The following is a 57,671-nucleotide window of genomic DNA, read 5'->3' as shown; positions in this document are numbered from 1 at the left end:
GATTGATGTTCTAGACCAACTTGAATAGCGATATGTAATATAGGTAATTCTGTATCTCTTAATAATTCTTTAGCTTTTTTCAATCGTACGTCTTGTATATATGCCGAAGGTGTTTTTCCAGTTTCTTTTAGAAACCATTCAGAATAATATGAACGGTTGTAATGTTCAAGAGAGGAAAGGTCATGCACAGAGATATTTTCATTATAATGTTCATGGATATATGTAATGGATTTTGCTTGTTGTTCTTGTATTAAACATCTAGAAATATAAGGATACAACTCTTTAACAGCAGATCCATTCCGTGAATGTTGTTCAAGTTCATTTAGTAAAAGATATCGAATCCCTTTCCATTGATTATTCAGCTCATAGGTTAATTCCCTATTTTGTAATTGCCTCTCATTAAGCATAAAAAGAGGGATATCTAATACTAAAAATTCATTACGTTCAACTGAATGAAATGTATGATGACATTTAGGAGGAAGAAAAAATATTGTTTCAGAATCCAGTAAAAGCTTTTTCGACTCTGTTTTTATAGAAAGTTTTCCTTGAAGAGGGAGGATTAACTGTGCATAACGATGAGAATGCTTTTCTTGAATTGAAGTATAAGTTCTTCGCTCTGCTACAATTTCTCTAATCAGATTCAATAGCAATTCCTCCAATTTACATTTTTTCAATTAAGAATATTCTTATAATATGATTAATACTCAAAATTAATATTATTTAAATTGAGATAACATTGAGAATTGTGCATAGTAAACAAAAAGACTATCAATTTATCATATGGTCATTTACCTATACATACTTATGTTCAATTTACTGATATAAATAGAAAAAAGCAAGCGACCGTTTCAATGCCATTTCTTTAATGGTCATTTTAAGATCACTTGCTTTTTTTGTATGTTATTAGAACGATTTATATATTGACTAGTCTTGAATAGCTGCTTCTAATGCAACAATCATCATGTCATTAAATGTTAATTGACGTTCTTCAGAAGTTGTTACTTCACCTGTAATGATATGGTCACTTACTGTTAGGATAGAAAGTGCTTGACGGCCATATTTAGCTGCTAAAGTGTAAAGCGCAGCAGATTCCATCTCAACTGCTAAAACACCGTAACGAGCTAACTTTTCATTTTGATTTTCTTCACTATAGAACATATCAGCAGTAAAGATGTTACCCACTTTTAAATTTAGGCCTGCTTCTTTCCCAGCATTATATGCTTTTAAAAGTAAATCAAAATCAGCTGTTGATGCAAAATCTAAACCATTGAAAATGATTTCATTCATTTTAGAATCAGTAGAAGCACTTTGAGCAATAATGACGTCACGAACTTTAACATCTTTTTGAATTGCTCCACAAGTACCTACACGGATTAACTTTTGAACACCGTATTCTTGCATTAATTCGTTTACATAAATAGAGATTGAAGGTACACCCATACCAGTACCTTGTACCGATACACGTTTACCTTTGTATGTACCTGTATATCCAAGCATATTACGTACTTCATTGTAGCATGTAACATCTTCTAAATAAGTTTCAGCAATGTACTTTGCACGAAGTGGATCGCCAGGAAGAAGTACGATGTCTGCGATATCGCCTTGTTTTGCATTAATATGAACACTCATTAGTATCACTCTTTTCAATAGTATTGTTATTCATCATATTTCTATAATTTGGCTATGATGCTACAAGTATTGTACCAAGAAAGTCTGACCTCTGACAAATATTATCTAACATATCCTTTGAAATAATTACATTTATCAATTTGTCCAACTTTTGTTTAATTATTCTTATTTTAGTTGTATTTTAACTCATATAAATACCAAAGTTCATCAAAAACGCGCGCACTCATTTCTTCATCTACTTTTTCTTCGATATATCTCGAAAGTATATGAAAATCTGTTGATTGTTTAGGAAAGCTATGATCGTGAAAAGCCGCATCTGCAAACATAGACTTCTCATCATGTTTTCCACCACCACGAAATGTTTGTACAAAACTATAGAACGATTGATTCATAAATATCTCCCTCCTAATAGTTACTTAGTAATGATTTATTTTTCAAAAAGTATAGAATATTCTCTCATAAAGAAGTAAAATGAACATTATTCAATAGAAATATGGAAAGTTGGTGACAAATTGGTTATAAAATCAAGAAAAAGTAGTGGAAATGTAAAGAGACGTGAAAATCAAAGCGCTATTAAGTCATCAGTTTCAATTGCTTCACTTTTTAAAATAAAAAAGAAGCAAAAAAACATTGAAGTTCATGAACCTATACAATCGAACTTTTTCCAAATGATTCGCGGCCGTATCATTATTAACTTCTTTATACTCATCATTATTCTATCAGCAATGCTTGTTGTTTCCTATTCAAATATGTCTAACCTCCAAAATGAATTAAAGGTGTTCACAGGGAAAAATCTAGTAGAACAGATGAAAGTAAATAGTTTAGCAGCGGATATTGCGAAACTATCAAACTCTGAACAAAGTTATATTATTACGGGAAAAGATAATTTCTTAAGACAATATAGTCAGGATAAAGATCGCATTGAAGCAAATTTATTAGATCTTCAAAAAATATTCTCTGATCGTAAAGAAGAGCTAGACCGAATTACTTCCATTGACCAATTTTATGACAATTATATTCAGTATTCGAAGCGACTGATTGATTCACGTCAAAATTCTGGCCTTGAAAATGCTCAAAAACTTGTTCTCGCTGGAAATGGCAAAACAGCTATGAGTTATATAGATGTGCATATTGAAATGATCAATGAAGTATTAACCAAGAAAAACAACGAGCAAATTAAATCACTTGAACAACAAACTGAACTTGCAATGATAATTTTCTTAATTTTAACAATATCATCTATTATTTTGACTATTGTAACGGGTACTATCTTGTTCCGTTCAATTAAACGTAATACATCAGCAATTAATACATCTATTTTAGATATCGCACAAGCTAATGGTGACTTGACAAAACGCGTAAAAGTAAAGACAAAAGATGAATTCGCAGAAATTGCCAATAGTACAAATGTGTTAATCACGTCTATCTCATCATTAGTAAAACGCGTGAGTACACTTGCCGAGAATGTTTCAGCTAGTGGACAACAATTAATGGCTTCAGCAGATGAAAATTCGAATATTATACAATCAATTGCTGATACAACAGGCGAAATCGCTGAAGGTAGCGAACAAACGATGCTTCGAATGAATAACGCAGTTCAAAAGATGAATTTATTAGAAGAAGCGGCTCGTTATTTAAGTACAGATGCGGAACATGTGAAAACAGCAACCGATCAGATGAAAGTCGCTGCTGAGCTTGGCGGAAAAACTGTCGAACAGTCATCAAATGTGATGATGTTAATAGAAGAAACTATGGCCAATACAACAGAAATCGTTGAAGCACTAGGTAAAAAATCATCCGAAATTACTTCCATTATTCGTACGATTACTGATATCTCGGAACAAACAAACTTACTTGCCCTTAATGCAGCCATTGAGGCGGCCAGAGCTGGTGAACATGGTAAAGGATTTGCTGTCGTTGCCAATGAGGTTCGAAAGCTTGCTGAGCAATCTCAAAAAGCAGCTCGGGAAGTTACGGGAATCGTTTCATCAATTCAATCCGAAGTTCAAGCTATTGTCACTCAAAACCATGATGGTGTACAAAACGTCATCCGTGGTGTTGAGGTGACAAATGAAACAAATGCTTCCTTAGATAAAATTATCAAACAGACAAACGAAACTGTAGCCATTATTAACAAAATGGTAGTTCAAATTGAGCAAACTTTAAGCTATAGCCAAGAAGTGGCTGTATCATTTATAGAAGTAAATCAAATTGCTGAAAATACAGCAATGAGTACCGAGCGTTCTGCAGCTTCCGCAGAAGAAGGCTCTGCTTCAATGCAAGAAATTACAGCGTCAGCGATAGAACTATCTCATCAGGCAGATGAGTTAAGAAAAGTAGTTGGAGAATTCAAAGTATAGTGTTCACATAAAATGACTTGCAAGCTCTAATGAGATTGCAAGTTTTTTTATTCCTACTATTGATTTCGCTTTATTAGAAATTACAAAGTCCATACCTTTCTTCCCGCTTCCCTACACCTTACCAAGACAACCTTTCATAGTATTTATCATGAAATCACTTCAGATATTGGCAGTATTTAAACAAATGGGCCGAGTGATATTCCATTATCTCTCAGCCCATTACATATTGACATATTCATCATAGGTTCTATTACCATGTACTTTGCATCCGTAAAGATAACATTGTGAAACATAATATGGCTCGAATAATATTCTAGGGCGGTAGCCCTTCAAAATTCGAGCAATTAGTGTATTATATTTTTCATTTGTATGTTGCAAGTCCATAATGGATCCTTTAATATTCTCCTCTATCCACTCTTCATTCATTGCCCTTGCTTTACTTTCTACCAATTCATCAGTCGTTTCTGTTTTCATCTGGTCTAAAATATCTGCGGCTTCTTCTACTCTACCTAATTGAATGAGTGCATAAACATAATGTTCTACCCAATCATAAGACCTAACAATTTCTCTCCATCCTATTTCAAATAGAGGAATCGCTTCATCAAAGTAGTTAATTTGTGCATAAATTTCAGCTACGTTTACTTCACCCATATAATTTTCATCATTTGCATTAACTTTTTTCAGGGCATTAAGTACCGAATCATAATCGTCTAACTGGAGGTATGAAACCATTTCCGCATATTTCAAAAAATCGCCATCAGTTGCTGACTTTTTATAATGTTCTGCTGCCTTTTCATAATTTTTTATATTATAAAATGCGGCAGCTAAGTTCGCATGGACTACTTCAGTATCTTTCATCTTTAAAGCATATTCTAAAATCCTGATGGCTGAAATGTATTTTTCCATTCTCAAATAAATTTCACCAAGTAAAGCAAAAGGAAAATAATGCTTCGGCTGTTTTTCGATTGCTTCAGCTAAAAGTGGTAAAGTTTTGTAATATTCTTCTGTATCTCTAATATAAAAACATGCTAAGTTATGGAGTGATTGTATGTCTCTGTTTTCCATTACTGCTTGCTCTAGCTTCATTTGAGCTTCGTCAAATTTAAATTCTAGCAATAGCTGATTGACAGCAATGTTATTTAAATTCATCTTGTCACCTTCCAATTCAACTATGCAATAATAGCATATTCATATAAAAACTGTACCACAAATAGAATTTTATAAACTTTTCAAATAATAATTGCTTCTAAATAAGGTTGATATTATCACCTTCACATGTTAAAATTTCATTATTATTAACTTTCAAACAATTGAATATACTTACTTATCAAGAGAGATGGAGGGACTTGGCCCGTCGATATCTCAGCAACCACCCTAAATGCGGCAAGGTGCTAATTCCAGTAGACGTAGTCTTGTAGATAAGGAAATTGACTTCATATTTTGAAGGCCCTCTTCCTTTGAGGGCCTTTTACTTTTTTATAAAGGATGATGACATGATGACAAACAAAAACATTGCTACACAATTAGTTCAGCTAGGAAATCATACCGATTCCAAAACAGGTGCTGTAAACACACCAATCTACCTGTCAACTGCCTATACTCATGATGGGCTTGGCCAAACAACTGGTTTTGACTATACACGTACAAAAAATCCGACACGTACCGTCCTAGAAGAAGGTTTTGCTAAATTAGAATCTGGTGATGCTGGCTTCGCCTGTAGTAGCGGGATGGCAGCTGTTCAGTTAGTTCTATCCCTTTTTAAATCGGGTGACGAAATTATTTTACCTGAGGATATCTACGGTGGCACATACCGTTTACTCGGCCAATACCAAGAACAATATTCAATCAAATCTCATTATGCAAAATTTTCTTCTGTATCAGAGGTTGAAGATTTAATTAATGAAAATACTCGAGCTATTTTCATTGAAACCCCAACCAATCCATTAATGCAGGAATTTGAAATTGAACTTTATGCTAAGCTTGTGAAAAAGCATAGTTTATTATTAATCGTTGATAATACTTTCTTAACACCTTACTATCAACGCCCAATCGAGCTAGGAGCTGATATAGTTCTACATAGTGCAACTAAATACATCGGTGGTCATAATGATGTTCTAGCTGGTCTTGTCGTAAGTAAAGGCAAAGAACTTAGCGAAAAACTATTCACAAACCATAATGCTGCTGGTGCAACACTGGCTCCAATCGACTCTTGGCTACTACTACGGGGATTGAAAACATTACATCTTCGCATGAAACAACATACCGAAAATGCTAAGCAAATTGCGGCTTATTTAGAACAAGAACCTTTAGTAAAAGACGTTCTGTTTGCTGGTAAAGGCGGCATGATATCCTTCCGTTTACAAAAAGGAGAATGGGTTGGTAAGTTTTTAGAAAGCTTGAAATTAATTGTCTTCGCCGAAAGTCTGGGTGGTGTTGAAAGCTTTATCACATATCCAACTACACAAACACATGCGGATATTCCTGAAGCGGAACGAATTGCACGCGGTGTTGATGACTCCTTACTTCGTTTCTCTGTCGGTATTGAGGAAGCAGAAGATTTAATCGCGGATTTACAACAAGTTTTTTCTACCTTAGAAAAAGAGGTGTCATCGTATGAGTTCAATTAATGAAAATATTGAAACAAGTTTAATCACCGCATCTACCCGCGGTGATTACGAGCAAAAAACAGGTGCAGTTAATGTACCAATCTATTTGTCATCTACATTCGATCAGGAGCATTTCGATTCCTTTGGTCCATATGATTATAGTCGTTCTGGTAATCCAACTCGTGATGCATTAGAGAAAACAATTGCTGAACTTGAAGGGGGTACACGCGGATTTGCATTCTCTTCAGGTATTGCAGCCATCGCTTCTGCCTTTATGATATTAGAAGCCGGCGACCATATTGTTGTGACATCTGAAGTGTATGGTGGAACATACCGTTTTGTAACACAAGTGTTAACAAAATTTGGCATTGACCACACATTTGCTGACTTCTCTGATTTAACATCAGTAGAAGCGGCTATACGTCCAAATACAAAGGTATTATATATAGAAACTCCAGCTAACCCCCTTCTAGGCATTACTGATATTGAAGGTGTTGTAGCTATTGCAAAGGCAAATGGAGCTCTAACATTTTTAGATAACACGTTTATGACGCCTTTATACCAACGTCCATTAGACCTTGGTGTAGATGTAGTGTTGCACAGTGCCACTAAGTTTTTAGGAGGACACAGTGATATTATTGCAGGGCTTGCGGTAACAAAAGACGTAGAGCTTGGTAACAGAATCTACTTCATGCAAAACTCATTCGGTGCCATTTTAGGTGCACAAGATTCCTTCTCATTAATTCAAGGGATTAAAACTTTAAATGCGCGTTTAACACAATCGACAGCATCAGCATCCAAACTTGCTCATTATTTAGATGCTCATGAGTTAGTAGAAGAAGTTCATTTCCCTGGCTTGAAATCCCATCCAGGCCATGACATCCATGCAAAACAGGCAAAAAGTACTGGAGCTGTATTGTCATTTAAATTACCTAACCGCGAAATCACTAAAGCATTTGTTGAACATGTTCAAATTCCAATTTTCGCAGTTAGTCTTGGCGGCGTAGAATCGATTCTTTCATATCCAGCCACAATGAGTCATGCAGCTATTCCCAAAGAAGAACGCGAAAAACGTGGTATTACAGATGGTCTTTTACGTTTCTCTGCTGGTCTTGAAAATATCGACGATTTAATAGCTGATTTTGAGCAAGCTTTTGCAAAAGCGAAAGCACTCTCTGTTGTAGGCAATAAATAGATGATTGTATGAGTCGCTCCACTGATTTGGTGGAGCGGTTTTTTTCTTTTTTAAATGCTGTTTCCTCTATGTTTGTTGCTTTAGAATAGTGGGTAAAAGTCTAATCTAGTTTTGGTTTTTGATACTTATATTGTCTGATGATAAAAAACAGAGATGCTTCTAAGAAATACGAACCGCAACTCAAGCTTCTTATGCTGCATTCGTGAAACATGATCCAAAATCGATAAGGAAATTTATAGGTTTTACTGCCATCATTCTCTCCTTTATATGTGGCGCTCTAATCGAGACCTTTTTAGTACTTATCTAGGAAAAACATCCATCTGGATAACAGCTGGGACTATACTGACCACCGTAATCTTATATCATAGAAGCAAAGATAATACAAAAGAACCTCTTGAGAAATAACGACACTCGAAAAAAACTTGATAAATATATCTCCCAATCTTCCAATGAGCATAACAACTCTAAACTTGTGTATTTTGTTTATCTAATAACAATGTAATTTCTATATTCACAATTAAGAGTTTTTCTTTTTTAAGCAACATTTCATTTGTATAAGAAAGTAAACTTTTAAAATCTCTGTTTTCATATTGTTTGTCGCTCTCTTTATATTCAATCAGCAGTAACTACACTTTGTAGTCTATTCACTGTCTTCTACACAAAAAATGACAACCCACAAAATGTGGACTGTCATTTTTTATTTTCATTCAAAATACTTTAAAAATTCTCCATAGCCTTGTTCTTGTAATTTATCTTTAGGAATAAATTTCAATGCTGCAGAGTTAATACAATAACGTAAGCCTGTTGGCTGAGGACCATCTGGGAAAACATGTCCTAAATGTGAATCAGCATCTCCACTCCGTACTTCTGTGCGGCGCATGCCAAAGCTTGTGTCGAAGTTTTCTTGTATGCTAGCACCTTCTACAGGTTTGCTAAAGCTTGGCCAGCCACAACCTGCATTAAATTTATCTTTTGAGTGGAATAAGGGTTCCCCAGATACAATATCCACGTATAGACCTTCTTCAAAATGACTGTCGTATTCGTTTTGGAATGGTGGTTCTGTCCCATGCTCTTGTGTGACATGATATTGCATTGGTGTTAATGTTTTCAACTTTTCTTCTTTATTCATGATTTTGTCCCCCAATGCTGTTGTTGGAAAGCAACTCGTCCTGAGCCAATTGAATACCGCTCATAATGTGCTGGATTCTTTTTGTAATAATGTTGATGATAAGTTTCTGCTGGGGAAAACGTTGTTGCTGGTAGAATTTGTACAGCGATTGGTGCTTTAAATTTTCCTGATTCTTGTAATGCAGCTTTTGATGCTTCAGCTATTTCACGCTGCTCTTCATCATAGTAGAAAATGGCTGTCATATATGACTGTCCGCGGTCATAAAATTGACCACCAGCATCTGTTGGATCGATTAGAGTCCAGTAAAGATCTACTAACTTTTCATAAGGATAAATTGCTGGATCAAAAGTGATTTGTACAGCTTCAAAATGTCCCGTAGTTTCACTACAAACTTCCTCATAAGTCGGATTTTCTGTATGTCCCCCAGTATAACCAGATATGACAGACTCAATGCCCTCTTGCTGATCGAATGGTTTCACCATACACCAAAAACATCCACCTGCAAATGTTGCTACAGCCATGTGCTACTCCTCCTATTCTTGAACGGGTACTGTTACTTCCAGTATAATCTTACCTTCTTTTAAATTAAATTCTTTTGCTTGCATACGAGAACCTGAAAGTACTTCTATCTCTGTTAAACCCATATAAACTTCCTCTTTGTTTGGACGAATAACCATCCAAGAAGGTAAATCTACTGAGTCATTTAGTAACTTCAACGCCGTGCTTGGAGGGATATTCAACATACCAACTTCTACATTTGTTTGTTTTAATATAAGATTGCCGTCTTCATCAATTGTTGGATCAAATTTCATCGTAATAGGTAGCTCCATACCAAAAACACTAAGCTCACTTACTAAAGTAACTTCCTCATTAATGTACATATGTACAGGGATAGATTTCGCTTTCATCGCGTCCTGAATATATTTGTTTGCAATTGCTTCAAAATCAGCTGGTGTTGTTTGAACAGAAAGTTTACTACCTTCAGGCATTGCGGTAGTTTCCGGTATTGGCATATCCGTTGCCGGTCTCGTAATGAATACAGACAATCCAATGATTACCGATAACATTAATGCAGTTAAAAAGAAAAAAGCTATTTTCCACTTATTCACCGTCACATCACTCCTTAAAGTCCATTTCCCCGTTAGTTAATTTTTTTAGACCACATGACTTTATCGTCCCTATTATACGGTCCGTCATTTCATCGTAGCCTCTTGCATTTGGATGGAAAAAGTCCGTATGATAAACCATATTCTCGTTCGAATCGAATAAATCCTCTACATTTACAAAACATGCATTTTTATCTGCCTCTGCAAAATCTTGAATATCTGTATTCCATTCATACATAATCGTATTTAAGTCCGATTTTTCCTTCGTAAAGATGGAAAGCGGATTATAAACGCTTATTAAAATTATAGGCGCAGATTTATTCTTTTTTCGGATTAACTCCATAATTTCACCATAACGCTTTTGAAATTCGATGCGTTCCGTATCAAATGCTTCTTTATTTAAATTCATTAAGTCACGTCTGACAATTTTCATCAAGTCATTCCCACCCATAGTGAGTGTTATAAAATCAGCTTTTTTTAATTGTTCGTCAATTTTACCGCTCTCAAGCTGAGCTACGAGTTGATCACTGCGTCGACCTTTTTTTGCTGTATTTTCAACTTCGACGTATTTAACGCCTTCCCAACCAAGCATCTGATCCGACAATCTACCAACATAACCTTGCTGATTTAACTCATCTCCAACACCTTCTGTTAGAGAATCACCTAAAGCAACATAAACAATGTCTTTAGGGATGACTTCTTCTGTAACTGGTGTTTTTATTTCTTCGCTGCAAGCACTTAATAAAAGAAGTGCAAGCATGAAAATTATTAATTTCTTCACGTTCCATTTCTTCCTTTCGTTAAGTACGTCTAATGAAAGAAAGCAGGGAATGAAATCATCCCCTGCTCATCATATTAATCCGTATAGTACATAAAACCAATTGCACCTGGGCCTGTATGTGTACTAATAATTGGTGAAGTATAGGCAAATTTCGTATCCATATAACCGGATTCTTCAAGTTGTTTTTTCAGTGGCTCTGCCATTGCTAACCCTTCAGCATGTGAAAGACCTACTCCTTTTATTACTTTCCCTTGCGTATCTTCTATAAACTGATTAAATAAATATTTAACTACTTGTTTATGGCTTCGTACTTTTGCCACTGGGTTGTATGCTCCACCTTCAAGTGAAGCAATTGGTTTGATATTAAGTAAAGAACCAATCATACCTTTCCCTTTACCGATACGGCCACCTTTAATTAAATTATCTAAAACGTCAACAACGACGTATAAATTCGTATTCTCACGAACGATATTTAATCTTTCAACGATTTCTCCAACTGATTTACCTTGTTCTGCTAATTGGCAAGCTTCAAGTACTTGGAAACCTAAGGCAAATGAAGTAAAACGTGAATCAATAACTGTTACCTTTGAATCCGTCATACTTGCAGCAGCTTCTGCTGATTTTACAGTACCACTCATTCCACCAGTCATCATGATAGCAATAATCTCGTCGCCATCTTTTCCTAGTTCATCAAATACTTCTTTAAAGACACCTACAGCAGGTTGAGAACTTTTTGGTAATTCATTCGCTTTGCTCATTTTATCCAAGAATTCGATTGGAGTAATATCGACACCATCAGTATATGTTTGACCCTCAATATGAATTGATAGTGGAACGATATGTATTTCGTGTTTTTCAATTTCTTCTTTTGTTAAATCTGCTGTTGAATCCGTTACTATATGAATTCGTTTCACATTGACACATCCTTTGTTTCATTGTTCTTATTATAAATTTAAAGCAAGGTCATTGTAAACCGTTAGCTATTTATTCTATTTTACTAGCTTTTGTCACATGATACACGTGACATTTGTCAGTTCAAATGCATTATTATCAGTCGCATAATAGAAATATACAAAAAACTTAAAGCAACAAGGAGGCAATTCATATGCAACAGGCTTTTGATTATAAAAACACGAAAGAAGAGATATGGAATGCCATTACACACGGCATCGCTTTCTTATTATGCATCCCTGCGCTAGTCTTACTCATTATGAAAGCAATTGATAAAGGCACTACACTATATATTGTTAGCTTCATCGTTTTTGGCGTTTCAATGCTAATTCTATTTTTAGCTTCAACTTTACTTCACAGCATGCCTGAAAAATATAAAAAAATCTTTGCTATATTAGACCACTCGTCTATCTACATTTTAATTGCAGGGACATATACACCTTTTCTGTTAATCGCATTAAACGGCGCACTAGGATGGACTTTATTTGGAATCATTTGGGCGTTAGCGTTACTTGGTATTCTTTTTAAATGCTTCTTTATCCACCGTTTTGAATTTGTATCTGTAATTTTCTACATTCTAATGGGATGGCTTATTATTATCGCTATTAAGCCATTATATGCACATATTACTGGTGCAGGGTTCTCACTATTATTAAGTGGAGGGATTTTATATACGATTGGTGCTTTTTTCTACGCCTATCGGAAAATACCTTATAATCATGCGATCTGGCACTTATTCGTCATTGCTGGTAGTGCCATGATGTACTCGTGCATATTGTTCTATGTATAATTGACTTGCTTATATATATCCATTATTAGTTTGTCACTTATTTAACTCGAATATAGTCAAACCACATAAAAGGTTGCCACTAATTACTTTCCAGTGGCAACCTTTTCATTTACTTATTTACGCTCATATACTAAATACGTAAACTTCAAGCCATCCTCTGTTTCATTAACTTCAGACTGGGAAACAATTTGCCACTCGTCTCCATATGATGGGAAAAATGTATCGCCTTCATATTGTTTTTCAATTTTCGTAACGTAAAGACGATCTGCCATTGGCAGTGTCATACGGAAAATTTGCTCGCCACCAATAATCATTATTTCCACTGATTCTTTTTTAGCTTGAGCTAATGCTTCTTCTAAAGAATGCTCGATAACAATACCTTCTCTGACATACTTTTCATCACGTGTAATAACGATATTCGTACGTCCTGGTAGAGGCTTACCGATAGACTCGAACGTTTTGCGTCCCATAATCATCGGTTTTCCCATCGTTGTACGTTTAAAATAAGCTAAGTCCCCTGGTAAATGCCATGGCATTGCATTATTTAAGCCAATGACGTTATTTTCATCATGAGCAACGATTAATGAAATCATTTATTATCCCCCTTATACAGCAATTGGCGCTTTAATTCGTGGATAAGGATCATATCCATCAATTGCTAAATCCTCTATTTCATACTCAAAAATGGATTCTTTTTCAGTTTTAATAATAAGCTCTGGCAATTCACGTGGAATTCGTGATAACTGCTCTTTTACTTGATCAAAGTGATTACTATACAGATGTGCATCACCTAAAGTATGGACAAAATCACCCACTTCTAAGCCACATTCTTTCGCGATAAGATGCGTTAATAACGCATACGAAGCGATATTGAATGGTACACCTAAGAATACATCTGCACTACGCTGATAAAGCTGGCAAGATAGCTTGCCATCTGCTACATAGAATTGGAAGAGTGTATGGCATGGTGGCAAAGCCATATCATCTACTTCTGCAGGATTCCAAGCACTAACAATATGGCGACGTGAATTAGGGTTGTTTTTAATGGATTCAATAACATTTTTCACTTGATCGATTGTTTCCCCATTATCTGCTGGCCATGAACGCCATTGTTTACCGTATACTGGTCCAAGATCGCCAAATGCTTGAGCAAAGTCATCATCATTTAATACTTTGTCTTGGAAAATAGTCATTTGCTCCTCGTATTGAATTTTAAATTCAGGGTCCTCATTAACACGTAAACCGAAATTCGCCATATCTGGCCCTTCATACTGATCGCTTTTCACCCATTTTTCAAAAGCCCATTCATCCCAAATATGATTATTCTGTGCAATAAGTGTACGCACGTTTGTATCGCCTTTTAAAAACCACAGTAATTCAGTAGCAATAAGACGGAATGCAGTTCTTTTGGTTGTTAATAAAGGAAAACCTTTTTGTAAGTCAAATCTCATTTGATAACCAAAGACACTACGCGTACCTGTTCCAGTACGATCCCCTTTATCATTTCCTTCGTCTAAAATATGTTGGCAAAGTTGTAAATATTGTAGCACTGAACTGCCTCCTAGAAATTTATATAGTTTTAACTATATCATAATCTTCCCCAGTATTATCTTAATAAATAACGGAAAATAGTTAAAATGATGAAAGAAATAATTACAATTACACCCTTAAATATCTGAATATTTCCTGGGTAATATTCAGATATTTCATGTTGTAGGGAATAATAGATTATTTCCTTTATGATAATGAATTACCTTAAACAACCTTCAACCTACATAAATACCATCAAATATTCTTTTGCTATTGCATTAAATATTTCCTGAAAATAAATAAAAGACTCCCCCGCACTTTTTTAAGCGGAAGAGTCTACTTTATCTGTTGTTTGAAATATTTAATTTGCATATCTAACTTATGTGGACAGTCCTTTTGGGTAAACTAGTATCAAGACAACCATTTAGGGGGAGTATTTTTTGACCAATAGATTTCTCCTAGGTCATAATGAGCTGTGAATTGATCTTCATAAGTATGATAATGGAAATTGTAGTAATAGCCATCAAATGGCCGATTTTCAGTACGTACATGGAAGCGTATGACGTCTTGTTTAGATCCAGTGTCATAAACATGGAAAATCTTCTCGGCATAATCACCACTTGGATTTTCAGTAATTGCTAATGATTTAGTTGTTTCGTTATCAAGACGATTTACCGTCATTTCAATTGCTTCTTGCATTTTAGGGAAAATGACATCATCAAATTCATCACTAATCTGTGGACCTACTCGTGAACCAAATTTTAAATAGGCTTGTTCCTTTGCTGCTGTAAAGGCATACTCTTCAAAAGACTGTTCCGCTTCTGTTGAAATAGCTGACTCATTCTGCGTTTCTATGTATTTCGTTAGTTGACTAGTAGGATCTCCTGAAAATTGTGCTTTAGCATTGGAACTGTGATCTAGTAAACCTTCCCATATTGCATGACTCGGCGTAATTACACCTAATGTGATTACCGCTACGGATGCAACAAGGAACTTTTGAATCCATTTTTGCATAATCATTACCTACTTTCGAACATTTTTAAATCTTTTAATATCTATATTATATATACGAATCTTACTAGTAAAAGTTTCAACATTCATAGTTTAATTGTACAAAAACTACAACAATAAAGATACAATTAGGAATATATAAACTATTTCAATTAAATATATTTCAAAATTAACTGAACTATTTTAATAATTCATACTCCTACTTTACACTATAGGTATTGAGCCAAAACATTATTACAGAAGTATCTTCAGAAAATCTATGTTTATTGAAATAACATTTAGACACATACTTATGATGCTCCATAGATTTTATGTCTCACTATTATATTGATATCCTTAAAATAAACTATCTTCATTTACTGCGAATATATGTACTAATTTGTAAAAATTTGTTCACAAATCCTTGATATATAAGGAATTGTATAGATTTTTTACATTATTCATTGTACAATAATAATGAATAAACATGTTCGCTTTTTGTAATAAAGGAGGGACAAAATTATGTCTTCAGTTGCTATTGGTATTGGATTTTTATGTTTATTAGGATACTTAGGCTCTCTATGTTTCACGGACTAATATTTACTAAGCCGCCTTGTTCTTTTTGAACAAGGCGGTTTTTCATTACAAAATATATAATTTTTAAATGATATTCTTCCTTATAAACAAAAAACACAAGTACAAAAAGTACTCGTGTTTTTTGTTAATTAGTTATTGGTATTAAATGCTGTCCTAAATAAAACGTCATTCCTTCTGTTTCAATAGGACGAGCAAAGTGGGGGGCATTCAATAATATGCGGACGATTGAGACATTTTCATTTCTCAGTCTACATTCCGCATTCATATTAAGCTTTTCAGTGAACATCTCATTTTTATAGCGCCTAATATGATTAGCTGTGATTAAGAAAAATGATGATGCAAAAAGGCTAGTAGGAACTTTTGCCTCTTTTATATTTAAATAATGGACTGACTGATCCACAGTAGGATAAGCTATCTCGTGACTTTGAACCATATTCCTCATCGGGAGCCCAGATTCTGTTACGCCATCTACTGCACAGCCATTCAATACCTGTAAAACTGGGTCACGACTTGCACCATAAGAATACGATGCACTTTTACATTCATTGAATGAATGTGAAGCTAGTTGTTTAGCTTTTTTCTCCTTTTTCGCCTGCTTAAATAACTGTAAGGGAAAAATACCAACATTTGTTTCAGTGGTAATGACTTCTTTATTATTAGAAAATGGAGATTTTTCTAACGCATGAACAATCGCCATCGTACCATCAATTCCTGCATTCACTTCTCTAATTGGCGTAAAGTATCGAAGTCTAATATCAGCTAACTTAGACTTAACGATATAAATTGTTTGCGTGAATCCAGTTTTCATTGCCACTTCTTGCATTTCAGAAGTTGTAAGTGTATTCCCTTCAAAAACAACCCCAATATTTGACTTACTCATATGGCCACTTTTTCTCACTTCAAACATATAAACTTTGACCATGTCCTTGCTCACTTCCTTCAAGTAATAGATAAGAGACTGCCTTATTGATTGAACAATAAGGCGTGTTGTTCAATTAGAAAATGTTTAGTAATGAAGTAATGATGTGTAATTTACCAGTATCAGCTTGTGCAAATGCCATAACTGCGGCCCCAGAAAATAAACCGAATGATAATGCTCCAAGTAATGCGAATTTTAATTTTTTCATCATATTAAATCTCTCCTAAGTGTTTTTTTAAGCATTCTGTGCAAAGTAACTGCATTTCAAATGCTTTTTTATATTTTTTGTTCATTGCTAAATAGTTTGCATAATGTTCAGTTGCTATCTTCATCTGTTTTAAATCTGTGTGCCGCTTAAAAATTTCTATACTTGCACAGATGAATTCTTCATAATCAGATAAATTTCCCGATTTATATTCAAGCATTGCGTTTAATAATAAAAAGCTTGCTTCATTTTTGTTATTTCGAATATGCGATTTTAAAGTTTGAAGATTTGCTCTTAGTTCTAAAATTTCATCTAACTCCAAATAGATTTCTAATCTTAAATTCAATGAAACAAAAATATCTGAATAATCGAGAGTTTTCTTAATCTTAATTGATTTATTAACTTGAATTAATGCATCTTCAAATTGCTTTTTATCTAATAGAACTAATGCATAATTGTGATGTAAAAGTGATTTTAAACTACTAAAATCTTCGCGGCATATATTAAACCCTTTTTCTATATAGGCCTCTGCCTCATTGTATTCATGCAGTTCTCTATATGATATAGATATAATGTTATAGCAGTCTCCAACTTTATCCCATTCATGAAGAGATAAATAGATATCTTTAGCATCCTTTGCATACTTCAAACATCTTTCAAACAAGCATAAATGATAATGCGATAAAGCCAAGTTAAAAGAGGTTCTTGCAATCATATAAGGGTCTTCATGTAATTGTAATATTTTCTTGAAATATTCAACGCTTTTCTTATAATTTCCAATGTAAAAATGATAGACCGCAGTCACATATGAATATAGTTGACGTGTCGCTACATATAATTGTGATTCATCAATATCAACCGTAGCGATTTCATTTTCATATAACTTAAAAGCAATATCATATTCATCCATTTTCACTAGAGCCAAAAACTTAAGCAACAGAAAATAAAACTCTTGACGGATGGAAGCTATATATCGAAATTGATCTTGATGCAAGTCCAAAAATTGCCGGACTTCCTCAACACTCTCCTTTTCAATTTTAGTTTCCAGGGTGGATAAGATATTTTGCATTTCAGTAGTATCTTCATAAATATTATGAAAATATCTTTCCGGCACTTCAAGTCTACCGGCTAGTAACTTGAGTGTATCAATAGAAGGGGTATATCTGCAATTCTCAATATTGCTGTAATGGGTTGGTGAGATGATTCCGTGGCAAATATCTGCCTGTTTTAACCCCTTTAAAAGTCTGATTCGTTTAATTCTATTGCCAAGTTTCAAATCTTTCTCCCCCACTTCACAAAGAGCTAGTGTTTTCAAAGAAAATATTGTTTTTTGATTTAAATTGAAAAAAATACCAAAAAAGTATATTGTTATGATATTTTAGCGCCATACCCTACTTACATTTTATTATTTAATAGGCATTTAGTATATAAAAATTAACAATTCTCTTTAAATAATTCATGATTAATAGGTAATTATTAGACATATTTTATTAAAAAAAAGCTGCTATTCACCGATTTTGATTCCGTGAATAGCAGCTCATTTTATATTACTTCTTTAATTCCATAGTGAAATTTTGACGACAAACGGGTATCTCGAACAAAGCCATATTGCTCAAATAAATCAGAACGGAAGTGAGCTTTTAATACTATTCTTTTCTTAGCAACACGTTCCGCTTGTGCCATCCATTCATCTGATAAACCTTCATGAAGACCTGCTTGTCGCAATGGTTGAAAGCTAGTAGACTCTTCAATCGTTTCTTCGAACATTGGGTCCATATAGACGACGTCAAAGCTATTGTCAGGCTGTAACTTCAAATAATCCAATGCTACTGAATGAACAACTTCAATCTGTTCCATACAAGAAAGAAGTGGTAAATCCGTTATGTCGTAGCGCTTCATCCCTTCGCTTACGATGAATGCAACATTGGCATTCCCCTCACACCCAATGACTTTGCCTGATTCACCGACCGCAAAGGCCGCCATCATACTATCTGTCGCCATACCTAATGTGCAATCAAGAAAGGAATCGCCCTCATTCAGCTGACAAGCAGCTAATAAGGTATCTATTTCCCCTCTAGCTGCACGTTTCAAACGAAATGCTGCAGAACTTGGATGGAAGAAGAAAGGAGCATCTGCCCCTAACGCATGATATTCATAGCGATTTTTCCCCGCAACTATAACGTTTGCATTATATAATGTTGCCATTTTCGCAATACCACGCTTTTTTCGCTCAACAAAACGTACTTTTAACGAGGTACATGCTCGTTCAGCAAGTTGCTTTGATAATGCATCCGGTCTTGCTGCAGTGGTAACAATCGTTGTTATTTCGCACATACTTGATCTAACACACCTGCTAAATGATCACGTACTTGTTCCATAGCGAATCCTTCGATTTGTTCACGTGGGATGAAATAAGCTAACTGACCATCTTTTAATAGTGCAATAGAAGGAGAACTTGGTAACACTTCCTCAAAATAACTACGCATTTGTGCAGTCGCTTCCTTATCTTGTCCAGCAAAAACAGTCACTAAATGATCTGGCTTATGTTCAGCTTCTTCAAGAGCTGCAGCAACAGCCGGTCTTGCTAAACCTGCAGCACAACCACAAACTGAGTTAATCACTACTAGTGTAGTACCTTTAGATTCTTGGACATGATCAGCAACCTCATCAGGCGTCAATAACTCTGTAAATCCAACATTAGCTAGCTCCTCACGCATTGGTTTTACAATACCTAACATATATTCTTCGTAAGCATTCATCGTTTCATCCTCTTTCATATCTATTTATTTTCCTTGATTTATAAGGGTTTTCACCTTCTTATTGTATATGTACTTTCGTATAATTTCACTCTTTTTCACTTCTTATGTTATTTTTTTGTGATTTCTTCGAAAAAGATCACAATACAAATATGTGCATAGTATGCAACGAAAAACATAAAGAGCGACGGCCAAATGGCCATCGCTCTTTATCATATTCTAACCCCAAACGTATTTTCACTTCTTAGCGAGCTTAATTATAGGTAAGGATATCCCAGGTGGCATTATTGGAAATATTATTGGTGCTTGGATAGGTGGAAGTTTATTTGGACAATGGGGACTACCTTAAGTGATTTATATATCTTCCCTGCTTTACTTGGTTCTATTATTTTAATTTTAATAGTAAGCTTTATAATGTCATTAATGCGTAAAGTAGCTTGATGATGGCCTGAGCAAATCGCCTAGGTTTTTTATTATTTACAGACAATTAAAAATGCCCCATCCAACTAAGGACAGGGCTGAAGTAATACATATTTGGTTTATTTCTCTTTTTTCACTTCACTAATTATACGTCGAATCCATTCAGCCACTAATAAATCCCTTTCCTCTAAACTTAAACCTTTTGGCATTGATAGATAGTGCAACTCTCTTTGTAAAGAAGGTAACTTTTCTCTCAACTCAATATTGTTTAGAGATTCTTCATCCAGAAAAACTAAATACTCATTATCTACTAACGATTCATATATACGCCCCGTGTATTCTACATTATCAATGAAGACATAAGCATGCGCTCTCACATTTGGATTTCCATAAACATGGTTTCCTTTAAGTTTAGAAAGTGAATACATAAAGGATTCTAATCTCATTTCGTTAATATAAAAAGTATTTCCGTAGTAGCCTTTATTTAGCTTGTTCCGGTTAATTTCAAAAACATCATAATAAAGACAGATATCCGATTCCTTAGGAGGTTTTTCCTTACGCCAATATGCTCTTTCAACAGAAAAAGGCATCAATCGTTCCTTTACTAAGTAATCTATATTACTATGATCTAAATCACAACCATAACTTAGAATAAAAACCTCTTTCAAATTATTTACTCCCCCATTTTGGTAAACTTTTGGACTTTATTCTGATTTGACCATGATGATAAACGAAATTATCGTCTTTCTTATGCCAGTGCCAAATAGTTAAAGTATTTGATTCTTCTAGGTTTACATGCCCTCTCATGATAGGAAAACCGCCATCACCAATTATTTCAAAAATATGTTCTCCTTGTCTAATTCCGTTAGCTCCTGAACCTTCTGGACCAATAAATTTTGAATAACCTTATTTTTTAACTTGCTTCTCTGCTTCATCTTGCATTCTTGTTACTACTTTAGATTCTACTTCTTTACCAATTTGCTTTTCAATTTTATCGCCCATTTTTTTCTTAACTGATTTTGCAACCAGTGCCCTTACTGTTGAAACCACTACTGCACCTAAATGAGGTTCAATAGAAATGGCATCTCTTGTTTCTATTTGAACATCGTCATTAAATCCTGTAGAGCTACTAAAAATAAATTAGGATCATTCTCTCAAATATCAACAATGTATTTATATCTTAATGCTTTCTCATTTCATGATTTGCTAACAATTTTTAAATCCAAAACGTTGATATACATGGGTTCCCCAAAATATGAATGCCTATATTCTCCGTATGGATTCATAGTTTCATCCGATTTATAAGGGTTTTCACCTTCTTATTGTATAGGTACTTTCGTATCATTTCACTCTTTTTCACTTCTTATGTGATTTTTCCGAAAAAGATCACATTACAAATCTATGCTTAATATGCAACGAAAAACGATAAAGAGCGACGGCCAATTGGCTATCGCTCTTTATCATATTCTAACCCCAAACGCATTTTTACTTCTTCATTTACTTTATTCCTTAAAGCAACTTTAGAATAACGTAACTCTTTATCGTTTCCACGAGTTTTAATAGAATAAGCAACAAAATATTCGTCAATTTCTTTTGTACCTTCCAATACCTTCATTTCATGCATACCTAATGTTCGGCTTACATCTCTAAGATCTCCGGTTAAATTTTTTTACTCTTTCTCAATCCAAGCTTTAAAAGCAAAATTCACTTTCAAGTTACCCATATGCTTTTTATCTCGTTCTAAATTACGAATTGTAAGTTCTAGTATTATCGCATTGTGGACATGGATTTGTTGGTTATGCTTTATCATATGGCTTCATTCTCCTTATACATAACCGGTACTACCGCAAGTACATTATCTATGATAAAAGTACGTTTAGCCTGTTTAACAAAGCAATAAGCTTGAAATGCATCTGATGTTATTTTCAGGGTTTTCACACACCTTTTAGTTATATACCTACATTTTTACATATATATTAAATCGATGACCCGATTGCGTTGCATAGCTTTTAATAGTTGTTCTTTCACTATTCCTCCCCTCCAAAACAAAACATTAGTTCTTATTACAAGTAAAAAAAGACCAGGTAAACCACATCAAGGCTACCTGGTTTATTTTTTATTAATCTGTTTTGGGCATGGGGAATGCCCAAAATGGTTATCTTTAAGTCCAACGTAAAGCACGTTATTTACTCTAATACGTAAAAAAGCACGGATCTTTAACAAAAAAAGAAAAAGCCAATCATAATTATTTTTTTTCCCTATTTTGATTAAATAGGAAATTTGTTGCCAAAAATAATGAAGCTACGTTAATTACAAGGGCAACAATATTTAAAAAGTCAGTTGTTGGCCCAAACACAATAATCAATGATGTTATTGCGACAAACAATGGAATTGCCTTATTTATTTTTGTGACTAGTTGTTGCTTGTGATAATGTCTTAGTATGATATAAATACCTATAAAAATTGGTGTAGTAAGGATTACTCCTAAATATCCCCATGCATCTTCAATAAACCAAGGGAATAAGCGCATATTTGATGTAAAAATAAACAGATTTAGTACGATAGTTCCTACTAATATACTGTTAAATATAATGACTCTATTGTTTTTATCCATTGTAATTTCTCCTTTAAAATTTAATTATTCCTTAGTTAATTCGTAAAAACGATTCATAACTTTTTCCTCTTCAAACGTGCTATACCACCTATAATCACTACCATCTAAAATACGATAATGTTGGCTGATCACATTTTGTTGTACTCGAAATTTTACTTTTTTCGCAATTTCATTCCAAAACATTTTTCCTCCTAATGTTTTTACTTTTGGAGTATTCATACCATCGTGAGCTAGTGTTTCAATTACTTCAAAAGGTTATTCTCCTAAAACCAGTTCTAGGATTTGACTATCCTTAAATAAGGCACAAACTACGACTGCATTCGTCCAACCAATTGATGTTCTTTCTTTTTCAACTTGAAACAGTTTCTTTTTAGAAATCCCTAGAGTAGTAGCCATTTTTTCTTGAGAATATCTTTTTTAAGACGAATTAGTCGAACATGCTTAGAAAGCAAATCAATTACAGTTTCTTTATTCAAATAACATCACTTCCATGTAATAACGTTAAATTCCACTGATAGTGTAATATTACACTATTATTCCCCTTTTGTAAATGGCGAATAATATATTAAAGAAATACTAATATTAATTAGTGGTAGCATAGATCGCTATCAAGCTAAGGTTTTGACTATCCATATAGCAAACATGACCTTATCCTTTCTTTAGAATTATAGGAAAGGATGGCGTTTTGTTATGAAACTTTCGATTCTTAACGAACTTCAACTGATTCTTGAAGAATTACAACGACATATGTCACCTCAACTCGAATCGCCTCACAAATTATACTTTTTCAACAAATTCTTAATCTGCAGTTACATAACCGTTTGGAGTCTTTAAACGAAATGCATTACCCAACTTTACAATGTCTTTAGCTGTAATAGCATCACCTACATTGATTTTCTTATCTCGCTGCTCTTTATCAAACTTCACTGATTTATAAAGATAGCAAGTTTTTTTATGCGATATAACCCTGTTCCTAACTTGTAATACGATTTAGCTGTTGATGGTTTACTAACTGGTTTGGATGGTTTTGAAACGGTTGTTACTTCTTTCTTTTTATATCCTAGTTCTGCAGCAATAAATGAAGCGATTGCCTGGCAAATCTCTTCAAACTTATCACTATAAATTTTTGCATTAGCTGCTGAATCGACAAAGCAAATTTCAATTAGAATTGCTGATTTGCTGGTTTGCTGGTTTGCTGCTTTGTCTGCAGTATCTCTTGCTACTTCTGCGACATCTTTGACATCGTTAAAAATATCAATTTTTGTCTCAACTCTAACTGTTCGTTCAAGAATGTTGGTTAAGATTTTATTAGCTGTATCTTCCAATAGCCCCACCTATTTTTCTGCATAATAAAAAGAACGCCCATTTGGACGTTCCTCACATGATTTTATTAATCCAATTATCGATTATCGACTTTCTCTGTTTCACTAGAATTATGACCCGGCTCTTCTAATTACATAAGAACATATTTTATTTGAATTATTTCTTATTTCCCACTTCGTTTATTATACGTTGAATCCATTCAGCAACTAAAGTATTACTATCCTCTAAACTTAAATCATTGGACATTTTTAGAAAGTGCAGACCACTTGGTAAAAAGGGTAACTTTTCTCTTAACTCGATGTTGTGCTCCGATTCTTCATCCAAAAAAACTAAACACACACCATCTTCTAATGTTTTATATATCCGTCCAGTATATTCTACATTGTCTATCTGGACATAAGCATGGCCTCTCACATTTGGTTTTGCATAAACATGATTTCCTTTTAGCTTAGAAAGTGAATACAGAAAAGATTCTAATCTAACCTCATTAATATAAAATTTGTCTAGATAATATAAATTATCTTTGTGCTTGTTTCGATTGATATCAAAAACATCGTAAATAAGACAGATTTCTGATTCCTTAGGAGGCTTTTCATTACGCCAATATGCTCTATTAACAGAAAAAGGTATCAAGCGTTCCTTTACTAAATAATTAATATTACTATGATCTAAATTACAACCATAACTTAGAATAAAAACTTCTTTCAAATTATTTACTCCCCCAATTCAACAAACTAATGGACCTAATTTGGATTTCGCCATGATTATATTTGAAATTATCGTCTACCTTATGCCAAATAGTTAAGATTTTATTTCTTCCAAGTTTACATGACCTCTCATGATAGGGAAACCATTTTTACTACATATTTCAAAAATATGTTCTCCTTGTCTATTTCAATTAGCTCCCGTTCTTTCAGGTTCTTTATATTTTGAGCAATTATTGTATATGTATTTCGTATAATTTCACCCTATTTCACTTCTTTCAAGATTTTTTCGAAAAACCACATTATAGTTTGTTCATTAAAAGGAAATAAAAAGGAATAAACTGAACCCCGAATAGAATCACTTTTCAAGTGTCCAATATTCGGGGTTCAGTTCATATAGCAACAATATATTCTTCAGAAGGCACCTAGTGCTTTTCTAATTATTCTGCTAGATTTTCTGCCATTTTATTTTCTTTCCACATGAATGTAAAACCAAGACCTATAACCAAAATGACAGCAGCGAAAAGATATGGATAGTTAATATTTACGTCAAATAGTATTCCGGCCATGGCTGGTCCGACAATATTCCCTAAACTCGTATAGGTTGAGTTCATTCCAGCAACAAATCCTTGCTCTTTTCCTCCTGCTTTTGATAAAAATGTCGTCAATGCTGGACGAAGCAAATCAAATGCTAAGAAGATAAAGCAAGTTACCGTCAGTACTGCCAAATAGCTAGAGATTAAGGTAGACGCCACCGCCAGTACCGCACCTATAATTAAACATAATTGGATCAATTTCTTTTCACCGAGAATATCTACTAATTTTCCAAACATAAATACTTGCACAACAACTCCGAAGATTGAGCTTATAGTAATAATAGCTGCAATGTCCTTCGGCGTGAAACCGAATTTATGATCAGAAAATAGGCTAAAAACAGTTTCATATGCTGATAAACCGAATGCTAGCACAAATACAATGATAAATGCTATAAAGTAAACCGGATTAAGTGACTTTTTTAAATCGCCTATAAAGTTTGTTTGCTTATTATTAGCAGAATTTTCAGCAAGCTGTTCCTTTGTTAACGGCTCTTTCAAAATAAATATTGATGAAATGCATGCTAAAAAAGCAAGACCGGCCGCAAAGAAGAATGGCAAGCGTATACCAAATTCAGCGATGAAACCACCAATACCTGGTCCTATAATAAAGCCGGTACTAATAGCGGCCGAAACATAGCCCATTGCTTTTGGCCGTTCCTGAACTGATGTAATATCTGCAACATATGCAGTAACCCCAGGCATAATAAAGGCTGCACTAACCCCCCCTAGGATCCTTGATAGATAAAGTACCGAAACGTGAGTGCCTGCACCAAAAATAAGTTCAGAAACACCAAAAAGGAATAAACCGAAAGTAATGATTTTCTTTCTGCCATACTTGTCAACCCAACGCCCTGCAAATGGTGACATAATCAGTTGTGCTACCGCAAATGCGGCAACAAGGTAGCCCATCGTACTTCCTGATAAATGCATGATATTCATAAAAGACGGCATAACTGGGATGATAAGCCCAATTCCTAGAAATGGAATGAATATATTGCTAAGCAGAATTATTAATACTGCTTTTTGATCTTTAATTGGTTTCTTCATGTATTAACACCTCTTTCTGTATGATTCATCGATGTGATATTCCCCTCCAAAATACTGTCCAAGAGGCTTCTAATTTATCATTTAGCCGTTTTTCATCATTGCCGTAAACAAGTTCCAATAACATGGAATCGACTACTCCTAAGAAAGCATAAGTCGGCGTTACAGCTGCTTCTCCAACTATTAATTTATCATTGATCCAATCCTGAAAATTCCTTTCCAGTATCGTCTGCACCTTCCCCTCGATATCTATGACTTCTTGTTCAATTACTTTTTCAAGATGGGCTGGTGGAAAAAAAGACATACGCAGCCAAAACTTTAACTGCTCATTTTTTTGGAAAAGATCTATGATCAATTCTAGAAATCCGTACAATACTTTTTCAGGATTTTTTTTATCAACTTTACTGAAATATTGGAGTTTTGAAGATAGCTCTGTCTCTTTCGCATCACGTAAAACTTGCAGGAAAAGATCATCCTTCCCTTTAAAATGGGAGTAAATGGATTGTTTTTTCATACCAACTTCTTCAGCTATTAGAGAAAGGGAAGCTCCTTCATAACCATGAATTGTGAAATATTTTAGAGCTGCATCCTTAATTTCATCACTTTTCAATAATGTCACCTCAATTAATTACCTAACGAACGGTCGTTAGTTATACTAGCAAATTGAATAAAGAAAAGCAAGTGGAAAATACTCAACACTTGTGAAATTTTGGTGTGAGTATTATAGAAATTCTTTCAAATCTATTGTAATCTTTTCCGCTTCCTTAACAGTATAGTATTTGCGAGCTAATCATAAACTAATTCAATCATCTTTATATTATTATCTCATTTAATACTTCCTATATTTTCATCAAAAGTAAGTCTCATATTCAAACAAAAAATTATATTTTAAAAAAAATAAATAATTTCATTATTTTTAGTCATATTTTCCCCTTGTCTCGAATATATGAATCATATGGTGGTTTTTGAATCATCCTTGCTATGGATAAAGACTGTAGAAAATGAAGCACTTAGGAGGAGTTAAGATGAAAGCAACGATTGAGAAACGTTTAGGTTTGAAGGAATTAGCGGACAAAGTTGTTTCTGCCGAAGAAGCTGCAGCACTAATTTCAGACGGGGATGTAGTTGGGATGAGTGGATTTACTCGTGCAGGAGACGCGAAAGTTGTACCACTAGCACTAGTAGAACGTGCCAAAAACGAAAAGTTCCAAATCGATGTATATACAGGTGCCTCCCTTGGCCCTGAAGTAGACCGTTATTTAGCTGAAGCTGGCGTTATTCGTAAACGTGGACCATATCAAGGTGAACCTGCTTTACGAAATCTCATCAATAAGGGTGAAGTTCTATATGTAGACGGTCACCTTTCTCATGTTGCTGAATTAGTCCGACAAAATATTTATGGAAATATTAAATTTGCTATCATTGAGGCATGCGCTATTACAAAAGATGGTTATTTAATTCCTACAAATTCGGTTGGAAACTCACCAATCCTTGCAGATTATGCAGAAAATATTATTGTTGAACTAAACATTTCATGCTCAGAATCTTTCATTGGTATTCATGATATTTATGTGCCTAAAAAGCAAGGTGATCGCGGTCCAATCCCAGTAGTAAGCGCTACTGATCGTATTGGAGAAATTGGCATTAAAATTGATCCTAAAAAAATCAAAGCTATTGTCATTTCAGAAAATACTGATGCTCCTTCTTTAATCGTACCGCCTGATGAGGAAACAGATATTATGGCCAATAATCTATTGAATTTCTTACGAGATGAAATTAAGGCAGGTAGATTCACTTCTAAACTTGCTCCAATACAATCTGGAGTTGGCTCAGTAGCAAATGCTGTTTTACAAGGATTCCAAGATTCAGAATTTGAAGATTTAGAAATTTATTCTGAGGTTCTACAAGATGCTGTCTTTCATTTAATCGATGCGGGAAAAGTAACATTTGCATCAGCTACTTCGATTACATTATCTGAAGAATTAGGTAAAGAAGTATTTGAAAATATGGACAAGTACGTTGATAAGCTATGCTTACGACCACAAGAAATTACTAATCAACCTGAAATAATCCGTCGTTTAGGTCTAATCTCAGTTAACGCGGCATTAGAGGCTGATATTTACGGTAATGTCAATTCAACACACGTCTCTGGTACACGTATGATGAACGGCATTGGCGGATCCGGTGACTTTGCAAGAAATGCAAGATTAGGCATTTTCGTAACGAAATCTTATGCTAAAGGTGGCACTATCTCATCTATTGTTCCAATGGTCTCACACGTAGATCACACCGAACATGATGTTGATGTTTTGATTACTGAGCAAGGTGTAGCTGATTTACGCGGTTTAGCTCCGAAAGAACGCGTACCTTTAATCATTGAAAACTGTGCACATCCAGATTACAAAGAACAACTATGGGCGTATTATAATGATGCCGTAGAAAAAACAGGTAATAGCCAGACACCACATAATCTAGAAAAAGCATTTTCATGGTACGTCAACTTTGCTAAAAACGGAACAATGGTTGAGTAATTGCTCTGCTAAGTACACATTTAAACTGATTATCCTTTAAATTAAGAAAGAGCATCTTTCCTATAATAGGATAGATGCTCTTTACCTTTAGAATTGATTAATTTATTTAATAAAGAGCTTTATTTAACTTGATTGTTGATTTTCTTCAAATTAAATAAGATAATTCGAGTTACTATTTCTAGCGTATTTATTTTTCGATTGGTGAATAAGAATGCATATCCCTCGATTTGTATTGGTTCTTAATTAGATAGTAACGGATAAAATTGTTCGAAAAATGTATAATCTACCGTTCGAATATACGCCGTACTTCCGATAGCGCCCATGTAACTCCGCATTTCTGCATACTTATTATCATATAAAATAAACGTCATTATTTCATCGTTTCTGAAAACAAGTTTGTAATGTTTTTCCGTTTCCTTTATGTCTAGCACAGCAGGTCTAACTTCCATCTGTAGTAATTGCTCTAGAGACTTTTGTACTTGCTTTTTATCCCTTGTTTCAAATAAATCCAATTCTGGATACTCTACTAGTAACATGTAGTCAAGCGATTGTTTGTCTATAATTCCAGGTGTATCTGTGACTTCATATAATGACTTGGTTAGGAATGTGGCATATAATTCACGACAAATATACGCTATGAGCAATACTAAACCAAGCCCAACGATTATTTTTTTCACACGAATTCCTCTTTCCACTATTTTCTTTTCTAAGAGCAAGCGGTTCTTCATTTATCACAGTAAATTATTAAACAAACTCTACCATAAGTATTTTTGGGTAAAGATAGTCAAATATCAACAATGTAATTAAACGAAGCCAATATAAAAAAGAAGAAATGTAATTGAAATAAGACAACAATCTTTGAATTTATCTTATATTACTCCATTAACTTTTAAACTCATAATGATTAATTCACCATGGCTTCCCATAATTTTAACCCCTTCATCAATAAATCCACATTTTAGATATAAGCTTTGAGCGGCAATATTATTTACATTTACAGCCAAAACAACCTCTGTTATTTCCGGAAAATTCATTTTCACAAACCTTGGAAGTTCTAATAATGACTGTTTCGCATAGCCTCTTCCTTGGTAGCGATAATCTGTGGAAAAGGTTCTAAGTAATATAGCTTTTTGATTATTAGAATAAGGCGTGACCCCTTCATTCATATGTAGAACAAAGTATGACACTATTTCTTCATCATCTAAAACTAAAATCGGATAACGATCCTCATCACTTTTTGCTACGAAGATAGATTCTACTGGTGATCCTGTAAATTGTAATTGTTCATCAGTTAATTGATAACACTCAATTTGCGACTTATATCTATCGCTATATCTTTCTAAATAAACGCTCATCTCTATCCCCCCAATCAAATAGTAACAATAATTGGTATATATTTCTATAAACATAATCTCTATTTATGTATGACTATTTTCTTTTTTACTAGTTCATAACAAAAAAAGACCTTTCAAATTATCGATTAATCGATAATTGAAAGGTCTTTTTCTACTAATGAAACTTCCCTGTAACTCTAAAGCCGATTTCAGCAACTAAAGTAGCTAATAAGAATGTTCCTGTATAAACAACTAAAGAAATAACAACGATTCTCCAACCAAGCTGTTTAAACTCTTTCAAGTCTTTACCGAAAGACAAACCAGCATAAGCTAGGATTGGTGTTGCTAATGCCATGAAATTAATTTGACTTGTTGCTTTTACAATTGTTTCATTTCCCGGGAAAATTGGTGAAGTCACTAACAAGGCAAGAAATGAAACCCAAATAACTACTGGCAATTTAATTGGTAATATTTTTTCAATTGCAAAACCACAAACCGTAATTGCAACAATAATAAGCATACCCGGTAAGGCATCAATAGGTGATACATCATAGCCTACCCAGTTTCCTATAATTGCAATTGCACCGATGATAATAAATGTATATATTTTATCTAACATGAACGATCGTTCCCCCACTTCTAAAGAACTTAAGCTTTGTTTTCAGCTTTTCTAGATCTTCTACCCAAAATTGGTTCCAATTTTCTGTATAGATAATTGGTAACTGGTAGTGAAAAGAAGATACATACATATGTTCCAACAATTGTTGTAATTAAGTTTGCAGCACCAGCAAATAGTGCTATATCATTAGCGGATTCTGGGAAAATAATAGCAAGCGCACCAGTCATTGCAGCCATCATACTTCCTGAACCTACACCGGCACCCATTGCTAGTGAAATTGGATGGAACCAGCCAGAATTCGCTAGAACACTAGCTAAAATAGTTAGATAAATGGCACCAAATAAAGTTCCACATACATAAACACCTAATGCTCCACGGCCTTCTGGAGAATCAGCACCATATTTTTCAGCAATAATTGCCAGGTTAGGTTCTCGGTCAATAGAGAATGTAGCACCTACCGCTTCACGTTTCATACCGATTAACAATGCAATTGGTAAACCAAACACGATTGTCCCAAAGAAATGCCCTACTTCTTGTAGAGTTAACGACAATCCCGCATCCATTAGTTGCGGCAATGAAGGTCCCATCAAAGTTCCAAGTTTAGCCACGAATAACATAAATGAAATACCTAAAATGTTAGCTGCGATATTCATATCTTTTTCGCTTAACAATTTCAATTTAGGTAAACTAATAACTGCACCGATTATTAATGCATAAAGCATAGGGAAAAGTGCAACTACTCCAATACCAAGGTCAAAGTTCTTAATCCCAATAAATTCAGCTACAACTACAAGTGCTAATACAATCAACTGTATTTTCCAACTTAATAATTTCTTCAAGTTATCCACCTCTATTTCTCATTTATCACCTTTGAATCTCCACTACTGATAGCCGTAGATGCTAATTCTGTAAATGTTTGACAAACGGCTGTTGCATCTAGATTTCCTTTTACTGTTGTTTTAGCAGATTCATAAAATTGAAAGGCGGTAGATTCAATAAACGATAGTACTCCTAAAATAGTGCTTTTCTTGTAGATAACCAGTTATACTTGTGTATTTGGTCTAAAACAAATAAAACATTATCATTTTGGTTGTTCAAATATCTTCCTCGAATATATTTAATACACGGTTAGCTGTGCCTATTATTAACACTTTTGCTACTTTTCCTTATTCGACTCCAACTTGTTTAGTAATAATCTAAGCTTCTACTAAACTATCTTCCTTCGAAAGATTCGCCATATTATGACAAATTTCGCATTTTATCCAAATCTATTTTCACCTATGTACAAATTTTTTCGCCTAACACTTCTAATATTGAACGAATTTTCCCTCATTTTTGAATATTATCACCTACCATAATAGTAAGTGTACCGTTTTCTGCACCAGCAGATTTTATAATAGTCTGACAATAATAAAATTACAAACCTAATTCATCAGCTGGTATTGCCAAATTGATTGCAGTTTCTGCATCTGTTGTACTCATATCAATAATAATGGAACCTTTATTCCAAATTTTAAAAACTCCATTTTCCCCTATGTATGATTGGCGTACAATATCAGTCGTAGATACTGAAGATACCACAATATTCACTATTTCGGCAATGCTTTTTAAAATTTCAGAAAGAAATAAACTTATTTTATGTATCGAAAGAACACTTGATTTTTGTTCGAAGACCAAATCACTATTATCTATTTTTACAACTTTTTTGGATTTTCCTTGCCCCGTTTTGCTTCAGCAAGACGAGTTGATCCTCCATCATTCAAATCAATAACATTCCTCAATATTTATTTAGTTATAGCAGTACCTCTCTGGAAACTCTCATTCATTTGAATACATATTTAAATTCGATCCTTGATAACTTCATGATCGATAGAACTAGTACCTCCCAAAATAAGTAGCTCTGGCTTATAAAAATTGAAAATATTGTATTTTCTATTACCATATCAATTATAGTAATTTCCTCAACAATAAACTTCCTTTTATCAGAGGATAAAGGGAGGGGTTCAATTCACTATTCAATGATAGTCTTTTTACGATAAATAAATAACGACACTAACCCATATATAGTACCTATTAGAGATATCCCAGAGATCACCAGATAGTAATGTTGCCCTGTAAGAGAGTTATAAAGAAAACCTCCTACATAAGAAGAAACGATACTTGATATTCCGAAGAATAACAGTGCTAAAACCGTTTGCCCTGTCGCCCTCCACTCTACTGGTACAATGCGATATAAATATTGAATTGCTGCTGTATAAAAAATTGGGAAAGTAAGCATCTGTAGTAATTGTACAAGTGCTAACATTTGCGGGTCTGTAATCCACGCTGATACAAAAAATCGTACGAAAAAGAAAAATGCTGCAATCGTTATTATCAGTAGTTCTTTTCCACTACGAAGCCACCAAAAGCTAAGTGCGAAGATGATAATTTCACTTGCCGCAGAGATGAAAAATGCTTGCCCTACAAGTTTTGTACTTCCCCCTAATGACAGAATATGAACGCCTAAAAAAGTTTCATTCATACGAGCAGGTACAGAACAGATAAATACTAATAATAAAAACGATAATGTTTGTTTATTGCTAAAAAAACTCTTCAATCCTGCAATGGTTACTGGTTTTGAAGACGTTGGAGCATCTGGCATTTTCCATATAATAAGGAATCCAATAATCCCTAATATAACAAAAAGGATACCGACACTGTTATTTCCAAAGTATGACATAATATATCCGGTAACAAGTGCTAAAACAGCATAACCTAATGCTCCATATGTACGAATTGAACCGTAACTTATTTTAGATGCCTCTGCTACTGTAAAATTCAAGCTTTCCATTAAAGGGTCGATTGGCATTAAGAAGAAGTAGACGATCATCGCAAACACGACTAATAACACGAACCCATCAACGCTAAATAAAAAATAGCCAAATAAACTAGCTAAAAATAATAGGAGCAATAATATTTTTCTTATCGTTTTCGTCTTATCACTGATGAAACCCCATAATGGCTGCGTGAATATCGTTACAAATCCACCCGTCCCTACCACAAGTCCTATCTCACTTGGTGATAAACCTCTCTCACCTAGATAAACTGGTAAAAACGGAACAAATAGCGCAAGCATTCCGAAGAACAAAAAGTTAAATACTTTTAGTCTATGATGTAATTGCATATTTAACATCCTTTCAAATTCAATCTTTGTTTTACTAGGTATTTGAGGCTTATCACTATCGTTCAAAAGATAGGTTCCTTTTACCGAGAAATGCTATCATATCATATTTACAGTCACGAAGTTATACCTTTATAAACATTTTTATACAAAAATAGAAAAACTCCTAATCTGGAAATTAGGAGTTACAACTTATTTTCAACTTTAAAAAGATAATGCACCATATCTCCATTGTAATATTGCTTAATAAACTCTTCTTCTATGTGCATGCCTATTCTCATAGCTACTTTTTGCGAAGCAATATTATCGTCTTTTATTATTGAATATACTTCTGGAGCTTTTAAAATACTAAAAGCATATTTTCTACAAGCATCTGCAATTTCTGTTGCATACCCATTATGCCAAAAATCATATTTTAGTAAATAACCTATTTCTAATACTTCTCTAGTTCCTACTTGTTGCATAGTTAATCCAGCTTGTCCAATCACTATATCTGTTCCTCTTAATAGAATCGCCCATAATCCAAATCCATTTCCCTTATATCTTGATAACTGTCTATTCAGCCAGTTTTGTGTATCTTGATCATTAAATGTATGTTCATATGCGTACATGACTCTTTCATCTTGTAAAATATCCGCTAAATCTTGAAAATCATTTTGGACTAGTTCCCTTGCATAAAGTCTTTCGGTTTCTAGAATAATGGTTTTATTCCCCATTTCATTTCTCCTCACATTCAGTAATGTGCTAAACGTTCTTTTATTTTCGTATAGTCTAGTGATGCATACTTATCGCAATGCCAATTTGACTGACTCTATAGCATGAATTTTAGTAGTATCAAACAAAGGTATCTTAGTATCCTGTTGTTTTATGAGTAGACCTACTTCTGTACAGCCCAGAATAACGCCTTTCGCTCCTTTTTCGACTAGTCCATCGATGATATCCAAAAACTTTTTCTTAGAGGATTCTTTTAAAATTCCTAAACATAATTCATCATATATAATTTGATGGACAATAGACCGTTCCGCTTCTTCTGGTACTATTACCTTGATATTGTATGTCTCCACACGTGACTTATAAAAATCCTGTTCCATCGTGAATTTGGTACCAAGTAGACCAACTTGCTGAATACTATTTGCTTTAATCTGATTTGCAGTTGTATCTGCAATATGTAAGATTGGTATTTGAATCTTTTCTTCTATTAAATCAATGACTTTATGCATTGTATTCGTACATAAAACAATAAAGTCAGCTCCTACTTTCTCTAAAGAAATTGCTGCATTTGCTAAAACACGCCCCGCACTTTTCCAATCCCCTATTGATTGAAACCTCTCTATTTCCTCAAAATCAACACTAAATAATATACATTTCGCTGAATGCAACCCACCTAATTGATGCTTTACTTCTTCATTGATGAACTTATAATATTCTGCTGATGATTCCCAGCTCATGCCACCTATTAATCCAATGATTTTCATATATTACCTCTCCCTCTTTAAGCTATTATTAATCAAGAAATAAAATAAAAGCAGATTGCTCTGCTAAGCATCTCCTTCAAATTTTATTACTATTTTTTATCAAGATTACGATAGATCTTCATTTGCATACTTGACCAGTCTTTCATCAAATCTGCTTCCTTCCTGATTTTCCAAGCATTGAAAATGGTTTGTCCTTGTTTATTGAAAAATAGGTTATTGCCAACATAGTACGATGCATGTTGGATTACTGCATCTTTATCGACCCATGCGACTACATCACCTGCAATTAGCGTTTCATCCTGTTCATACACCGTATAGCCAAGCCGCTCCAATCCATTTAAAAAGGCTTGCTGGTGGACCCATTCTTGCAATAACCATTCACTTTCTTTATCACTTACTGCATATAATGCAGCCGCTAAACAATTGGCACCTGCAGTTGTCGCATATGTATTTGCATAAGGCATTAAATGCGGCGGTAGTTCTTCTGGTACTTCTTCGCAAGCGCCATCCTCCCACCACTCAGCAACTTTTTTAATTATCATTTTCTTATTGCTTTGAGACATGCCTTCCCACATACTACGTTGTAAAACAACTAAGTCATCTATTATGTAATCCTCAAGTACTACCGTTAAATCTGCAATAAAGATTTTTGGCAACACCATACGAGAAAAGCGCCCTGTAAACAGGGCGCTTCACTTATACCTAATGACTAATATTAGCAGTTGGGTATAATGTTGTTCCTCCAATTGAAACTTTTATTTCATTTGTTAATGGGACATTTTGTTCATTAATAATTGTTCTCCACCATTCCCATGCAAGACCTGTACATTCTCTAGCTACGACTTTTACATTTTTTGAATTCGGTGGAAGTGGTATGACTGTAGAGAAATGAGCAGTTTTGTTTCTGCCGCTTCCTTCCCAGGTTTTATGGGTTAGTACTTCTTTTCCATTTTGATCAAATGCGAATTCATCCCAAGATACATCAAATTGAGCAACATATGCACCAGAATGATCAAGCGTCATTTTAGCACTCGAATATTCTGTAGTTGTAGTCTCAATATAATCTGTATTGTTATGAACAGCAGCAGTTGAGTTATCTTTTAAGAAATTGCTTGTATATGAAATTGGGTATGCTGGATTTTTAAGACTTAATTCTGCATTATCTTTAATGATATTTCGTATTTCATTAAAATCTTTTGTAACAACCTTGTTATGCTCTTTTGAATCTCCACCTAATACTACAGCGGTAAAAGTACTGTCTTCAAAAATATCTTTGTACTGTCCACTCGTTTCGACGCTGTTATTCTTAATTAAGGCCTTAAAGGCAGCTTGTACATCTTTGCTCTTAGATGTTGTTTCTAATTTCACATAAATTGTTCTACCATAAGCTACATTTGACACCATAACAGGTGGAGCTGCATTACTTACCCCTTTACGAGTTAACTCATCAAAAGTAACACTATTATCAAAAAGATCTGATGGATTGTTAGGTAGTTCTGCACTTACGGTATAAAATATTTGCTTATATGCTGCAACCATTACTTTTTTCTCTCCACTTGCAATAGCATTAAAGTCAATGCCCAGTGAATTATCAAGAACTTTAGTGTTCACATTAAGAGTACTTGCTATTTGAGATTTACTATAAACCATCGATTCTGTATACTGCATTCTTGCAGGTAACGTATGTGTTGTTGAATACTTTTCATTCCAAGTGGATACTAAATCATCTACTGCTCCAGACACATTACTATATATTGGATTTTGGACAGTTATTGTATTTTCTTTTCTCATGCCAGGTAAGTCTATACTAATATTCAAAGGTTTTCTCTTAGCCACTAATAAACTAGGTTGATTATCTGCAAAAGCTTTATTTGCAAGTTGTACTGCTCCTGGATAAGTACGATTAGCCACAGAATCAATAATCGAAATATCAACTGGTGAAGTTGTAAGTGATTTTTTCTCACGTTCAACAACTACAAATTTACCATTTGAATTAATACTTTCTTTCGGAACAAAACTCTCTACTTTATCACCATTTACTGCTAAAACCTCTTGATTATTGTACTGTAGATTCGCTATTCCAGTATCAATACCACTAGGATTTTTTGTTGCATCAGCTGAATTATCTGTTAGTGTTTCCGCGAAGGAAATAGATGAATAATTAATAGTGCATAAACTAACTAATAAACATGCTAGTACTTTTATTCCTTTAGCATTTTTTATAATTCCCAAAAAAACCAACTCCTTCCTTTAAAATTATATCATCATATTTTGATTTTTGTATATTGATAATTTTTTTCACGCACTCAAATTAGATAGTTTTTAAGCTACTTTCATGCACCCGGTCCTTTTTTACTTCTTAACATTTTTATGCCTATACCATCATTTTGGGGGCTTCATCCCCTTGGTATATCATAGTAGTCAATAATTTCTGCCTCTACCTTGTACGAAGGGATTTGAATGTTCAAAACTTCAAACGCAATTTTCAGATTAGTAATATCAATCTTTTTTATCATTACATTACCTCGTTTTATTATTTCTCTAATCCCTGCTTTGCTCACAATCGTCTCGCAATTTATCCATATAACCTAAAATACATGGATAAAATTATTATTCCTATCATTAAAACACCAATTCAATGTAACATATAATACCATTTATACAAATTTCAATAAAAATGACTTACTGTTCTCATTGAGAAATATATAGCCCATCAAAATCTAAAGTAGATGCTATGCCGTTTAGATAATAAGTCATATGTTGATCTGCTTCTTCAAAAGACATCCATTTAATTTGTTGTATCTCATCTGGAAAATTCACCACTATCTCCCCGCTATATGCTTTAATTTTAAACGTAAATAATAATGCATGATGATTCCGATCTTCAAAAAACTTCTCTCTTACATCGATGAGTGTACCCATTTCAACCTGTAGATTCGTTTCTTCATTTACTTCACGAATAAGTGCCTGCTCAAGTGTTTCGTTTTGTTCAACTGCACCACCAGGTAATGTCCATATCATATTTTCATTTTGTACCATTAATATTTCATCTGTTTCCTCTTTACAGATTGCGGCATATACAACATCTACTCTTTTCATTGATATTCCCCTTTATTCATACTCAATTGCTGTATTCACTTCAGTTTTCTTATAAATACGTCGATAATCTAGCTTCCCTTGAGCATCCATATGGATATTTGTAAATGGACTATCATCAGAAACGTACAGCCAATGCTTTCGATGAGTCAAAAACTTCAATACATTTTCCCTTTTTAATATCGCTTCTATTTGGAAATATAAATTTAGTTGCGATTCTTCATTTGACTGTACCTTAATATCATTCATTATTTTTTGAACTTGTACCTGTGCTTCTGCATTTAAAAATGCCAAAAAGCAAAACTGGTTTGATTGCAATAAAGACATAAGAGAAATTAGTTTATCCTTATTTAAGGCAACACCCAACGAAACTAGGAAATTTTAAAAATACTATATGATAGAGGAATTGGAGTGTCCCATTTCCAAAGTAGAAAACTATTTCTCAAAAAAGAGTAGATGTTTCGAAATAGTTCAAATAGTCTACATAGAAGTAAATAACAAAATGGGGCGTCATTGAGTCGAAATTGGATTTATTATACACCCCTTTTATTTTTTGGTTGTTTTACAAGTGAATAATTTATTTCGCCGTTATCTATCAATCATTCTTATACAACTCATATCAAAAATTATGCCTCGATTTCTTTCACTAATGCCGTCAGCTTATTCATCGTTTTCCAATTACGTATTGTTACTGGAACACCAAGCTTTTGCACATTGTTCGCCAACTTGGAATTACGAATGCCTTTTTGGAATAAGAGATACACTTCACGGCCTTCAAATCGAAAGTCTTCATATTCGGTTCTAAAGACACTCAGCCCTTCAATTTTTCCTTGGGGAGGATCTTCGAGTAATAAAGCAACATAAAGGCACTCCCCTTCTGACGATACTTCCGCATCCGAAATCGCTTCTTTTGAAAAAGGACATTCTCCAGTAATCCTTTCCAACTCGGTGGAAGTTCTTATAACAACACTTATTGTCAACCCAAAAACTGTCTTAATTTCATGCTCAATACGCTTCAGTATAAATGGTTCTTTCTCATCCGACTCGAAAAGGACATTGCCACTTTGTATATACGTTTTTACTCTTATGAATCCCATTTCCTCAAACATTTGCTTTAGTTCTGCCATTTTAATCTTGTTGTGGCCACCTACGTTAATACCCCTTAAAAAAGCAATATAGTTTGTCATCAGTATCCCCCTCTACCTTGCTTAAAAACATATTATACGTCTGTGATTCGCCATTTTTTATATTCACCTAGATTGACTTGAAATAGATAATCTCAGGGTCCCCGTCATCTAAATTTTCAATGATGCCACTACGTACAAATCCTTGCGACTCAAACACCTTCTGCATATTGATATTCGATTGATTTGTGGAGGAAAATATTTTTTGAGTGGGTGCAATGCTTTCAAAATAGTTAATTAAAGCTGTTGCATATCCCTTTCGTCTTGCTAACTTTGAAACTATGATTAACGATATAAAACTACATTCAAAAAAACTCGTATCAAATAGTAAAAATGCTCGAACTATCTCTTCTTCTTTAATAATTAGGCAATGACCTTCACCTACTATTTTTTCAATATGTTTCCTTCTACTCGTATTGCCTATGATTTCACAATCGAGCTTTATTATTTCCTCTATATTTTCTAACTTTGCTGTGATAACAGAGCTCAAATAATCACTCCTTTATGGCAATATTAATTCTTATTACATTTATATAAAAACTCATCAATTTGTTGGTAGTGATGTAAGTCATGTGCTATAAGGCCTTTAAAATATGCAGTAACAGTTAATGTACTTGTACCTATATTCAATTCTTTATTAAATTCACTTGCAGGAATCTTTGATATCTCAGATACTAATTTTATTCTTGTCAGTCTACAATTTTTAATGCTTTCATCTTTAGATATATTTCTACTTTCTAATGCTGCAATTTGATTCATTTCTTTAACATTTGGACTTTCTAATTCTTGTTTTAGATTTAGCAAGTAAGGTAGTCTCTTTTCCAATACGAAATTATCCCACGGTACTAAATGCCCTACAATTTCACAGACTGACCATTTACTTTCTTCTATTGGTATAAGCCAGCAGTCATCAGATACTCTTTTTAAACTCTCTATATAATGGATAGAATTTTCATAGTGGTTCAAAATCAATTTTTTTGATTCTATTGCACTCATCTCCATAGAAATATATTCTTACTAATTATTGCTGTTTGGAGCTCCCAAACTGAATTGCACCATTTAAAATAATAGGAGCTAATTCATGATCATCTATGATATAAGGAATTTCTGATGGCTCTACCCATATACGTGCAATACCTTCATTTTCTCGTAAAAACGGATAGCAGGCTTTAACATCCATTCGGTAAAAGGATTGATAACCTATCATCGGATATTTACCACCTGGTACAAATAATTGGTTTTCTTCATGATTTACTTCAATTGCTCCTAAGTAAGTAATAATACCTTTTACATAAGCTTCTTCATACGCTTCACGATGCATCGCTTCTTCAGCAGATTCACCTATTTCAACATGACCTCCTGGATAGTTAAATCCTCTATCTTTAATTTTAGTAAGTAGCACTTTGTTATCTTGGATACAGATTGCATGAACACTAGTTACTATGCACAACTTCTCTAGTTGAAAATTTGGTTTCCATGTGAGTTTCACTCTATGACCGTTCCAATAATCTATAACTGTCTTCATATGAGCCTCCTAAGTTATTACGATAATATAACTCTTTAAAGTTCACCAAGAAATTCGGTTGGTAATTGCTTCTCTGCAACTTTATTTTCAAGAAAGACTTTATACGCTTTTACTTTCGGTCTTGAGCTAACAATTTTAGCAATCTCATCATCAATGTAATGAATCGCCACACCGTCATCAGCTGCTATGCCTGCTTTGATGCGTTGTGATTCAATTAAATGATGGTAAGATGGTCTTCTATCTTTTTCTCCATCATAATGTGGGCAATGACTTCCTTTTAAAAATCCTAAACATTGGATTGGTTCGAGGCAATCTCCATACGAATCTGTAATGCCCTCTTCAAACCAGCAAATAGCCCCTGCACTAATACCAGCAAGAACAATACCCTTTTCCCATGCTTTTTTCAAGATTCTATCTAGACCCCATTCTCTCCATAAAATCAATAAATTTTTTGTATTTCCCCCACCTACGTAAATGATATCTTTTTCTAATATGAATTCTTCTAACTCTCTCGTTGGTGGGTTAAACAAAGATAAATGCGTTGGTCTGCAATTTTGAGTCTTAAAAAAATCATAAAACCGTGCTATGTAATTATCAGCATCTCCACTTGCTGTAGGTATAAAGCAGATTTTAGGGTTAATCTCTTTCGATTGCTTGAGAATGTATGAATCTAACAAAGTATTTTCAGGCTCCATTGAAAATCCACCGCCACCAAGTGCAATAATTTGCTTCATTGTTTTCATCCTCCATTCAACTATTGTTAGAGACTCTAGGGGTAGCAAATTTCATCCGGCACATTGAGAAACTCAAAGACGTATGTTGAATCTCATCATGAAGTTGCCATAGCCCATCTACGGTTTTTAGTTCTACATTTCGATTGATAAGCGCTTCAATCAAATCGTTTATTTCTATACAGTTAATCGGAACTTGTTTCTTTTCGCTAACATAATACCCCGCATTTTCATCAAGTAAGTTAAATTCCATTGGATTAAATTCATATAAATATAGCTTTGTATCTCTCATTTTTTGTAGCCATTTGTTTTCAATTACTACCACATGATTGCTTGGGCTTGATGAAAGATATCGAGTTTTATCTTCTTTTGTTGTCTCTGCATTAATATGAAAACAAACACGGGGGCAATTCCTAGGAGTCAAAAAATTCGGTAGACATTTTTCATTAATTGCCCAAACAAGTCTTTTTGTCTGATCTAAATCCTGACGAGAAGGGATTCTAGGTTCAAAAACCTCAATATTTTGTTCTTCACTTACATGAAAAAGTCTCATATTAACCTCCCATTAAATTTTAGTAAGAATATTCTATTTTGCCCTATTATTAGAATATCATAATACAGGGGTGAATGAGTTGGGATATGAAGCCCAGTCAAAAAAAGTGAAAATTTCCACAGAGCGTGAGATTAAAATTCCAGAAGAGTTTTATGAAGAGTTTTCATTAATTGATGAGGTTCAAATTTCTAAGGTAAATGGGGCACTAATTATTACGCCAATTATTGATCCTGTTTTCGAGAAATATAAAACGCTCATTATGGAGCAACTGACAAAAGCAGGTTATACCGGTCAAGAGTTAACGGATAAGTTCAACGAGTTACGAAAGCAAGTACAAATGAATGATGGTTTCACTCTATTTATGAATGTTAAACCCGACTTAAAAAAACAACAGTAAACTATAATGCCGTAGTCTTGTTTAATACAGAGTAACAAACCTTTCTTTTAGTGCTGTTCATTTTAGTAGTTTATTGCAACAAAAAACGTAGTTAGAGAGGCATGATTTAGCCCTATCTAACTACGTTTTATTTGATTGTTCTAGTAACTTCCAGACTTTAAAGCAAATATTACAGCCAAAACCAAATTGGCTTAGTATTGGTTTTAATTATCTTCTGCTTTTAACTTCGTAGAATAACTGTTTAATAATTGAAGATTATTTTTCCCCATATCAAAAAAACACAGGATAAGGAGATAGTACAGAAGATATCAACTTTTTAGAAACAGGATGTTTTAATTGTTCTAGCTTTTCCATATCATCTAGCCATTCTACAACCTCACCTTGATACATTACAGCTATTCGATCTGCTATGTAATTAACTGCCTGTAGGTCATGAGAAATAAAGAGATATGACAGTTGAAAATCCTCTTTTAATTGTACCAACAGATTTAAAATTTGTACTTGGACGAGAGCATCTAAAGCACTTATAGCCTCATCAAGTATGATTAAATTTGGTTTAAGAGCAATGGCTCTAGCAATATTGATTCTTTGTAACTGCCCTCCACTAAACTGAGAAGGGTACTTATGCATATCTTCCAGCCTTAAACCGACTATCTCCAATAGCCCCTCTACTTGTTTTCGCTCTTCTGTGGGTGAAAGTCTTTCATAATTTCTTATAGGCTCCGCAATAATTTCACCGATTGTTAGTCTTGGATTAACCGCGCTATAACAATCTTGAAAAACAACTTGGAGATTACGCCGTAACTCTTTTAATTCTTTTGCTTTTAAACTATGAAGATGCTTTCCTTGAAATAAAACCTCACCTTGATCTGGTTTTTCCAGGCCCAGAATAATTTTACCAAGGGTGCTTTTGCCTGATCCACTTTCTCCGACAATACCCAAGCATACTCCTTGTTCTAAAGTTAGTGAGATACCCTTAATGGCTTCAACTGATTTACGCTTCCCCAAAATAGAGTTTCCAAGCGAATATGTCTTCTTTATATCTTTCAATTCAAGTAAGCTCACTTTTCAGTCACCTATGCTTTCTTGTACCTTTACGCAACGTACTAGATGGTCTTTTTCAAACTTTTTAAACTCAAGATTATAACTTGTACATGTATGGTCTGCGTCCTTGCATCGATTTACAAATGGACATATATTTTCATTATTAATTGAATTAGTACTTGAAGTGCTAACACTTTGTATCTTTCTTCTTTTTAATCCAGGCCTTGATTCTAATAAAACACGGGTATATGGGTGCATAGGTTGATTGAATAATTTCATCATTGGAGCCTTTTCAACAATAAAGCCACCATACATCACAGCTACTTCGTCAGCTAATTGAGCAATCACCCCAAAGTCGTGTGATACCAATAAAATGCCTGTATTATATTCCTTCTTTAATTTATCCAACTGTTTTAAAACTTGAAGTTGATTTGTTGCATCAAGTGCAGTTGTCGGTTCATCGGCAATTAAAATAGAGGGGGTTAGGGACATGGTAATCGCAATCATAACTCGTTGCAACATCCCACCACTTAGCTGAAATGGATATTGCTTTAATACAGTCTTTGGATTAGTAAAGTCGGTTTTCTCTAAATACTCCACAGCCATTTTTCGCGCTTGTCGCTTAGTCATAGGCAAGTGAGTTCTAATTGTTTCAATAAAATGGCTTTCAATTGTTCTTACAGGGTTAAAGGCAATCATAGGATTTTGCATAATCATAGCAATCTCATAGCCCCTTACTTTCCTTACGTCTTCTTTTGAACAGTTTAAAAGGTCTTTATCTCTATAGTTAATGCTTCCATGCTTTACTTTTACATTGTCAGGTAAAAGATTTAACAAAGACAGGCAAGTCAACGTTTTCCCTGATCCACTCTCGCCGACAAGGCCTAACACTTTCCCTGGATCAAGTGTAAAATTGATATCACGCACTGGTTGAACCACTTTATGGGTTATTGATACGGATAAAGTTAAATTGTTTACAGTTAGTATCGGTTGTTGTCTCATTCCACGACCTCCCCCTTAGCCCTTTTTCAGGTCTAACATATCCTTCAATGCCTCGCCGAATACGTTAAAGGCTATGACAACGATGAAAACCATCATTCCCGGGTACAACATCAATGAAGGGTAATTTCTAAAAAATGGTTTACTATCATTAATCATCATTCCCCACTCTGCCTCTGGAGGTTGTACTCCAAGACCTAAAAATGAAAGACTAGAAATAGCTAAGATAACTCCTCCGATGTCCATAAAGACTAATACAACAACTTGAGAGATAATGGCAGGGAAAATGTGTTTCATAATTATGATAAACTTTGGAGTGCCACATATTTTGGCTGCTAATATAAAGTTTTGTTCCTTAACACTGAGCACCATTCCTCGAATGACACGAGCATAATAAACCCATTGAACAAGCACCATTGCCAAAATTAGATTAAAAATCCCCGGCCCCAATATGCCAACCAAAGCTAATGAAAGAAGAAAGCTTGGGAATGCCATGAGGATGTCACAGATTCTCATAAAGAGATAATCTACCTTACCACCAACATATCCTGCAAAAATGCCAAGTGGAACACTAATCATCATCATAAATCCTATGACAAGGATGGCTGTTCCGAGCGAAGTCTGTGTTCCAAAGATTAATCGCGATAATATACATCTCCCTAAATGGTCAGTCCCTAATGGAAACTGAGAGGAAGGGCCTTGTAGTTTCTGAGCGATATCAACAAAGTTCGGATCATTAGGAGCCAAAAAAGGAGCAAAGAGGGCTACTCCAATCATAAGTAAAATAATGATACTGCTAATCGTCATGAGCTTATGATTTATCAGCTTTCGATTCAACTTTACAATCGGTCTCATTCCACTCCCTCCAATCGAATACGGGGGTCTAGTAAGGAATATGTAAGGTCAACTAAAAGATTACAGACCACAAAGATTACAGTCATAAATAATACACAGCCCTGGATCATTGGATAATCTTGATTTATAATGGACGAGACAAATAATTGTCCCATTCCTGGCCAAGCGAAAATGGTTTCAACAATAACTGCTCCACCTAGCATATTTCCAAAACTCATACCTAGCCCAGTCACTACAGGAAGGAGGGACTTTTTTAACACATGTCTACTAATGATTTTCCCTTGACGCAAACCTCTCGCTCTTGCATATATAACAAATGGTTCATTTATATTTTCAAGCATACTCGCTCGAAGTAATCGTATATTTGTGCCAATATAGCCAAAAGCAAGCGTTAAGGAAGGAAGCACTACATGTTCTAGTGTCCCCCTCCCCAAAACGGGTAATAAATCTAACTTTAATGATAAAAAATAGATTAATAGAAAACCAAACCAAAATGTAGGCATAGAAACACTAACAAAAGCTATTATTCTGCTAAATTGATCTATCCATTTTCCTTTGTAGATAGCCGATAGCATTCCTATTGGTAAGCTAATAACTACAATAAAGAAAAACGCAGCTAATGTTAGTTGAATTGTTGGAACTAAATGTAACAACATCTCGTCCCAAACTGTATTCTTAGACACAAATGAAATCCCTAAATCAAGTTGAATTACATTTCCTAACCACTCAAAATACTGGATATATAAAGGCTTATTTAATCCAAGCTCAAGTCGAAGAGCAGCCACAGCCTCATCAGTAGGCGGAATATTCGATAACCTTAAATAAGCTACTGCTGGATCTCCAGGAATTAAGTGCAGTAAGATAAAAGTGATAATTGAGATTCCTAATAATATTGGAACAAGACTTGCGAAACGCTTAACTATAAACCAACTCATGTAGTACTCCTTAAGTTGTTGTTATTAATAATCCTTCCATCATTCAACATCTATTGTAGTTAAAGGTACCTCTGCTTCTTGAGGCAAAAAATCTAATCCTTTAATATTTTTATGATAAACCGCTACATTGGATTGATAAGATATCGGTAAGTATACCGCTTGCTCATGCAAAGTTGTTAAAATATCGGTATACAACATTTTTCTTTCTTTTTCATCTGTAGTTAAAAGCACTTTTTTAATCTTCTCGTCTATTTCTTTCTTCTCTGGTAACCCCAATAAAGCAGTATAATCTGGACCACCATTTTCTGAATCTGTTGTAATTGAAGCTAAATAAGAATGTGGATCAAAAGGTACGGCCCATGTTGAGGTAAATAATATGTCGTAATTGCCTTGGAATGCCGTTTTCCAGAAAGTATTAGTTTCCTGACTATTCAACTTAATATCAATTCCTAGTTTTCTAAAATCACCTTGCACAAATTCTGCGATCGACTTTTGGATATTATCTGTACTATTAAAAAGGAATTCTAGCTGCAGTTCTTTTCCGTCTTTTTCTCTAAACGGTTTACCCTCTATTTTTTTCCACCCTGCTTTATCTAATAACTGCTCTGCTTTTGCTGTGTCATACTCATATGGATCTATGTCAATTTTTGTGTAATCCAATACAGGTGGAAACAATGTATCTGCTTTTTTTTCCATACCATAAAAAATATTATCGATCACAGCCTGTTTATTAAATGCATAGTTCAGCGCTAAACGTACTTTATGGTCTTTAGTTGCTTCTTTATTTGTATTAAAAAGAAGCGTTCTTGTAGCTGTAGGCTCTGACAACTTAGTTTCATATTTCCCTGAATCCTTTAAAAATTGGAATGAATCTTGACTGATGACCCCATTACCAAAAATAAAATCAAGTTCATTTTTCTCAAATGCTAATACTCTAGATTCTCCGTCAGTAATGACCTTAACAACAACCTTATCTACTTTTGGTTTAGTACCCCAGTACTTTTCATTTCTTTCGAATAATGCATATTCATTTTTCTTATATTCGCTCAGTACCCATGGCCCTGTACCAATTTGAGATTTAAGACCATCCTTAAATGTATCTTGGCTGTCAGGAAAAGCAGCTTCTCCAACAAATCTCAAAGGTCTTATGTATGTTAATTCTTGTAGAGTTGGATAATAAGAATTGTTCAAAGTAAGCTTAAAAGTATATTCATCCACTACTGCTGTATCTTTAATTTGGTTAATTAACTCTACCCATTCATGTTGTTTATGATTATTTAAAATCGTATCGAAATTCTTCTTAACAATTGCCGCATTAAATTTCGAGCCATCAGAAAACTCTACATCTTTTCTCAGATGGAACACATATTCTTTGCCGTCTTTTGAAATATCCCAGCTCTTTGCTAACCAAGGCTGAATATCCCCACCCTTCCCGTAATACACAAGGGGCTCATATACCATTGCTTGTGCAAAAAACTCATTTGGAAAATATGTATGTGGATTTAAATCGCCTATATCTCCAGTCATAGAAAATGTAACAACTTTCTCATTACCTTTAAGTGAAGTAGTTTCTGAACCTTTGGGAGTATTACTGCAACTCGTTAAGAACATTAATAATAGTAAAAAGAGAAGACTTAATAATTTTGATCGTTTGAATAACACTTTTTCTCACCTTCAACTATAAAATTTTATTACCATAAAATATTGGCAAACAAAAAAGCATTCCTAACCCGATAAAAAAGGTCAGCAATGCTTATAGTTTCAGAACAATTTTGTCTCCTAGCACTCTAACACCTCCCTATCTCCCGTAGGTTTATCAGCATTTTTAGAACAGGCAGGTCTTCTGACTTAGGTTCATAGCCTCCATGCGTCTTCCCGGATATTATCCAGTGACTTTCTTGCATGAGACTCACCCTTACAGCGGCGGGACCATGTCGGATTTTCACCGACTTCCCTATTAAGTATTCGTTTTAAACGAACACACCTATTCCAATACTATATGTAATTTTTTGTGCAAATAAAAAAAGTTTTCCTAATATAAAGTATATTCGTTATTACAACTTAAAGCTATATCAATTTTAAGACTTAATTTTATTCAAAAGTTTTACCACAAAAATTTGCACGTTTTTTTTTGCAGTTACACATATCGTTGCTGGTTGTAAACGTTACGTTACATTGCCTTACACCTAAAGTGGAAAATTCCACATTTATGCTTAACAATAAAAAATAACCTGATTATAAATAACTGGTTCGCTTTAAGAGTACTAAAACTAATTAAAGTATCAATTTTGGATTCCAATCGCATATGATTTAAACCTTTTATTATTGTTTACTAAATAAGGTTTTTTTCGCAATTGACATAGTAATTAACAGATTAACAATAGCTAATATCGTTAAATCATTAAGTGGAAACAAAAATACCTATCCTCAGATGCTTTTTAAGTAGCATATTCGACTATTTTAAATAATGGATTTAGAAGAATTTGTAATATACATATATTTGTAACTTACTGATATTCAACTAACGAGGCAGTTTAGTTTAATAAGATAACCTCCATCTGTTTAATTGAGTACCAGCTCATGTAATAATGAGGAACTTAAGATAATTACTACTTTTGCTTATAATTGAACGGATGCCAAGAAAAGCCTCCGCATAGCGAGAAATATGGAGGTGTAAGAGATTGAATAAACAATGGACGATTGGTAAAATTAAAGAATTTGTTGAGAACAATTCGGAAAGTAAGTTGCTAACGACGGAATATCACGGTTTTTCTCAAAAGTTACTATTTTAATGTGCATGTGATAGCAACTTTGAAAAACATTTACGAAATTTAAAAATAATAACCAACGTAAATGTGACGTGTGCCTACCACCAAAAGCGACACAATAACTTATAGCGAATAAACGAAGTGCCGATTTCTATTAAAGAGAAGTTGGCACTTCGTTTATTTTATCATTTCAATTCAAATAAAATTGAACAATTAAGTAACTCAAATTTAAAGATAGAGATTGTCCAAAATGCAAATCATTCCTTTGATATTGAAAAATTCGATACAACAAATTCAATATTAGGTTTATCAAGGGTAGTGAAAAAACTTCAGGAAGCATTAAAGACAATTTAGTGAAATAATGAGATTATCAAAAGATAACCAATTTAGGTCTAATTTAATCGCTAAAATAGATGTACAAGAGGTGCTAATTGCACCCCTTTCTTAATGGTTATTTATATTTTTACTCCTCAATTTCGAACCCGTTAATAATCAACAGACCGTTTACATTTGAATTGTTTGAAGCTTCTTTTTATCAATTTTCCCTACATGTGTTTTTGGTAGTTCAGGGATAAAATAAATATTCCGAGGGATTTTATAACTACCTAGATGACTTCTACAAAGGTCTTGAATTTCTTTAACATTATTAAATGCATCATCAGATACGATAAAAGCCGTAACGATTTCACCCCAGTGACAATCAGCAATTCCTATAACTGCGACCTCTTTCACCTTTGGATGAGTAATAATACATTGTTCCACCTCTTGAGGATAGACATTTTCCCCTCCTGAAATAATCATTTCTTTTACTCGTCCTACGATATAAATATCCCCGTCCTGATCCATCTTCGCTAAATCACCAGTACGAAGCCATCCATTAATAATAGTTTTAGCTGTCTCTTGTGGATTCTTCCAATATTCGCTGAACATATGCTTTCCTTTAATATATAGTTCTCCTACTTCATCACGTCTGCATTCTCGACCATTCGGAGCTTGAATTTTAACTTCATTAAATTGCATACACTTTCCGACAGATCCTAGTTTTATTGCGGCCTCCTCTGGTTGAATAACAAAATTATTGGGACCAGCTTCGGTTAATCCATAACCCTCTTTAAATGGTACTCCCTTTTGTAAGAAGGTTTTATGCACAGTGATGGGACATGGAGCTCCACCTGATAAAAATACTTTTATACTAGGAAAACTTGTTTTCTTGAATTCTTCTGTATCAATCATAGATTGATACATTGTCGGGACAAATAACGAAATTGTTGTGCTGTAACTATTCAATGACTGGATTGCTTCTTGGGGATTGAATTTATTTCCTATTACAACTGTACCTCCAGCCATTAATATTGGAATTGATAATGCATTCAATCCTCCCGTATGAAATAATGGCATATAATTTAATGTGCAATCATCACTACTAATATTCCAACTAATAATAGTATTGAAGGCATTCCAATTTATCGCATCATATGATAAGACTACACCCTTTGGCTTTCCAGTTGTCCCACCAGTATATATCATTAACCATGCGTCTTTCGAATTCCAATTATTTGTTGGTACATTGAAGTGCTCTGCTACAATCTCTATTGTAATTGGGTATGCTTTCATATGTGGGTTATTAGCTATAAGCTTCATAAATTGATCTTCATATAGTATTAAGGCTGGTGTACAATCGTCAAGAATATAGTCAAGTTCTGAATGACTTAATCTCCAGTTTAAGGGAACATAGATGTAACCACCGATGGCACATGCAAAAAGAATGGCAAATAGATCAATTCTATTTTCCGCAATCACGGCGACCCGATCACCTTTTTGTAGACCGCAGTTTTTTAGAAACATAGCCCACTTTTTCACTTCATAGCCCAATTGTTTATAGGACCAGCTCCTGTTCGTAGCAATATCAATCAACGATGTTTTTTTGGGGGTAATGGCAGCTTTTTTTAATATCCATGATTGCTCACTATGCATAACTTCTCCCCCTTACATCATAATTCCACCATCAACCTGTAATACATGGCCTGTAATATAGCTTGCTTCTTCTGAAGCTAAAAATAGGTAAGCATTGGCAATATCTTCTGGTGCCGCTAAACGTTGTAAAGAAACGATGGATTCCATTTTCTCTAATACTTTAGATGGCATTTTTTCAACCATTGGTGTTCTAGTAAAACCTGGTGCAACTGCATTGACATTAATTCCTTTTCTACCTAGTTCTTTTGCCCAAGTTTTAGTCATCCCAACAATAGCTGCTTTTGTAGCTGCATAATTTGTTTGACCAACATTGCCGTAGACACCGCTGACAGATGATGTGTTTATAATTTTCCCATAGCCTTGTGCTACCATAGCTGGAGTAACTGCTTGAGTGCAATTGAAAACACCTTTTAAATTTACATCGATTACTTGATCAAACTGTTCTTCCGTCATTTTTGAAAGCATTGCATCATTTGTAATACCCGCATTATTTACTAAAATATCAATCTTATTATATTTGCTAATCACTTTTGCAATTACATTATTGACGCTTTCACGTTTAGTTACATTGATGGGATAGAAAGCTACATCATAGTCATCTTCAAGGTATTTCGCTTCAACTTTATATCCTGCTTCTTCGTTGTAATCCGCAATAATAACTATTGCTCCTTCTTCTGCAAATCGTTTTACTGCTGCTAAACCAATTCCACTAGCTCCACCTGTAATCATTGCCACTTTATTTTGCAATCTCATTCCAATTCCTCCATTATATAAATAGTTCAATCTGATTAACTAGTTGTGTTAAATCATCTATTAATGGTGAATGACCACTGTCGCTCAGTTTTACTACTTTTGCACGTCCCTCAAAATCTTCTATTATCTCTTTTGTCATAGTCTCAGGTACTACGTAATCACGATCACCATAAATAATTAGTGTAGGTATTTGGATTTTCGCTACTTCGTTTTGTCCATGACTTACTTCATTCTTCTTAGAACTAATATTGAAAGTATTTAACACATGATATACATCTGCAAGATTACGCTGTGTCAACATATCATCTATATAGGCTTCATACTGCAGTTCTGATGGTTGCTTATGCGTATAAATAAGCGCATTCCAAACTGCTTTTAATCCCTCACGATTCCCACTATCATATAAATTTTGCATAGGTACAGTTTTTACGGAATCTTTTTCAACTTCTTCTAGAGTAAGTATTCTCTTTAATAGATTAGGTGAACCATCCGGATTCGACGCATAAAATGCATAACCTCTTGTTGAAGCGGAAGCTAGTAGGACTAATTTATGACATAATCCGGGATAATCCGCACAAAATTGCATTGCAACAGCGCCCCCAGTAGACCAACCTACTAAAGTAAAATCTTTTAACCCGAGAGCATCAACCCATAGCTTTAAGTCTTCGCTAAAGTCACGAATTTGTGACACTCGTTTATGGTAAGATGATTGACCGAATCCTCTTAAATCTGGTGATAGAATTGTAAATCGTCCATCAAGTTCTTCCATTAGTACATCCCAATGTTTTGAAGATGTCATATTGCCATGAATAAGAATTATAAGCTCATCTCCACCAGCTCTTTCACGATAAGCTATTGTTTCTCCGTTAGATAACCGCACTTTTTTTAATACGTCTTGTTGCAATGTCATACAATCTCCTCCTCATGAGTTCCCCATCTAATTGTTACTGCCCCCCATGCATAACCAATACCTGCGCTAACAAGCGTGATAATATCTCCGTTTTTTATTTTCCCTTTTTCTAAAGCTAACTCTAAGGATAAAATTTGATCAATCTGACCGATATGTCCGTAATGTGATAAATAAATTGACTGTGATTCGTCTAGCCCTAGTGAATGAAGTACATAATCATGTGCTGACTTTTTCATATGAAGCATAGCAATATAATCCAATTGAGATTCGTCATATCCACTCTTCGATAAAGATTGGCGGATTACCTTTAAAAAGTTACTCAATGACTTTTGCTCAAGACGTGTCTTCATGCCTTCAGGGTCTAGCACATCTAATTTATATGCACCTGCTTGTAGTAATTCAGGGGTCAATGGTTTTTTTGTTCCACCAACCGGTACAACAACATCTTCTGAAAAAGATCCGTCCGTTATCAAATCACTTTCAAGAACGATATTTTCTTTCACATCTTTTTGTAGAATCATAGCTCCTCCGCCAGCGCCTAAGTTATACATGAAACGTGTTCGATCATTTGTATAATCGATGAAATCATGGTTTCGATATCCTCCTGCAAGTAAGATAGTACGAACATCTTCATTAGCTAGCATTAAGCTTTTTGCAACTTTCATCGCCATTATCGTCGTTCCACATCGAAGCTGTACATCGAATGACCATGCATTTAAAGCACCAATTTCTTCTTGGATTTTAATAGCTGCTGTCCACAGTGGATATTCTTTATGTTCCTCACCGATATAAATAATGACATCAATATCTCGTGGAGATAAATTTGTCTTTTCTAAGGCTCTTTTGGCAGCCCAAACTGCCATTTGCACTGTATGATCTTCTGGTCCAGCAATCGTCTTTTCAATAATACCCAATTTTGTTTTAACAATATCAACTGGAATATTCGATTTTTGACTAATCTCTTCAAAGGTCATACGGTTTTTAGGTAAATAGATTCCGGTACTTACAATCCCTATATTCATTCAAATCGCTCCTTATCCTTGACCAAAGGTACAGATTGCGTAGGCAGTTGGGTTTTGGCTTTCTTCGATTTCCAAGTCAAATATTTCACATATACAGTACCAACAATGCCTTTTGGGAAGAAGATGACTGCTAAAATATAGAGCATTCCAAAGAAGATAATCCAGCGTTCAAAAATCGGATAGTCATTAGCTAAACCTGATAGATAATGTTGAGCAGTTTCAATCACTAAACTGCCAACTATTGGCCCGATAAGTGTACCAACTCCACCAATTATCGTCATTAACAGTGCATCTAATGTTATATCCATTGACATTACACTTGTATTGACAAAGCGAAGAGATATTGCATAGAGTGATCCTGACAGACTAGCAACGACACCAGCTACTACTGAAGCTGTCACCTTGTAGTGTAATGTTCTGAATCCTAATGATCGTGTCCTTTGTTCGTTTTCTCGTACAGCAATTAGTACTTTACCTAATGGCGAATTTACAAATCGTCTAAGTACAAGGAATACGACAACAAGACAGACTAAGACGAAGAAATAAAAGATAACACGATCTCTGAATACATCCGGAGCTCTGAAAGTAAATCCGTCATTCCCTTTTGTAACAGTACGCCATTTCTCCGCTACAACTAAAAACAAACCTGAAATCGCCAATGTCAACATGGCAAAGAAATGGCTCTTTAAACGCAGTGTCAGGAGCCCAACTAGGAAACTAACAATACCAGCAAAAATCATACCTACTATAATCGAAATGAGGAAAATCATCATAGTATTGTTATAAGTACTAAGTAAAATGGCCGTTATATAAGCGCCTATTCCAAAAAACATAGCATGCCCAAACGACACAATTCCTGTATAACCGAGTAAAATATCATAACTCATAGCTAATATACTGAAAATAAATATTTGGGTCATTAGTATCGTTAACGTTCTAGAATCTGCAACATAGGGAAAGAAAATGAGTGCTATTATAATTATCAAGAATGTCAAATTTTTAAGAGAAAAGTATTTTTCCTGTCTCATTTTTAGCCCTCCTTCGCATTTGTGAATAAGCCTTGTGGACGGAAGATTAATACAATAGCCATCAAAATCATATTGACCGCTAATGATAAATATGGAACATAGTACGCCATGAAACTACCCGCAAGCCCCACTAGAATTGCTGCCATTAATGAACCAGAGAAACTTCCCATCCCTCCTATTACTACAACGATAAATCCTAAAATGGCATATTCCATTCCCATCTCTGCGTATATTACGCCCGAGTACGGAGCCATAAGCATTCCGCCGAATGCTGCCATTGCTGAACCGGTCATGAAAACGAATAAAAAAACACGTTTAATATTAATACCCAATGCTTGCACCATTTCTTTATCCATCACACCAGCACGTACGATTAAACCGATTTTTGTTTTCTTTAATACATATTGGAATATTCCGAAAATAATAAGCCCAATAACGATAATAAAAATACGATATTTAATCACAATTACTTCACCGATTTCCCAGCTACCTGCTAAATATGAAGGCACATCTACAGGAATACTATTAGGTCCAAAAACAACCTTAATACATTCTGATAGTACTAGCATAAATCCAAGCGTTATTAAAATTTGTTGTACATGATTGCCATATACGGGTGTAATGATTAATTTTTCCGTGATCCACCCTAGGAGAAACCCTGTTACAATCGCACCTAGTATTCCGACTATAAAACTCCCTGACCATGTATAAACAAAGATTCCAGAATAAGCTCCCCAAACAAAAAGTCCCCCATGGGCAAAGTTTAAGACGTCCATTAATCCGAAAATAAGTGTCAATCCAGCTGCTAATAAAAAAATCAACATACCTGTGGCTAAACCATTTATAAATAAACTGATAAATAAATCCATACTCGATTCCCCCTAACCAATTCCTAAGTATTTCCGTTTCAATTCTTCATCTCCAATCAATTCAGCCATAGATCCTGAATGAACAGTTTTTCCATCATCTATTAATGTATAGGTATCACCAATCCGACTGGCCATAATAAAATTCTGTTCAACAAGAATAATCGTTGTTTTCTTTTTCATTTCTGTAATAGCTTCCATTACTTTTTCTACAACGATTGGAGCTAATCCCTTTGAAGGCTCATCTATCAATAAGAGTTTACTGTCATTTACAAATGCTCTTGCCATAGACAGCATTTGCTTCTGCCCCCCGGATAAATGCCCCCCAGCCTTTTTCCAAAACTTTTTCAAATCGGGAAATAACTCTAATATATATGCCTGTTTTTCATATACTTCATCTGTCTCTTTTCGGATTGCAACTTTCATATTTTCTTCCACTGTTAAGTCCTTAAATATACCTTGATCTTCTGGAACATAACCAATACCTAGATTGGCAATATCATAAGGCTTTCGTTTTGTAATGTCTTGCCCTTCATACATAACTTTTCCGTGGGAAGCAGGTGTCAAACCCATTATGGTTTTTAAAGTAGTTGTTTTACCCGCTCCATTTCTACCAAGCAATACCGATACTTCCCCTTCTATTGCTTCAAATTGAATCCCTTGTAAAATATGATATTGTCCAATATGTGTTTGAAGCTGATCAAGGTTTAATAAGCTGTTCATCGTATAGCCCTCCTAAATACGCGTTTTGTACGGTTTCATTGTCCATAATTTCTGAAGGCGTTCCATCTGCTAAAAGCTTCCCATTAAAGAGCACCATGATCGAATCTGAAAGATCTAAAATCATATCCATCTTATGCTCAATGAGAAGTATGGTTTTGTCTCCTTGTTCCTTTATTGAGCGTATTACCTCTAAGATAGCCGGTACTTCCTCTAAAGACATACCAGCAGTTGGTTCATCCAATAGTAAGATTTCCGTATTTAGAGCGAGTAACATCGCAATTTCTAGTTTACGTTTTTCACCATGAGATAGTTGACTTGCAACTGCATTCACTTTGTTATCAAGCAATACTTGACCCAATATTTCTACTGCTTCGTTGGTAATCGATTTATACTGCAAATAGTGTTTATAAAAGTTAAACCTTACCTTTTCACGAGATTGCACTGCAAGTCTAACATTCTCCAAGACTGTAAGATTTGGAAAGACATTTGTGATCTGAAAAGAGCGACCAAGTCCTTTTCGTGTACGTTCGATAGACGAATCATTTGCTAACGATTCCCCTTTTAAAAAAATTTCTCCCTCTGTTGGTTTCAATTCACCACTTAGTAGGTTGAAAAAAGTAGTCTTTCCTGCACCATTTGGACCAATAATAGATTTGAAATGCTTTGCCTGCATTTGAAAATTCACGCCATCAACTGCACGATGCCCCCCAAATTGAATACTTAAATTTTCTGTCCTAATGATAGGTTCCATCCTCATTCCTCCTAAGTCTAGCTCTCTTAAAAACTTCTTATGTAAAAAGTTTTTAAGAGAGCCAGGCCAAATTTATGGTCTGAACTCTCGTATATTTATTTTTTATTTTGAATTGGCGGAGCTGTTTCGTCAGGTGTTAGTTCACGAATTAATACCGGAACAGGGTAGTCAACACCTTTTTGTTCTTCAAGTT

66 protein-coding genes, 3 pseudogenes and 2 riboswitches (2 of these 71 cut by a window edge) are annotated in these 57,671 nt (G+C 34.4%); of the genes and pseudogenes, 9 read left to right on the top strand and 60 right to left on the bottom strand.

Features of this window, described 5'->3' with window-relative positions:
* The 3 genes from ACQKM9_RS12920 to ACQKM9_RS12910 all read right to left on the bottom strand — a co-directional run.
* Nucleotides 1–644, bottom strand: the 5' portion of a protein-coding gene (locus tag ACQKM9_RS12920) for an AraC family transcriptional regulator (RefSeq protein WP_427734754.1). It extends 103 nt beyond the left edge of the window; 644 of the gene's 747 nt are visible here — the first part of the coding sequence; it begins with the start codon at nucleotides 642–644; its stop codon lies beyond the left edge, outside the window.
* A 280-nt stretch (nucleotides 645–924) separates the two neighbouring features.
* A complete protein-coding gene (deoD, locus tag ACQKM9_RS12915; RefSeq protein WP_427734752.1) occupies nucleotides 925–1,629 on the bottom strand; it encodes a purine-nucleoside phosphorylase in 705 nt (234 codons plus the stop codon).
* A 170-nt stretch (nucleotides 1,630–1,799) separates the two neighbouring features.
* A complete protein-coding gene (locus tag ACQKM9_RS12910) occupies nucleotides 1,800–2,021 on the bottom strand; it encodes a YozE family protein (RefSeq protein WP_427734751.1) in 222 nt (73 codons plus the stop codon).
* Between the two features lie 120 nt (nucleotides 2,022–2,141).
* Between ACQKM9_RS12910 and ACQKM9_RS12905 the strand changes: the two genes are divergently transcribed.
* On the top strand, nucleotides 2,142–3,989 hold the full coding sequence (locus ACQKM9_RS12905; RefSeq protein ID WP_427734750.1) for a methyl-accepting chemotaxis protein: 1,848 nt from the start codon (nucleotides 2,142–2,144) through the stop codon (nucleotides 3,987–3,989).
* Nucleotides 3,990–4,208: 219 nt separating this feature from the next.
* On the opposite strand, the gene ACQKM9_RS12900 is transcribed toward ACQKM9_RS12905, so the two are convergent.
* The gene (locus ACQKM9_RS12900) at nucleotides 4,209–5,138 is read right to left on the bottom strand and encodes a tetratricopeptide repeat protein (protein WP_427734749.1); all 930 of its coding nucleotides are present in this window, start codon (nucleotides 5,136–5,138) and stop codon (nucleotides 4,209–4,211) included.
* 172 nt (nucleotides 5,139–5,310) lie between these two features.
* Nucleotides 5,311–5,414: riboswitch (SAM riboswitch) on the top strand.
* Nucleotides 5,415–5,485: 71 nt separating this feature from the next.
* On the opposite strand from ACQKM9_RS12900, the gene ACQKM9_RS12895 reads away from it, so the two are divergent.
* Entirely contained in the window at nucleotides 5,486–6,616 is a 1,131-nt protein-coding gene (locus ACQKM9_RS12895) for a methionine biosynthesis PLP-dependent protein (protein ID WP_427734748.1), read from the top strand.
* Nucleotides 6,612–7,790 (top strand): aminotransferase class I/II-fold pyridoxal phosphate-dependent enzyme, encoded by a 1,179-nt coding sequence (locus ACQKM9_RS12890; RefSeq protein ID WP_427734803.1) that lies wholly within the window; start codon nucleotides 6,612–6,614, stop codon nucleotides 7,788–7,790. Before ACQKM9_RS12895 ends, ACQKM9_RS12890 begins: the two co-directional genes overlap by 5 nt.
* A 703-nt stretch (nucleotides 7,791–8,493) precedes the next feature.
* Here ACQKM9_RS12890 and msrB read toward each other — a convergent pair.
* The 5 genes from msrB to ACQKM9_RS12865 form a co-directional block, all read right to left on the bottom strand.
* A complete protein-coding gene (gene msrB / locus ACQKM9_RS12885; protein ID WP_427734747.1) occupies nucleotides 8,494–8,919 on the bottom strand; it encodes a peptide-methionine (R)-S-oxide reductase MsrB in 426 nt (141 codons plus the stop codon).
* On the bottom strand, nucleotides 8,916–9,440 hold the full coding sequence (msrA, locus tag ACQKM9_RS12880; protein ID WP_427734745.1) for a peptide-methionine (S)-S-oxide reductase MsrA: 525 nt from the start codon (nucleotides 9,438–9,440) through the stop codon (nucleotides 8,916–8,918). The genes msrB and msrA overlap by 4 nt, the downstream gene beginning before the upstream one ends.
* 12 nt (nucleotides 9,441–9,452) lie before the next feature.
* Nucleotides 9,453–10,028 carry a YpmS family protein gene (locus ACQKM9_RS12875; RefSeq protein ID WP_427734743.1) on the bottom strand — a complete coding sequence of 192 codons (576 nt, stop codon included), beginning with the start codon at nucleotides 10,026–10,028 and terminating at the stop codon, nucleotides 9,453–9,455.
* 7 nt (nucleotides 10,029–10,035) lie between these two features.
* Entirely contained in the window at nucleotides 10,036–10,806 is a 771-nt protein-coding gene (locus ACQKM9_RS12870; protein ID WP_427734742.1) for a GDSL-type esterase/lipase family protein, read from the bottom strand.
* Nucleotides 10,807–10,880: 74 nt separating this feature from the next.
* Nucleotides 10,881–11,720 carry a DegV family protein gene (locus ACQKM9_RS12865; RefSeq protein WP_427734741.1) on the bottom strand — a complete coding sequence of 280 codons (840 nt, stop codon included), beginning with the start codon at nucleotides 11,718–11,720 and terminating at the stop codon, nucleotides 10,881–10,883.
* Between the two features lie 191 nt (nucleotides 11,721–11,911).
* Between ACQKM9_RS12865 and trhA the strand changes: the two genes are divergently transcribed.
* Nucleotides 11,912–12,547, top strand: coding sequence for a PAQR family membrane homeostasis protein TrhA (gene trhA, locus ACQKM9_RS12860; protein WP_427734740.1), 636 nt, complete (start codon nucleotides 11,912–11,914; stop codon nucleotides 12,545–12,547).
* Nucleotides 12,548–12,660: 113 nt separating this feature from the next.
* Here trhA and ACQKM9_RS12855 read toward each other — a convergent pair whose 3' ends face one another.
* From ACQKM9_RS12855 to ACQKM9_RS12820, 8 genes are all read right to left on the bottom strand, one after another.
* The gene (locus ACQKM9_RS12855; RefSeq protein ID WP_427734739.1) at nucleotides 12,661–13,140 is read right to left on the bottom strand and encodes a dihydrofolate reductase; all 480 of its coding nucleotides are present in this window, start codon (nucleotides 13,138–13,140) and stop codon (nucleotides 12,661–12,663) included.
* A 12-nt stretch (nucleotides 13,141–13,152) separates the two neighbouring features.
* On the bottom strand, nucleotides 13,153–14,097 hold the full coding sequence (locus ACQKM9_RS12850) for a thymidylate synthase (protein ID WP_427734738.1): 945 nt from the start codon (nucleotides 14,095–14,097) through the stop codon (nucleotides 13,153–13,155).
* A gap of 391 nt (nucleotides 14,098–14,488) precedes the next feature.
* On the bottom strand, nucleotides 14,489–15,091 hold the full coding sequence (locus tag ACQKM9_RS12845; RefSeq protein WP_427734737.1) for a YpjP family protein: 603 nt from the start codon (nucleotides 15,089–15,091) through the stop codon (nucleotides 14,489–14,491).
* A 697-nt stretch (nucleotides 15,092–15,788) separates the two neighbouring features.
* Entirely contained in the window at nucleotides 15,789–16,586 is a 798-nt protein-coding gene (locus ACQKM9_RS12840; protein ID WP_427734736.1) for a PhzF family phenazine biosynthesis protein, read from the bottom strand.
* 73 nt (nucleotides 16,587–16,659) lie between these two features.
* Entirely contained in the window at nucleotides 16,660–16,794 is a 135-nt protein-coding gene (locus ACQKM9_RS12835) for a hypothetical protein (protein WP_427734735.1), read from the bottom strand.
* A 1-nt stretch (nucleotide 16,795) separates the two neighbouring features.
* A complete protein-coding gene (locus tag ACQKM9_RS12830; RefSeq protein WP_427734734.1) occupies nucleotides 16,796–18,064 on the bottom strand; it encodes a helix-turn-helix domain-containing protein in 1,269 nt (422 codons plus the stop codon).
* Nucleotides 18,065–18,330: 266 nt separating this feature from the next.
* Entirely contained in the window at nucleotides 18,331–19,122 is a 792-nt protein-coding gene (locus tag ACQKM9_RS12825) for a class I SAM-dependent methyltransferase (protein ID WP_427734733.1), read from the bottom strand.
* A complete protein-coding gene (locus ACQKM9_RS12820) occupies nucleotides 19,110–19,547 on the bottom strand; it encodes a BrxA/BrxB family bacilliredoxin (RefSeq protein WP_427734802.1) in 438 nt (145 codons plus the stop codon). Before ACQKM9_RS12820 ends, ACQKM9_RS12825 begins: the two co-directional genes overlap by 13 nt.
* 253 nt (nucleotides 19,548–19,800) lie before the next feature.
* Between ACQKM9_RS12820 and ACQKM9_RS12815 the strand changes: the two are divergent.
* A pseudogene (locus ACQKM9_RS12815) lies at nucleotides 19,801–19,985 on the top strand (GlsB/YeaQ/YmgE family stress response membrane protein).
* 98 nt (nucleotides 19,986–20,083) lie between these two features.
* Here the strand turns inward: ACQKM9_RS12815 and ACQKM9_RS12810 are convergent.
* From ACQKM9_RS12810 to ACQKM9_RS12760, 11 genes and pseudogenes are all read right to left on the bottom strand, one after another.
* Nucleotides 20,084–20,632 (bottom strand): hypothetical protein, encoded by a 549-nt coding sequence (locus tag ACQKM9_RS12810; RefSeq protein ID WP_427734731.1) that lies wholly within the window; start codon nucleotides 20,630–20,632, stop codon nucleotides 20,084–20,086.
* Between the two features lie 238 nt (nucleotides 20,633–20,870).
* The gene (locus tag ACQKM9_RS12805; RefSeq protein ID WP_427734730.1) at nucleotides 20,871–21,014 is read right to left on the bottom strand and encodes a hypothetical protein; all 144 of its coding nucleotides are present in this window, start codon (nucleotides 21,012–21,014) and stop codon (nucleotides 20,871–20,873) included.
* Nucleotides 21,015–21,411: 397 nt separating this feature from the next.
* A complete protein-coding gene (locus ACQKM9_RS12800; RefSeq protein WP_427734728.1) occupies nucleotides 21,412–21,579 on the bottom strand; it encodes a hypothetical protein in 168 nt (55 codons plus the stop codon).
* Nucleotides 21,580–21,633: 54 nt separating this feature from the next.
* Nucleotides 21,634–21,774 carry a hypothetical protein gene (locus tag ACQKM9_RS12795; protein ID WP_427734727.1) on the bottom strand — a complete coding sequence of 47 codons (141 nt, stop codon included), beginning with the start codon at nucleotides 21,772–21,774 and terminating at the stop codon, nucleotides 21,634–21,636.
* Nucleotides 21,775–22,209: 435 nt separating this feature from the next.
* A complete protein-coding gene (locus ACQKM9_RS12790; protein ID WP_427734726.1) occupies nucleotides 22,210–22,578 on the bottom strand; it encodes a hypothetical protein in 369 nt (122 codons plus the stop codon).
* 24 nt (nucleotides 22,579–22,602) lie between these two features.
* Nucleotides 22,603–23,054: pseudogene (locus ACQKM9_RS12785) on the bottom strand (transcriptional regulator).
* A 322-nt stretch (nucleotides 23,055–23,376) separates the two neighbouring features.
* Nucleotides 23,377–23,505, bottom strand: coding sequence for a DUF5776 domain-containing protein (locus tag ACQKM9_RS12780; protein WP_427734725.1), 129 nt, complete (start codon nucleotides 23,503–23,505; stop codon nucleotides 23,377–23,379).
* Nucleotides 23,502–23,903: a hypothetical protein gene (locus ACQKM9_RS12775; protein ID WP_427734724.1), complete on the bottom strand. Its 402-nt coding sequence runs from the start codon at nucleotides 23,901–23,903 to the stop codon at nucleotides 23,502–23,504. Before ACQKM9_RS12775 ends, ACQKM9_RS12780 begins: the two co-directional genes overlap by 4 nt.
* A gap of 154 nt (nucleotides 23,904–24,057) precedes the next feature.
* The gene (locus tag ACQKM9_RS12770; protein ID WP_427734723.1) at nucleotides 24,058–24,609 is read right to left on the bottom strand and encodes a hypothetical protein; all 552 of its coding nucleotides are present in this window, start codon (nucleotides 24,607–24,609) and stop codon (nucleotides 24,058–24,060) included.
* 436 nt (nucleotides 24,610–25,045) lie between these two features.
* Complete coding sequence (locus tag ACQKM9_RS12765; protein WP_427734722.1) at nucleotides 25,046–26,248, bottom strand: MFS transporter; 1,203 nt, start codon at nucleotides 26,246–26,248, stop codon at nucleotides 25,046–25,048.
* Between the two features lie 25 nt (nucleotides 26,249–26,273).
* Nucleotides 26,274–26,864, bottom strand: coding sequence for a TetR/AcrR family transcriptional regulator (locus ACQKM9_RS12760; RefSeq protein WP_427734721.1), 591 nt, complete (start codon nucleotides 26,862–26,864; stop codon nucleotides 26,274–26,276).
* 406 nt (nucleotides 26,865–27,270) lie between these two features.
* Here ACQKM9_RS12760 and ACQKM9_RS12755 point away from each other — a divergent pair, with 406 nt between their 5' ends.
* Nucleotides 27,271–28,776 carry a succinate CoA transferase gene (locus tag ACQKM9_RS12755; RefSeq protein ID WP_427734720.1) on the top strand — a complete coding sequence of 502 codons (1,506 nt, stop codon included), beginning with the start codon at nucleotides 27,271–27,273 and terminating at the stop codon, nucleotides 28,774–28,776.
* Between the two features lie 239 nt (nucleotides 28,777–29,015).
* On the opposite strand, the gene ACQKM9_RS12750 is transcribed toward ACQKM9_RS12755, so the two are convergent.
* The 18 genes from ACQKM9_RS12750 to ACQKM9_RS12665 all read right to left on the bottom strand — a co-directional run bounded on the left by ACQKM9_RS12750 (nucleotide 29,016) and on the right by ACQKM9_RS12665 (nucleotide 42,453).
* A complete protein-coding gene (locus ACQKM9_RS12750; RefSeq protein WP_427734719.1) occupies nucleotides 29,016–29,453 on the bottom strand; it encodes a hypothetical protein in 438 nt (145 codons plus the stop codon).
* Between the two features lie 192 nt (nucleotides 29,454–29,645).
* Complete coding sequence (locus tag ACQKM9_RS12745; RefSeq protein WP_427734718.1) at nucleotides 29,646–30,131, bottom strand: GNAT family N-acetyltransferase; 486 nt, start codon at nucleotides 30,129–30,131, stop codon at nucleotides 29,646–29,648.
* Between the two features lie 154 nt (nucleotides 30,132–30,285).
* A complete protein-coding gene (locus ACQKM9_RS12740; protein WP_038191098.1) occupies nucleotides 30,286–30,729 on the bottom strand; it encodes a hypothetical protein in 444 nt (147 codons plus the stop codon).
* 29 nt (nucleotides 30,730–30,758) lie between these two features.
* Nucleotides 30,759–31,568 (bottom strand): DUF3100 domain-containing protein, encoded by an 810-nt coding sequence (locus tag ACQKM9_RS12735; protein WP_427734717.1) that lies wholly within the window; start codon nucleotides 31,566–31,568, stop codon nucleotides 30,759–30,761.
* Nucleotides 31,569–32,145: 577 nt separating this feature from the next.
* Entirely contained in the window at nucleotides 32,146–32,406 is a 261-nt protein-coding gene (locus tag ACQKM9_RS12730; RefSeq protein WP_427734715.1) for an NAD(P)-binding domain-containing protein, read from the bottom strand.
* Nucleotides 32,407–32,740: 334 nt separating this feature from the next.
* The gene (locus ACQKM9_RS12725; RefSeq protein WP_427734714.1) at nucleotides 32,741–33,892 is read right to left on the bottom strand and encodes an MFS transporter; all 1,152 of its coding nucleotides are present in this window, start codon (nucleotides 33,890–33,892) and stop codon (nucleotides 32,741–32,743) included.
* A 182-nt stretch (nucleotides 33,893–34,074) separates the two neighbouring features.
* Nucleotides 34,075–34,605, bottom strand: a complete 531-nt coding sequence (locus ACQKM9_RS12720) for a GNAT family N-acetyltransferase (RefSeq protein ID WP_427734713.1) — start codon at nucleotides 34,603–34,605, stop codon at nucleotides 34,075–34,077.
* Between the two features lie 69 nt (nucleotides 34,606–34,674).
* Nucleotides 34,675–35,364, bottom strand: a complete 690-nt coding sequence (locus ACQKM9_RS12715) for an aspartate/glutamate racemase family protein (RefSeq protein WP_427734712.1) — start codon at nucleotides 35,362–35,364, stop codon at nucleotides 34,675–34,677.
* 89 nt (nucleotides 35,365–35,453) lie between these two features.
* Complete coding sequence (locus ACQKM9_RS12710; RefSeq protein WP_427734710.1) at nucleotides 35,454–36,026, bottom strand: hypothetical protein; 573 nt, start codon at nucleotides 36,024–36,026, stop codon at nucleotides 35,454–35,456.
* Nucleotides 36,027–36,066: 40 nt separating this feature from the next.
* On the bottom strand, nucleotides 36,067–37,605 hold the full coding sequence (locus tag ACQKM9_RS12705) for a thiol-activated cytolysin family protein (RefSeq protein ID WP_427734709.1): 1,539 nt from the start codon (nucleotides 37,603–37,605) through the stop codon (nucleotides 36,067–36,069).
* 450 nt (nucleotides 37,606–38,055) lie between these two features.
* Nucleotides 38,056–38,463 carry an NUDIX hydrolase gene (locus ACQKM9_RS12700; protein WP_427734708.1) on the bottom strand — a complete coding sequence of 136 codons (408 nt, stop codon included), beginning with the start codon at nucleotides 38,461–38,463 and terminating at the stop codon, nucleotides 38,056–38,058.
* A gap of 12 nt (nucleotides 38,464–38,475) precedes the next feature.
* Entirely contained in the window at nucleotides 38,476–38,709 is a 234-nt protein-coding gene (locus ACQKM9_RS12695) for a hypothetical protein (protein WP_427734707.1), read from the bottom strand.
* Between the two features lie 377 nt (nucleotides 38,710–39,086).
* Nucleotides 39,087–39,647: a DUF1697 domain-containing protein gene (locus ACQKM9_RS12690; RefSeq protein WP_427734706.1), complete on the bottom strand. Its 561-nt coding sequence runs from the start codon at nucleotides 39,645–39,647 to the stop codon at nucleotides 39,087–39,089.
* A gap of 67 nt (nucleotides 39,648–39,714) precedes the next feature.
* Nucleotides 39,715–40,134 (bottom strand): GNAT family N-acetyltransferase, encoded by a 420-nt coding sequence (locus ACQKM9_RS12685; protein WP_427734705.1) that lies wholly within the window; start codon nucleotides 40,132–40,134, stop codon nucleotides 39,715–39,717.
* 23 nt (nucleotides 40,135–40,157) lie between these two features.
* Nucleotides 40,158–40,646: a DinB family protein gene (locus ACQKM9_RS12680; protein WP_427734704.1), complete on the bottom strand. Its 489-nt coding sequence runs from the start codon at nucleotides 40,644–40,646 to the stop codon at nucleotides 40,158–40,160.
* A 19-nt stretch (nucleotides 40,647–40,665) separates the two neighbouring features.
* Complete coding sequence (locus ACQKM9_RS12675) at nucleotides 40,666–41,169, bottom strand: NUDIX hydrolase (protein ID WP_427734703.1); 504 nt, start codon at nucleotides 41,167–41,169, stop codon at nucleotides 40,666–40,668.
* Nucleotides 41,170–41,204: 35 nt separating this feature from the next.
* Nucleotides 41,205–41,903: a Type 1 glutamine amidotransferase-like domain-containing protein gene (locus ACQKM9_RS12670; RefSeq protein WP_427734702.1), complete on the bottom strand. Its 699-nt coding sequence runs from the start codon at nucleotides 41,901–41,903 to the stop codon at nucleotides 41,205–41,207.
* 16 nt (nucleotides 41,904–41,919) lie between these two features.
* On the bottom strand, nucleotides 41,920–42,453 hold the full coding sequence (locus ACQKM9_RS12665) for a DUF6886 family protein (RefSeq protein ID WP_427734701.1): 534 nt from the start codon (nucleotides 42,451–42,453) through the stop codon (nucleotides 41,920–41,922).
* A 79-nt stretch (nucleotides 42,454–42,532) separates the two neighbouring features.
* On the opposite strand from ACQKM9_RS12665, the gene ACQKM9_RS12660 reads away from it, so the two are divergent.
* Nucleotides 42,533–42,850: a hypothetical protein gene (locus tag ACQKM9_RS12660; RefSeq protein WP_427734700.1), complete on the top strand. Its 318-nt coding sequence runs from the start codon at nucleotides 42,533–42,535 to the stop codon at nucleotides 42,848–42,850.
* Between the two features lie 270 nt (nucleotides 42,851–43,120).
* Here the strand turns inward: ACQKM9_RS12660 and ACQKM9_RS12655 are convergent, their stop codons facing one another.
* The 5 genes from ACQKM9_RS12655 to nikA are packed head-to-tail and all read right to left on the bottom strand — an operon-like array spanning nucleotide 43,121 to nucleotide 48,345.
* Nucleotides 43,121–43,915, bottom strand: a complete 795-nt coding sequence (locus ACQKM9_RS12655) for an ATP-binding cassette domain-containing protein (protein ID WP_427734699.1) — start codon at nucleotides 43,913–43,915, stop codon at nucleotides 43,121–43,123.
* 3 nt (nucleotides 43,916–43,918) lie between these two features.
* The gene (locus tag ACQKM9_RS12650) at nucleotides 43,919–44,896 is read right to left on the bottom strand and encodes an ABC transporter ATP-binding protein (RefSeq protein WP_427734698.1); all 978 of its coding nucleotides are present in this window, start codon (nucleotides 44,894–44,896) and stop codon (nucleotides 43,919–43,921) included.
* A gap of 15 nt (nucleotides 44,897–44,911) precedes the next feature.
* Entirely contained in the window at nucleotides 44,912–45,748 is an 837-nt protein-coding gene (gene nikC, locus ACQKM9_RS12645; RefSeq protein ID WP_427734697.1) for a nickel transporter permease, read from the bottom strand.
* Nucleotides 45,745–46,683: a nickel ABC transporter permease gene (gene nikB / locus ACQKM9_RS12640; RefSeq protein ID WP_427734696.1), complete on the bottom strand. Its 939-nt coding sequence runs from the start codon at nucleotides 46,681–46,683 to the stop codon at nucleotides 45,745–45,747. Before nikB ends, nikC begins: the two co-directional genes overlap by 4 nt.
* A gap of 39 nt (nucleotides 46,684–46,722) precedes the next feature.
* Nucleotides 46,723–48,345, bottom strand: a complete 1,623-nt coding sequence (nikA, locus tag ACQKM9_RS12635) for a nickel ABC transporter substrate-binding protein (RefSeq protein WP_427734695.1) — start codon at nucleotides 48,343–48,345, stop codon at nucleotides 46,723–46,725.
* Nucleotides 48,346–48,499: 154 nt separating this feature from the next.
* Nucleotides 48,500–48,686: riboswitch (cobalamin riboswitch) on the bottom strand.
* 678 nt (nucleotides 48,687–49,364) lie between these two features.
* Here nikA and ACQKM9_RS12630 point away from each other — a divergent pair.
* Together ACQKM9_RS12630 and ACQKM9_RS12625 are read left to right on the top strand one after the other, a co-directional pair.
* A pseudogene (locus ACQKM9_RS12630) lies at nucleotides 49,365–49,573 on the top strand (hypothetical protein).
* Nucleotides 49,574–49,592: 19 nt separating this feature from the next.
* Nucleotides 49,593–49,805 carry a hypothetical protein gene (locus ACQKM9_RS12625; protein ID WP_427734694.1) on the top strand — a complete coding sequence of 71 codons (213 nt, stop codon included), beginning with the start codon at nucleotides 49,593–49,595 and terminating at the stop codon, nucleotides 49,803–49,805.
* A 150-nt stretch (nucleotides 49,806–49,955) separates the two neighbouring features.
* Here the strand turns inward: ACQKM9_RS12625 and ACQKM9_RS12620 are convergent, their stop codons facing one another.
* The 9 genes from ACQKM9_RS12620 to ACQKM9_RS12580 all read right to left on the bottom strand — a co-directional run.
* Entirely contained in the window at nucleotides 49,956–51,425 is a 1,470-nt protein-coding gene (locus tag ACQKM9_RS12620; protein ID WP_427734693.1) for a class I adenylate-forming enzyme family protein, read from the bottom strand.
* A 12-nt stretch (nucleotides 51,426–51,437) separates the two neighbouring features.
* Nucleotides 51,438–52,178, bottom strand: coding sequence for a 3-oxoacyl-ACP reductase FabG (fabG, locus tag ACQKM9_RS12615; RefSeq protein WP_427734692.1), 741 nt, complete (start codon nucleotides 52,176–52,178; stop codon nucleotides 51,438–51,440).
* Nucleotides 52,179–52,191: 13 nt separating this feature from the next.
* The gene (locus ACQKM9_RS12610) at nucleotides 52,192–53,088 is read right to left on the bottom strand and encodes an alpha/beta fold hydrolase (protein WP_427734691.1); all 897 of its coding nucleotides are present in this window, start codon (nucleotides 53,086–53,088) and stop codon (nucleotides 52,192–52,194) included.
* Nucleotides 53,085–54,110, bottom strand: coding sequence for a 3-oxoacyl-ACP synthase (locus ACQKM9_RS12605; protein WP_427734690.1), 1,026 nt, complete (start codon nucleotides 54,108–54,110; stop codon nucleotides 53,085–53,087). Before ACQKM9_RS12605 ends, ACQKM9_RS12610 begins: the two co-directional genes overlap by 4 nt.
* Nucleotides 54,107–55,138, bottom strand: coding sequence for a branched-chain amino acid ABC transporter permease (locus ACQKM9_RS12600; RefSeq protein WP_427734689.1), 1,032 nt, complete (start codon nucleotides 55,136–55,138; stop codon nucleotides 54,107–54,109). Before ACQKM9_RS12600 ends, ACQKM9_RS12605 begins: the two co-directional genes overlap by 4 nt.
* Nucleotides 55,139–55,140: 2 nt before the next feature.
* A complete protein-coding gene (locus ACQKM9_RS12595; RefSeq protein ID WP_427734688.1) occupies nucleotides 55,141–56,007 on the bottom strand; it encodes a branched-chain amino acid ABC transporter permease in 867 nt (288 codons plus the stop codon).
* Nucleotides 56,008–56,019: 12 nt separating this feature from the next.
* A complete protein-coding gene (locus ACQKM9_RS12590) occupies nucleotides 56,020–56,727 on the bottom strand; it encodes an ABC transporter ATP-binding protein (protein WP_427734687.1) in 708 nt (235 codons plus the stop codon).
* Nucleotides 56,705–57,478 carry an ABC transporter ATP-binding protein gene (locus tag ACQKM9_RS12585; protein ID WP_427734686.1) on the bottom strand — a complete coding sequence of 258 codons (774 nt, stop codon included), beginning with the start codon at nucleotides 57,476–57,478 and terminating at the stop codon, nucleotides 56,705–56,707. Before ACQKM9_RS12585 ends, ACQKM9_RS12590 begins: the two co-directional genes overlap by 23 nt.
* A gap of 95 nt (nucleotides 57,479–57,573) precedes the next feature.
* Nucleotides 57,574–57,671, bottom strand: partial view of a substrate-binding domain-containing protein gene (locus ACQKM9_RS12580; RefSeq protein ID WP_427734685.1) — the end only. 1,123 nt of this gene lie beyond the right edge of the window; the window shows 98 of its 1,221 coding nt (coding positions 1,124–1,221); the start codon falls outside the window, past its right edge; it ends in the stop codon at nucleotides 57,574–57,576.

It is taken from the genome of Viridibacillus sp. NPDC093762, from assembly GCF_050279675.1.
Lineage (GTDB): Bacteria > Bacillota > Bacilli > Bacillales_A > Planococcaceae > Viridibacillus.
This window is presented reverse-complemented; position numbering and strand designations above follow the sequence as displayed.

Bases quoted from the DNA above. Each gene is read 5' to 3' on its own strand.
- ACQKM9_RS12820 (WP_427734802.1), bottom strand. From the start codon at position 19,547: ATGAATGCTTACGAAGAATATATGTTAGGTATTGTAAAACCAATGCGT.
- ACQKM9_RS12620 (WP_427734693.1), bottom strand. From the start codon at position 51,425: ATGCATAGTGAGCAATCATGGATATTAAAAAAAGCTGCCATTACCCCC.
- nikB (WP_427734696.1), bottom strand. From the start codon at position 46,683: ATGAGTTGGTTTATAGTTAAGCGTTTCGCAAGTCTTGTTCCAATATTA.
- ACQKM9_RS12720 (WP_427734713.1), bottom strand. From the start codon at position 34,605: ATGGGGAATAAAACCATTATTCTAGAAACCGAAAGACTTTATGCAAGG.
- ACQKM9_RS12600 (WP_427734689.1), bottom strand. From the start codon at position 55,138: ATGAGACAGGAAAAATACTTTTCTCTTAAAAATTTGACATTCTTGATA.
- ACQKM9_RS12595 (WP_427734688.1), bottom strand. From the start codon at position 56,007: ATGGATTTATTTATCAGTTTATTTATAAATGGTTTAGCCACAGGTATG.
- fabG (WP_427734692.1), bottom strand. From the start codon at position 52,178: ATGAGATTGCAAAATAAAGTGGCAATGATTACAGGTGGAGCTAGTGGA.
- ACQKM9_RS12840 (WP_427734736.1), bottom strand. From the start codon at position 16,586: ATGGTCAAAGTTTATATGTTTGAAGTGAGAAAAAGTGGCCATATGAGT.
- ACQKM9_RS12910 (WP_427734751.1), bottom strand. From the start codon at position 2,021: ATGAATCAATCGTTCTATAGTTTTGTACAAACATTTCGTGGTGGTGGA.
- ACQKM9_RS12755 (WP_427734720.1), top strand. From the start codon at position 27,271: ATGAAAGCAACGATTGAGAAACGTTTAGGTTTGAAGGAATTAGCGGAC.
- ACQKM9_RS12610 (WP_427734691.1), bottom strand. From the start codon at position 53,088: ATGACATTGCAACAAGACGTATTAAAAAAAGTGCGGTTATCTAACGGA.
- ACQKM9_RS12670 (WP_427734702.1), bottom strand. From the start codon at position 41,903: ATGAAGCAAATTATTGCACTTGGTGGCGGTGGATTTTCAATGGAGCCT.
- ACQKM9_RS12895 (WP_427734748.1), top strand. From the start codon at position 5,486: ATGACAAACAAAAACATTGCTACACAATTAGTTCAGCTAGGAAATCAT.
- ACQKM9_RS12845 (WP_427734737.1), bottom strand. From the start codon at position 15,091: ATGCAAAAATGGATTCAAAAGTTCCTTGTTGCATCCGTAGCGGTAATC.
- ACQKM9_RS12715 (WP_427734712.1), bottom strand. From the start codon at position 35,364: ATGAAAATCATTGGATTAATAGGTGGCATGAGCTGGGAATCATCAGCA.
- ACQKM9_RS12695 (WP_427734707.1), bottom strand. From the start codon at position 38,709: ATGAATGATATTAAGGTACAGTCAAATGAAGAATCGCAACTAAATTTA.
- ACQKM9_RS12765 (WP_427734722.1), bottom strand. From the start codon at position 26,248: ATGAAGAAACCAATTAAAGATCAAAAAGCAGTATTAATAATTCTGCTT.
- ACQKM9_RS12825 (WP_427734733.1), bottom strand. From the start codon at position 19,122: ATGTGCGAAATAACAACGATTGTTACCACTGCAGCAAGACCGGATGCA.
- ACQKM9_RS12700 (WP_427734708.1), bottom strand. From the start codon at position 38,463: ATGAAAAGAGTAGATGTTGTATATGCCGCAATCTGTAAAGAGGAAACA.
- ACQKM9_RS12745 (WP_427734718.1), bottom strand. From the start codon at position 30,131: ATGAGCGTTTATTTAGAAAGATATAGCGATAGATATAAGTCGCAAATT.
- ACQKM9_RS12800 (WP_427734728.1), bottom strand. From the start codon at position 21,579: ATGAAGGTATTGGAAGGTACAAAAGAAATTGACGAATATTTTGTTGCT.
- deoD (WP_427734752.1), bottom strand. From the start codon at position 1,629: ATGAGTGTTCATATTAATGCAAAACAAGGCGATATCGCAGACATCGTA.
- nikC (WP_427734697.1), bottom strand. From the start codon at position 45,748: ATGAGACCGATTGTAAAGTTGAATCGAAAGCTGATAAATCATAAGCTC.
- ACQKM9_RS12680 (WP_427734704.1), bottom strand. From the start codon at position 40,646: ATGGAGATGAGTGCAATAGAATCAAAAAAATTGATTTTGAACCACTAT.
- ACQKM9_RS12710 (WP_427734710.1), bottom strand. From the start codon at position 36,026: ATGGTGTTGCCAAAAATCTTTATTGCAGATTTAACGGTAGTACTTGAG.
- ACQKM9_RS12605 (WP_427734690.1), bottom strand. From the start codon at position 54,110: ATGAATATAGGGATTGTAAGTACCGGAATCTATTTACCTAAAAACCGT.
- ACQKM9_RS12650 (WP_427734698.1), bottom strand. From the start codon at position 44,896: ATGAGACAACAACCGATACTAACTGTAAACAATTTAACTTTATCCGTA.
- ACQKM9_RS12795 (WP_427734727.1), bottom strand. From the start codon at position 21,774: ATGATAAAGCATAACCAACAAATCCATGTCCACAATGCGATAATACTA.
- ACQKM9_RS12900 (WP_427734749.1), bottom strand. From the start codon at position 5,138: ATGAATTTAAATAACATTGCTGTCAATCAGCTATTGCTAGAATTTAAA.
- ACQKM9_RS12665 (WP_427734701.1), bottom strand. From the start codon at position 42,453: ATGAGACTTTTTCATGTAAGTGAAGAACAAAATATTGAGGTTTTTGAA.
- ACQKM9_RS12675 (WP_427734703.1), bottom strand. From the start codon at position 41,169: ATGAAGACAGTTATAGATTATTGGAACGGTCATAGAGTGAAACTCACA.
- ACQKM9_RS12855 (WP_427734739.1), bottom strand. From the start codon at position 13,140: ATGATTTCATTAATCGTTGCTCATGATGAAAATAACGTCATTGGCTTA.
- msrA (WP_427734745.1), bottom strand. From the start codon at position 9,440: ATGGCTGTAGCAACATTTGCAGGTGGATGTTTTTGGTGTATGGTGAAA.
- ACQKM9_RS12590 (WP_427734687.1), bottom strand. From the start codon at position 56,727: ATGAACAGCTTATTAAACCTTGATCAGCTTCAAACACATATTGGACAA.
- ACQKM9_RS12585 (WP_427734686.1), bottom strand. From the start codon at position 57,478: ATGGAACCTATCATTAGGACAGAAAATTTAAGTATTCAATTTGGGGGG.
- ACQKM9_RS12790 (WP_427734726.1), bottom strand. From the start codon at position 22,578: ATGGATAAAAACAATAGAGTCATTATATTTAACAGTATATTAGTAGGA.
- ACQKM9_RS12725 (WP_427734714.1), bottom strand. From the start codon at position 33,892: ATGCAATTACATCATAGACTAAAAGTATTTAACTTTTTGTTCTTCGGA.
- ACQKM9_RS12690 (WP_427734706.1), bottom strand. From the start codon at position 39,647: ATGACAAACTATATTGCTTTTTTAAGGGGTATTAACGTAGGTGGCCAC.
- ACQKM9_RS12740 (WP_038191098.1), bottom strand. From the start codon at position 30,729: ATGTTAGATAAAATATATACATTTATTATCATCGGTGCAATTGCAATT.
- ACQKM9_RS12835 (WP_427734735.1), bottom strand. From the start codon at position 16,794: ATGATGAAAAAATTAAAATTCGCATTACTTGGAGCATTATCATTCGGT.
- trhA (WP_427734740.1), top strand. From the start codon at position 11,912: ATGCAACAGGCTTTTGATTATAAAAACACGAAAGAAGAGATATGGAAT.
- msrB (WP_427734747.1), bottom strand. From the start codon at position 8,919: ATGAATAAAGAAGAAAAGTTGAAAACATTAACACCAATGCAATATCAT.